Here is a 48,993-nt window from a genome sequence, read left to right as displayed (position 1 = left end):
ACCGAGGAGGGTGCCCGACGTCGCCTGGGCGCCGGGCGTGCGCGTAGCACTCTGCCACAGGTTCACTACGCTTCGCTAATCCAACTGGTGAGCCTGCCGATGTGCTCTCAGTACACCCGCGTCAACAGCTCCAGCACCTCCGCCTCCTCCGGCAACCGGGGCGTGTTCTTCGTCACCGCGTCCGCGACCGCGCCCGCCGCTATCGGCGGGAGCTGGGCGCGGTCGGCGCCCAGCTCGCGCAGGGGCCGCTTGATGTCCAGTGCCCCGGACAGCTCCCGTACCGCCGCGACGGCCGCCCGCGCCCAGTCGCCGTCGGCGGGGGCCGGCACGCGCATCGCCCGCGCCGCCTGCTCGTACGCCTCACGCGCCGTCGGCGCGCTGAACTCCATGACCTCCTCCAGGACGGCGGCGAGGGCGACGCCGTGCGGGGTGCCGGTGTGGGCGGTGAGCGCATGGCCGATGCCGTGGACCAGACCGAGCCCGGACAGGGTCAGGGCCTGGCCGGCGAGATGGGCGCCCATCATCAGCTCGGCGCGCGCGCCGAGATCCGAACCGTCCCGGTGGGCGGCCGGCAGGGCACGGCTGACCATGCCCACCGCTTGGGTGGCGTAGGCCAAAGAGAAGGTGTTCGCGCCGCGCGAGGCCAGCGATTCGATGCCGTGCACGAGCGCGTCGATGCCGGTCGCGGCCGTCGCCGCCGGCGGCAGGCCGAGCGTCAGCTCGGGGTCGAGCAGGGCGATGCGGGGCTTGACGGAGGGGTGGCCGATATACACCTTGCGGCAGGCCGCCGTGTCCTCGATCACGCCGAATCCGTTGGTCTCCGCGCCGGTGCCGGAGGTCGTCGGTACGGCGATCAGCGGCAGTCCGTCGGCCGCCTCCCAGAGGTGGTCGGCGTCGGCGGCGAGCGCGTCCGGATTGCCCACCAGCAGGGATATGCCTTTCGCGGCGTCCAGCACCGATCCGCCGCCGAGCGCGACGACCGCCGCCGGACCGAAGGCACGGGCCCGGACGGCGCCCGCGTCGACGTTCCCGGTGGACGGATTGGGCGCCACCTCGTCGTACACGGTGTGCTCCACGCCCGCCGCGTTCAGGATCTTCAGGACGCGCTCGGCGACACCGGCCGCGCGCAGCCCCCGGTCGGTGACGACGAAGGCGCGGTGGTGACCGGTGTCCGCGATCAGTTCGGGCAGCAGATCGATCCGGCCGGGTCCGAACTCGACACGGCAGACGGTGTCGAGGCTCATGGGGGCGAGGCTGTCGGTCATGGGTTGCGGCTCCCTGGGAGATTTCGGTGGCGTCAGACCGTGACGGTGGCGGCGTCGAGCGCGGCGGCCGGAGACGGCAACCTGAACTCCCGCCCGGCCAGCGTCTCGTAGAGCCGTACCGGGCTCATCTCGCCCGCGAGGTCGCCGTGCTGGGCCTTGGAGCGGCGGTAGATCTGCTCGACCAGCGCCGACAGTTCCGTGGCGACGCCCAGGTCGCGGCCGAGGTCGACGGCGAGGCCGAGGTCCTTGCAGGCCAGGGCCATCGCGAAGGAGTCGTCGTAGTCGCCGTCGGCGAGCACGCACATGATGTCGTTCTCCAGGAAGTTCGACGCGGCGGGCGAGGCGAGCAGGGAGCTGCGCAGCACGCCCAGATCGACGCCCGCCTTGACGCCCATCGCCAGCACCTCGCTGGTGGCGACCAGGTGGCTGAACCACAGCAGGTTGATCATGAGCTTCACGGTGTAGCCGGCACCCAGGGGGCCGACGTGCAGGACGCGGTCCGGGTCACCGAGCGCCTCGAAGACCGGCAGCGCGATCCGGAAGTCGTCGTCGGCGCCGCCCGCGAAGATCTGCAGCGTGCCCGCCTCGGCGCCCCGCGCCATCCCGCTGACCGGCGCGTCCAGCCGGCGTACACCCCGCGCGTCCAGCACCTCGGCTGCCACCCGTTCGGCGGCGGCCGGCGTGGACGTCGACATGTCGATCCACAGCGCGCCCTCGGGCAGGGCCGCGCCGGCCCCGCCGCGCAGCAGCACCTCCTCCACGATGCGCGGGTTGGGCAGCATGGTGATCAGGAACTCGGCGCCCTGGGCGCAGTCGGCGGGCGTGTCCGCCCAGCGTGCGCCGAGTGCGAGATGCTCGGCGGCGGCCTCGGGCCGGGCGTCGTGCACGGTGACCAGATGTCCCGCATGGATGAGATGCCGGGCCATGTGCCGTCCCATGTTGCCCAGGCCGATGAAACCGATCCTCATCAGGTGTCCTCTTGCATATCAGTAGCCGAAGGAAGGGCTCGCCGTTCAGGCGAGGCTGACCCATGTCGTCTTGAGTGCCGTGTACGCGTCCAGCGCGTGCAGGGACTTGTCCCGGCCCGCGCCGGTCGCCTTGAAGCCGCCGAACGGGGTGATGACGTCGCTGGCGTCGAAGGTGTTGATCCACACGGTGCCGGCCCGCAGCCGTCGCGCGGTGCGGTGGGCCACGGTCACGTCCCGGGTCCACACGGAGGCGACGAGCCCGAAGTCGCTCTGGTTCGCGAGCCGTACGCCCTCGTCCACCTCGCCGTCGTACGACACCACGGCCAGCACCGGCCCGAAGATCTCCTCCTGCCCGACGACCGAGGTGTTCGCCACCCCGTCCAGCACCGTCGGCTCGACGTAGCTGCCACCGGTTTCCGTCAGGACCCGCTTGCCGCCGAACAGCACGGTCGCGCCGTCCTGTGTGCCGCGCTCGATGTAGCCGAGGATCTGGGCGAGTTGGGCCTCGTCCACGATCGGTCCCATCACCGTGGCCGGGTCGAGCGGGTCGCCGACGCGGAAGGTGTCGGCGGTGATCCGGCGTACGGCGTCCAGGAGTTGGTCCTTGACGGCGGCGTGCACGACGACCCGTGAGCCCGCGTTGCAGGTCTGGCCGGCGTTGTAGAAGATGCCCCAGGCCACGGCGGAGGCGGCGGCCTCGATGTCGGCGTCGGCCAGGACGAGCTGGGGCGACTTGCCGCCCGCCTCGACGGCGACCTGCTTGCCGTTGGACTCGCCCGCGTACACCTGGAAGAGCCGGGCGACCTCTGCCGAGCCGGTGAAGGCGATCTTGTCGACGTCCGGATGCCGCCCGAGCGCCTGCCCGGCGACCTCGCCCCGCCCGGGGACCACGTTGAACACGCCGTCCGGCAGCCCCGCCTCGGTGGCCAGCGAGGCCAGCCGCAGTGCAGCGAGCGAGGTCTGCTCGGCGGGCTTCAGCACCACGCTGTTGCCGGTGGCGAGCGCCGGGCCCAGCTTCCAACTGGCGATCAGCAGCGCGTAGTTCCATGGCACGACCGCGCCGATGACACCCAGCGGCTCACGGGTGATCAGCGCCAGCGCGTCACCGGGCGTGGGGGCGACCTCGTCGTAGGTCTTGTCGATCGTCTCCGCGTACCAGGCGATCGTCTCCGCCGCCTTGGCCACGTCCACGCGCAGCGACTCGGTGATCGGCTTGCCCATCTCCAGCGTGTCGAGCAGCGCCAGTTCCTCGGCGTTCGCTTCGATCAGCTCCGCCCAGCGCCGCAGGATCCGCTTGCGCTCCTTGGGCGCGAGGTCACGCCAGCGGCCGTCCTCGAAGGCGGCCCGGGCGGACCGTACGGCCCGGTCGACGTCCTCGGCGGAGCCGGCCTGCACTTCGGCCAGCACCCTGCCGTCGCGTGGCGAGACGCTCGGGAAGGAGGCGCCGGAGGTGGCGTCAGTGAAGGCGCCGTCGATGTAGGGGCGGGTGTCGAAGACGAGCTTGTCGGCCGCCGCCCGCCACTCGTCGTAGGAGCGGTTCAGCAGCTCCTCGATGGTGTATGTCACTTCACCCTCCAGCGGTCGATCGCGTCCTCGTCCAGCTCGACGCCCAGTCCGGGCTCGCCCGGCACTTCGAGACAGCCGTCGGCGTCCACCCGGACCGGCTCGGCGAGCATGAAGTCACGACGTTCGGGGGTCCAGCCGGGCGGGTCGTAGGGGAATTCGAAGTAAGGGCCGCCGCCGACGCCCGCCGCCACGTGCAGGTTGGCGAGCACTCCGATGCCGTTGGTCCAGCTGTGCGGGGTGAACTGACGGTGCTTGAGCTGGGCCAGCTCGGCGAGCGTGCGGGCACGGTGCATGCCGATCGCGAGGACGACGTCCATCTGGTAGACGTCCAGCGCGTCCTCCTCCAGGTAGCGCAGCAGCTCGGGGACGGAGTGGTGCATCTCGCCGGCCGCGATGCGCACGCCCGGGTTCTCGGCGCGCAGCCGCTTGAAACCGTCCAGGTCCGCGTACGGCAGCGGCTCCTCGACCCAGAACACGTCCAGTTCGGCGAGCCGGGCGACGATCTTGCGGGTCTTGGCCAGGTCGGAGGCGTTCGCGGTGTCGCCCGCCATCCGCCAGGACTGGTTGAGGTCGACCATGATCTCGAAGTCGTCGCCCAGTTCCTCGCGCACGGCCCGGACCGCCGCGACGCCCTCTTCGACGCGGTTGCGGTCGATGCGGATCTTCATCGCCCGGAACCCGGCCTCGCGCACCTTCAGCGCGGTCGCGACCCGTTCCTCGGGGGACTTCAGCTCACCGGAGGAGGCGTAGGCGGGCAGCTTCTTCGCCGCGTTGCCGAAGAGCTCGGACACCGGGCGGCCGTGCACCTTGCCGATGACGTCCCACAGGGCGGCCTCCAGCGGCCAGTAGGGGGCGCCGTGGAAGCTGGCCGTCTCGATGGCCTTCACATGCCGGGTGATGTCGAGCGGGTCCTCGCCGACGAACAGGTGCCTGTAGGCGTCGAAGCCGTCCATGAGGTCGCCTGAGCCGATGCCGGTGATCCCCTCGTCGGTGTGCACCCGCACGATCGTGGCGTCGAAGTGGCCGCGCGGCACCGGGTCCCAGGCCGCGCGGAACGGCGGGTCCAGCTCCAGGCGCAGCCGGTCGAGCGTGATGTCGGTGATCTTCACCGGGCGAGCACCTCCGCGGTGGGCGTGTAGAACGGGTTCGCCGGACCCTCCTTGGCGGCGTCCAGCACGTCGGCCACCCCGGGCGTGCCGGTCACCGCGGCCCGGACGGCGCCGTGCGCCGCCGCGCGCTGGTTGCGGAAGGAGGCGTCGAGGTCGTCGACGCCGGGGTTGACCCAGACGGCCGCGATGATCAGCAGCTCGTCGGCCTCCCCGGCCGGGATCAGCCCCTGCGTGACCGCGTCCAGCACGCCCTGCGCCAGGCCCGCCTGGGCGCTGCCCCAGGTGGCCCGCTCGTGCAGCTCGCCCGTGGCGGCGGCCTTGGTGACGAACAGGGTCGCCGGCTTGACCGGCACCGAGGGCCGTACGACGGTCATGAACGGCACATGGCCGGCGCTCGGCGTGGCCAGCGCGGTCGCCCAGGCCGTCTCGACCGGGCCGCCCTTGCGGCCGATCACGACGTTGGTGTGCGCGGCGTTCACGCCGTCGCCGACGAACGACTCGCCGATGAGCGCGGTCGCGGCGAAAGAATCCGGGGAAGGCATCGGAACTCCAGGACCTTCGGTGGCAGGGTTCGACGGGCGAACCAGGACGCGAACGGGCCGGAGCGAACGAACCTCGCATTCGGTGCGGTTCCTCCGGCCCGATGCGGCGAATCTAGGTCCGCCACCCAGCGTCGGCAAGGCGCGCCAGGGAATCGAAATGCCGGTTGCTCTCCGGACAACTCGACCCCTGACCTGGAGGTTCTCAGCTGCTTCGGGGTGCCTAGGATGGCGCCGTGACGGACACCCCCACCGCGCGCGGGCACGGTCTGCGCCGGGACATCGACCTGCTGGAAGCCCTCGCCTCCGACGAGGCGCAGCACGCCGGAGGCCTCGGCGTGGTCCGGCTGGCCCAGCTCGTCGGCCGGGAGAAGACCCAGATCTCCCGCGCCCTGAAGGCCCTGGCCGCCGAGGGCATCGTCGAACGCGACCCGGACACCCTGGAGTACCGCCTGGGCTGGCGGCTGTACTCCCTGGTCGCCCGCACCTCCGAGAGCCGCCTGGTACGCGTCGCCGAGCCGGTCATGCACACCCTGTCAGCCGACCTGGAGGAGACCAGTCACCTCTGTGTCCTCCACGACCGCGAGGTGCTCACCCTGCTGTCGGTCTCCGGGCACTCCTTCCGCGTCCACGGCTGGGAGGGCCGCGGGGTGCCCGCCTGGCAGCTGTCCGCCGGCCGGGTCCTGTTGGCCGACGCCACCCCGGACGAGCTGTACGTCCGCTTCGGCACGGCGAGCGAGATGCCGGTGCCCGAGCTGTGGTCGCTGATCCAGGAGGCCAGACGGCGCGGGTACGCCCGCGTCAGCGAGGAGTTCGAGGCGGACCTGGTCGGTGTGTCCGCGCCGGTCCGGGACTTCCGCGGCCGGGTCGTCGCCGCGCTGAACATCTCCGCGCCCAAGTCCCGCCTCGGCGACCGGCTCGACGAGGCCGGTCGGACCACGGCCCGGGCGGCGGCCCGGGTGTCCACGCTGCTCGGCTGGGAACCGCGCCTCGCGGGCCCGCCCGGGAAGAAGTCCCTGTGATCCGCGGGTTGCCCTCACAGCAACACCCGTTGCGATCCGGATGAGTGGCCTTGTCGGCCGTATGACGCGCTCGTAAATTCACCGCGCATCGGACGGAACCCCGTCCGGGACGGAGGAAAAGAGCAGCTCATGAACCTCGCCGGCATCGACGCCCTCGCCAAGGCCCCGCTCGCCGACGGTGATGTGTTCCTCGGCGGCCGCTGGCTCCCGGCCGCCGACGGCCGGACCTACCCGGTCTACGACCCGGCCACCGGCGAACCGGTGCGCCGGGTCTCCGACGCCGGCCCCGAGGACGCCCGCGCGGCACTCGCCACGGCCGAGGAGGCGGCGGCCGGCTGGCGGGCCACCCCGCCCCGGGTCCGCTCGGAGATCCTGCACGACACCTTCCGGCTGATGCGCGAGTACCGCGACACGCTCGCCGACCTGATCGTCCTGGAGAACGGCAAGGCCCGCCGGGACGCGCTCGCCGAGGTCGGTTACGCGGCCGAGTTCTTCCGCTGGTTCGCCGAGGAGGCCGTCCGTATCGGCTCCTCCTTCGGCGACGCGCCGGGCGGCGGCTTCCGGCACGTCGTCCGCCGGCACCCGGTCGGCGTCACCGCCTTCGTCACCCCGTGGAACTTCCCGGCCGCCATGGCCACCCGCAAGATCGCCCCGGCCCTCGCGGCCGGCTGCCCGGTGCTGCTCAAGCCCGCCCCCGAGACCCCGCTCACCGCGCTCGCGGTGGCCGCCCTGCTCGCCGCGGCCGGACTGCCCGACGGCGTGCTGAACGTCCTGCCCACCGACCGCGCCCCCCAGGTCGTCTCCGCCTGGCTCGGCGACGAACGGGTCCGCAAGTTCTCCTTCACCGGCTCCACCTCCACCGGCAGGAAGCTGCTGGAGCAGGCCGCCGCGAACGTCGTCAACGTGACCATGGAACTCGGCGGCAACGCACCCTTCGTCGTCTGCGCGGACGCCGACGTCGACGCCGCCGTGCGCGGCGCGATGGACGCCAAGATGCGCGGCGGCGGCGAGGTCTGCGTCGCCGCCAACCGGTTCTACGTCCATGAAGCCGTCGCCGCCGAGTTCACCGAGAAGTTCGGCGCCGCCATGGCCGCGGTCCACACCGGTCCCGGCCACCAGGAGGGCGTCACCCTCGGCCCGATGATCAACCGCGCCGCGGTCGACCGGATCAGCTGCCTCGTCGACGACGCGCTCGCCCGCGGCGGCCGGATCGCGGCGCGGGGCACGGCGCCGTCAGGTCCCGGCTTCTACCACCCCGCGATGGTCCTCGCCGACGTGCCCGACGACGCCCGCGTCTTCCACGAGGAGATCTTCGGTCCCCTCGCCCCGCTCACCACCTTCACCGACGAGGACGAGGTGGTGGCCCGGGCCAACGCCACCGTCCACGGCCTCGCCGCCTACGTCTACTCCCGCGATGTCGGCCGCGCCCTGCGCCTCGCCGAGCGCCTGGAGGCCGGCATGGTCGGCCTCAACCGGGGCCTGTTGTCCGACCCGGCCGCGCCCTTCGGCGGCGTCAAGCAGTCCGGCCTGGGCCGGGAGGGCGGCCGCGAGGGCATCGAGGCGTTCCTGGAGACCCAGTACATCGCGCTGGACTGGCCCCCCACCGACTGATCCCTCCCGCCGTCCCCTTACCCTTCCCCGACAAAGGACCGCTCATGGCAACGACGCCTGCGACTGAACACCAGTTCGGCACACCTGAAGTCTCCCCGTCCCCGGAGCTGCTGCGCGAACGCCGCCGTCTGCACACCAAGCTGAAGCTGGCCACCCAGATCGGCGAGGGCATCGACGGGTACATCATCGGCGGCGTCGGCATGGCGATGGGCGCCCTGACCACCGATCTGCATCTGTCCACGGTGATGGAGGGCCTGGTCGGCGCCTCCCCGCTGATCGGCATTTTCTTCGGCGGCCCGCTCTTCGGCCGCCTCGCCGACCGCTACGGCAGACGCCCGGTCTTCCTCGTGGACATGCTGATCTTCCTGATCGGCTCGGTCCTCCAGTTCTTCGTCAGCGACGGACTCCAGCTCTTCCTCATCCGCCTGGTGATGGGCATCGCCATCGGCGGCGAGTACGCCATCGGCGCCCCGCTGCTCTCCGAGTACGCCCCCCGCAAGGGCCGCGGCCGGCTCCTGGCCAGCCTGGAGATCAGCTGGTACGTCGGCTACGCGCTCGCCACCGTCGTCGGCGCCCTCTTCGCCGACGTCCACGGCGGCTGGCGCTGGACCCTCGCCAGCAGCGCGGTCATCGCCCTGGTGTGCGTGGCGCTGCGCGGCGGCGTCCCGGAGTCGGCGCGCTGGCTGCTCAGCAAGGGCCGCCGCGAGGAGGCCGAGACCCTGATCAGCAAGTACGGCATCGAGATCGACGTCACCGCCGAACTCGACGAGACGGCACGGGCCGGGCACCAGGGATTCCGGGCCCTGTTCAGCCGCGAGCACCTGCGCAGCACGGTCTTCGCGAGCGTCTTCTGGGCCGCGCTGGTGCTGCCGTACTTCTCCATCGGCACCTTCTGGACCCAGGTCTTCGACGCCCTGAACATGGGCGACAACGCGGTCGCCGCGCTGCTCGTCTACTCCTTCACCGCGGTCGCCGGTGTCACCGCGGGCTGCCTAGTCGTCGACCGCATCGGCCGCCGCAAGCTGCTGATCCCGCCGTTCTGGATCACCGCCGGCGCGCTCGCCGTGGTCGCGGTGTGGCCCACGTCCACGCCGGTCATCGTCGGCGGCTTCCTGTTCTTCATCTTCCTCAACGCCGCGTCCAGCGCCCTGACCGCCGTCTACCCGCTGGAGGTCTTCCCGACCTCCCTGCGCGCCACCGGCGTCGGCTTCGCCACCGCGATGAGCCGGGTCGGCGCCGCCATCGGCACCTTCCTGCTCCCGATGGGCCTGGAACACTTCGGCGCCCGGTTCGTGCTGTTCGTGGGCGCCGCCGTCCTCGCCGTAGGGGCCCTGGTCTCCCAGTTCCTGGCCCCGGAGACGACGGATCTGGACCTGGCGAGGGCGGCACGGACGACGGCGCCCTGAAAGGGGCGCGCGGGGTAAAGCCCCAAAGGGGTGCGGGGAACTGCGCGACCAGCCACACCGGACCCGCAGAGGCCGGACGGCAGACGGCGGTTCCCGGCACCCCTTGTGTGCGGCCCTAGCGATTGACGGCCCGCATCCCCGCCTCGTCGTACCGCTCACCCGCCGCCTCGGGCAGCTCCGCGTCGATGCGGGCCAGGTCCTCCTTGGCCAGCTCGATGCCGACCGCGGCGGCGTTCTGCTCCAGGTAGGTGCGCCGCTTGGTGCCCGGGATCGGCACCAGGTCCTCGCCCTGGGCCAGCACCCAGGCGATGGCCAGCTGGGCCGGCGTGACGTCCTTCTCGGCGGCGATCTCCTTCACCTTGGCCGCCAGCCGCAGGTTCGCCTGCAGGTTGGCGTCCGTGAAGCGTGGGTTGTTGCGCCGGAAGTCGTTCTCGTCCAGCTCGTCCGGGGAGGTGAAGCGGCCGGCGAGGAAGCCGCGGCCGAGCGGGGAGTACGGCACGAAGCCGATGCCGAGCTCCCTGCAGGCCGGCAGCACCTCGGCCTCCACGTCCCGCGTCCACAGCGAGTACTCGCTCTGCACGGCGGTGATCGGATGCACGGCGTGCGCCCGCCGGATGGTCTCCGCGCTCGCCTCGCTCAGCCCGATGTGCCGCACCTTGCCCTCGGCGACCAGCTCGCCCAGCGCGCCGACCGTCTCCTCGATGGGCACGTTCGGGTCTACCCGGTGCTGGTAGTACAGGTCGATGTGGTCGGTGCCCAGCCGCTGCAGCGATCCGTGGATCGAGCTGCGCACGTGCTCCGCGGAGCCGTCCTGCCGGCCGATCGTGCTCATGTCGCCGGGTACGGCGTCGTCCATCCGGTAGTTGAACTTGGTCGCGATCACGTACTCGTCGCGGTGCCCCCGGATCGCCTCGCCGACCAGCGACTCGTTGGTCAGCGGGCCGTACACCTGCGCGGTGTCGAGGAAGTCGATCCCCAGTTCGAGGGCCCGCCGGATGGTGGCGACGCCCTCTTCTTGGTCGGCGGAGCCGTAGAAGGCGGACATCCCCATGCATCCGAGGCCGATGGCCGATACCTGGAGGTCCCGCAGACTGCGCTTCTGCATGTGATGTACCAGCCTTTCCTGCACACTCGATCGTCGTCCCGTACGGCACACGGGTGCGAGCCCTCGCTTGCCGTACGTCTGCGACGCTACGAGTTGGAGCGCTCTCCAAGTCAAGCAACGCTCCGGTGCGGACCAGGAATCCGACCTGACCGGCAGCTCGTGCCGGCTGTCCCGTAAGAGAGTTCGTGATCGAAGAAGAAAGGTTCCGCGCTCGTTCCACGAACCCGGCGGCCGTACCCGCGCGCCACGCCGAGCCGTTCGAGGGGCCTGTAGGGGAGGACGGATCCGAGGGGGTGCAGGTTGCCTCCCGGTGCCCGGATTCCCCCGCTCGGGACCTGTGGGTCTTCCCACACCCCTGTCCCTCCGTAAAGGATCTTGACGCCCGCCTCCCGGCTCGCTGAACTGGCACCGATCGGGTCTCACCACCACAGAGGCCCACACCGGGGGAGGGACCGGGCGCATGTCGGAACGACAACTGCGCAACCAGCAGGTGATCGACGAGCTCCGGACCGCGGACGGCGCCGTCGGCGGCGACTTCACGGGCGTACCGCTGCGACCGACGGCGCGGAGCGTGAGCGGCTGTGGACGCGACAGCCGGAACGCACGCCCCGCTTCGCCGGATTCCAGGACCGCGCCGGACGCCGTGTCCCCGTGATCGCACTCGGCAGAACCGAAAGAGGCACCGGCGGCTGAAGGCTCGGGCGCGGCGACCTGGAAATGCCGGGATCGGGATGAAGGGGGCTATGGACATGACGGGGGAGTCGAAGGCGATGGGCTGCCGTGCCTCATGACGACTGAAGCGCGCGTCGAGTGGTGCCGCGCACTGCTCGCACGGCTGGTCCGGTTCACGGTGCGCACGCTGCGGGGCGAGTGGCACGCCATCGTCGTCGAACCGGTGCGGCGGCTCACGCGGCGCGGAGTGCCGGGGCTGCTGCTGGCGTTCGTCGCCGCGTTAGGCGTCATCTTCTTCCACGCGATCGCCCAGCATCCGCTCGGCGCGTTGTGGGTGACGCGGCTCGGCGGCGTCCGGGCGGACCTGCCGCTGTGGCTGTCGCTGCTGCGCACGCCCGTGTCGCTGTACGTCCCGGCGCTCGATCTGCCGGTGTGGGCGGGCATCACCCAGCTGTTCCTCGCCTTCGCCTGGGCCGAACTGGCCCTGGGCCGGGCCCGTACGCTGGCGATCTCCTACGCCACCACCCTGGCCGGCACGCTCACCGCCCGCGTGATGATCGCGATGGGCCCCGGCTGGTGGGGCTTCGGACTGCCGCACGCGTACGGGCAGGTGCTCGACACCGGCCCCTCCGCGGCCGTCGTCGGCCTGTTCACCTATCTCTCGGTGGTCGAACGCGCGCCCGTGGTGTTCACCCTGACCGGCGGCTCGATGGTGTGGGAGTCCATCGCCGTCCCCAACCTGGCCGGCCGCGAGCACCTGATCGCGGTGGCCTCGGCGATCGTCCTCGGCCTGCTGCACGGCCGCCGCGCACGGCTGCGGTCCCGTCTGCGCTCCCTGCTGCCCGTCCAAGGCGGCGGTTCCGCGCCCACGGTGCCACCCGTGATTCCGGTGTCCGTGCTGCCCCGGTCCGTGCCCGCGCAGGCGAACGCCGAGCGGTCGAAGGACACGGCCATGACGTCCCTGGACTGCTGATCCCAGCGCCCGTGCCTGTGGCGCCGCCCACCCCGTCAATGTGATGGTTTTCGCACGTCGACACGCGCGGCCACCCCCTAAGGTGGCCCGCGAGGTACGGCAGGGCGTGGCTGACACCATGGTGTTCGTCGCCGGCAGGCAGCTGAAGGGAATCCAGGATGTTCCGCAAGGTGCTGGTCGCCAACCGTGGAGAGATCGCGATCCGCGCGTTCCGGGCGGGCTACGAACTCGGCGCGCGCACCGTCGCCGTGTTCCCGCACGAGGACCGCAACTCACTGCACCGGCTGAAGGCCGACGAGGCGTACGAGATCGGCGAGCCGGGACACCCGGTGCGGGCCTATCTCTCCGTCGAGGAGATCGTGGGCGCCGCCCGCCGGGCCGGCGCCGACGCCGTCTACCCGGGCTACGGCTTCCTGTCCGAGAACCCGGAACTGGCCCGCGCCTGCGAGCAGGCGGGCATCACCTTCGTCGGCCCGAGCGCGGCAACCCTGGAGCTGACCGGCAACAAGGCCCGCGCGGTCGCCGCCGCCCGGGCGGCCGGCGTTCCCGTGCTCGGCTCGTCCCAGCCCTCCACCGACGTGGACGAACTGGTGCGCGCCGCCGAGGAGATCGGCTTCCCCGTCTTCGTCAAGGCGGTCGCGGGCGGCGGCGGGCGCGGCATGCGCCGCGTGAAAGACCCCGCGCAGCTGCGCGAGTCCATCGAGGCCGCGTCCCGCGAGGCCGACGCGGCGTTCGGCGACCCGACCGTCTTCCTGGAGAAGGCCGTCGTCGACCCGCGCCACATCGAGGTGCAGATCCTCGCCGACGGCGAGGGCAACGTCATCCACCTCTACGAGCGCGACTGCTCGCTCCAGCGCCGCCACCAGAAGGTCATCGAGCTGGCCCCCGCCCCCAACCTCGACCCCGAGGTGCGGCAGCGGATCTGCGACGACGCGGTGCGCTTCGCCCGCGAGATCGGCTACCGCAACGCGGGCACCGTCGAGTTCCTCCTCGACCCGGCCGGCAACCACGTCTTCATCGAGATGAACCCGCGCATCCAGGTCGAGCACACCGTGACCGAGGAGGTCACGGACGTCGACCTGGTCCAGGCCCAGCTGAGGATCGCCTCCGGCGAGACCCTCGCCGACCTCGGCCTCGCCCAGGACACCATCACCCTGCGCGGCGCCGCCCTGCAGTGCCGTATCACCACCGAGGACCCCGCCAACGGCTTCCGCCCGGACACCGGCCGGATCAGCGCCTACCGCTCCCCTGGTGGCTCCGGCATCCGCCTGGACGGCGGAACCACCCACGCGGGTACGGAGATCAGCGCGCACTTCGACTCGATGCTGGTCAAACTCACCTGCCGGGGCCGGGACTTCAGGGCCGCCGTGGGCCGAGCCCGGCGTGCCGTGGCCGAGTTCCGCATCCGTGGCGTGGCCACCAACATCCCGTTCCTGCAGGCCGTCCTGGACGACCCCGACTTCCAGGCGGGCCGGGTCACCACCTCCTTCATCGAGCAGCGCCCGCATCTGCTGACGGCCCGCTCCTCCGCGGACCGCGGCACCAAGCTGCTCACCTACCTCGCCGACGTGACGGTCAACAAGCCGCACGGCGAACGCCCCGACCTGCTCGACCCGGTCACCAAGCTGCCGCCGCTGCCGGCTGGCGAGCCGCCCGCCGGCTCCCGCCAGCTGCTGGTCGACCTCGGCCCCGAGGGCTTCGCCCGCCACCTGCGCGAGTCGCCGAACATCGGCGTCACCGACACCACCTTCCGCGACGCCCACCAGTCCCTGCTCGCCACGCGCGTGCGCACCAAGGACCTTCTCGCCGTCGCCCCGGTCGTCGCCCGCACCCTGCCGCAGCTGCTCTCCCTGGAGTGCTGGGGCGGCGCCACCTACGACGTCGCCCTGCGCTTCCTCGCCGAGGACCCCTGGGAGCGGCTGGCCGCCCTGCGCGAGGCGGTACCCAACATCTGCCTCCAGATGCTGCTGCGCGGCCGCAACACCGTCGGCTACACGCCGTACCCGACCGAGGTGACCGACGCCTTCGTGCAGGAGGCCGCCGCCACCGGCATCGACATCTTCCGCATCTTCGACGCCCTCAACGACGTCGGCCAGATGCGCCCCGCCATCGACGCCGTACGCGAGACCGGCACGGCGATCGCCGAGGTCGCCCTCTGCTACACCGCCGACCTCAACGACCCGGGCGAGCGGCTCTACACCCTCGACTACTACCTGCGGCTGGCCGAGCAGATCGTCGACGCCGGCGCGCACGTCCTCGCGGTCAAGGACATGGCCGGACTGCTGCGCGCCCCGGCCGCCGCCAAGCTGGTCTCCGCGCTGCGCCGCGAGTTCGATCTGCCCGTGCATCTGCACACGCACGACACGGCCGGCGGCCAGCTCGCCACCTACCTCGCCGCGATCCAGGCGGGCGCCGACGCCGTGGACGGCGCGGTGGCCTCCATGGCCGGTACGACCTCGCAGCCCTCGCTGTCGGCGCTGGTCGCCGCCACCGACCACTCCGACCGCCCCACCGGGCTCGACCTGCAGGCCGTCGGCGACCTGGAGCCGTACTGGGAGGGTGTCCGCAAGATCTACGCGCCGTTCGAGGCGGGCCTCGCCTCCCCGACCGGCCGGGTCTACCACCACGAGATCCCCGGCGGCCAGCTGTCCAACCTGCGCACCCAGGCCGTCGCCCTCGGCCTCGGTGACCGCTTCGAGGACATCGAGGCCGTGTACGCCGCCGCCGACCGCATCCTCGGCCGTCTGGTCAAGGTCACCCCGTCCTCCAAGGTGGTCGGCGACCTCGCCCTGCACCTGGTCGGCGCCGGTGTCTCGCCGAAGGACTTCGAGGAGACGCCCGACAGGTTCGACATCCCGGACTCGGTGATCGGCTTCCTGCGCGGCGAGCTGGGCACCCCGCCCGGCGGCTGGCCCGAGCCGTTCCGCACCAAGGCACTGCGGGGCCGGGCCGCGCCCAGGCCGGCGCCCGAGCTGTCCGACGAGGACCGCGAGGGCCTGGCCAAGGACCGCCGCGCCACCCTCAACCGGCTGCTGTTCGCCGGCCCCACGCGGGAGTTCGACGCCCACCGGCAGTCCTTCGGCGACACCAGCGTGCTGGACAGCAAGGCGTTCTTCTACGGCCTGCGCCCGGCCAAGGAGTACGCCGTCGACCTGGAGCCCGGCGTCCGGCTGCTGATCGAGCTGCAGGCCATCGGTGAGGCGGACGAGCGGGGCATGCGCACGGTGATGTCCACCCTCAACGGCCAGCTGCGGCCCATCCAGGTCCGCGACCGCGCCGCGGCCTCGGACGTGCCGGTGACGGAGAAGGCCGACCGCGCCAACCCCGGCCATGTGGCGGCGCCGTTCGCCGGTGTGGTGACCCTGGCGGTGACCGAGGGCGACGAGGTCGCCGCCGGTGCCACCGTCGCCACCATCGAGGCGATGAAGATGGAGGCCACCATCACCGCGCCCAAGGCGGGCCGGGTGTCCCGCCTGGCCATCAACCGCATCCAGCAGGTGGAGGGCGGCGACCTCCTGGTGGAGCTCGCCTGACCAGGCGCCCGGCACCTACCCGCTCGCGGGCCCTCAGTCCCAGAGCGGGTAGGTCATGACCTGCTTGAACCCCTCGGGCCGGTCGTCGACGTAGGTGAGGGTCATCCGCGTGTAGTGCTGCACGCTCGGATGCTTCTTCCAGGCCTTGGGTTCGTCGAGCCGGACGGTCACCGGGTAGCCGTGGAAGCGGCCGGCCGCGCAGTACGGCTTGCAGTCGTTGACGTAGTTCACACCCTTGGCCGTCGCCCCGTTGGGGCTCCACTGCGACCAGTGGAGCCCCATGAGGCGGCTGTTGCCGTCGCCGCAGGCCAGGATGAAGTCGGCCGGCCGGACGTTCTGGTGCCACGTGCAGTCGACCAGGACGGGGCGCGGGGCGTCGGCCTTGGCCGCCGCGGTCGGCGGACTTGCCGAAGCCGTGGTCATGGCCGCCGTCAGAAGGGCGCCTGCCGCGAGGGTGACCGCCGTTCCCATCACTGATCCGCGCATGGTCGCTCCCGCCGTCGTGCTGTGTCCTAGCGCGTTCACCCGACGCTACGACCGTACGACGGTTTCCACCAGTCGCGCAGGTCGGGCCGCGTGTCAGCCGTGCTTGACCGTCAGGCCGTAGAACGCGACACGGGCGCCGTTGGTCGTACTGTCGGAAGAGGACTGGTTGTAGGAGCCGGCCTTGAAGTACTGCTTGTACTGCTGGAACGACGGCGGGATGCCGTAGTGGGTGGTGGTGCCGTTGACGGTCAGGTCGATGGTGTTCCCGCCGGATATGGCGATGGTGTAGCTCCAGGTCTTGCCGATCGACACGTGCCCCACCGTGTGCGGGGTCTGGCCGCCGGACGGCGAGTTCTCCGTGCCGAGGACGATGTCGCCGTTCGCGTGGTAGTACAGCTCCAGCAGCGGCTTGGTGGAGGAGCCGCCACTGCCGAGGTGGATCTGCCCGACGCACACGTTCTTCGTCACGGACACCACGCGCAGGGTCGCGCTCATCCGGTGTGAGCCGGAGAGCGTCCAGTCGGCGGCGCTGCCGTCCCGGTTCATCTCGCGCAGCTCGGAGCGGGCGTAGTTGGAATTCGGGGTCGTGACGCCCTTCTCGGGCGCCCAGAAGGTCATGGCGCCGTCTCGGGTGTCGGTGTAGAAGTACGCGTCCTGGTAGCCGTTCGGGCCCTGGAGCCGGGACGACGGGATGGTGGTGGGACTGCCGGGGGAGCCGACGGGTTCCTGCAGCTCCCAGACCGACAGGTCGAAGTTGCCGCCGGGGGCGACATGTGGGTCGGCGGCGACCGCGCTGGGGCTGCTGAGGAAGGCGAGGGCGAGGGCGAGGGCGAGGCCCGCGGTGGTCGGCGCCGCGAGGAGCCGGGGTCGGGTCATGTGGGGGGTCCCTTCTTCGAAGCGAAGGCCGGACCGGCGGATGCGTTCAACATGGTGAACGCTGAACGCATCCTTGGTCGCTGATGACCCGAGAAGCTAGAGGTCTGAACCAGACACGTCAAGTGGCTCAGCAGGTGCCCTCGTCCTGCCACGGCCCCCACTCGGAGGCGCCCGGCACCTCGTTCTGGGTCCACCACTTGGCCTTCCAGTTGTGCTTGTTGTACGAGACCTCGTTGCCCTGCGTGTACACCGCCGTGGAGCTCCAGGCGGGCTTGCAGGAGGTCGGCGTCGGTGTGGGGGTCGGCGTCGGTGTGGGGGTGGGCGGGGTGACGCCGGCGAACTGCACCGAGTACTTCGCGAAGTCCCAGGAGTTCTGGGTGACGCTGGAGCACGTCCCCGACGTACGGCCCCCGTTGTCGGGCGGGTTGCACTGCCGGTCGCGGTTCAGGGACCAGAACGTGAAGCGGTCCATGTTGTGGCTCGTCGCGTAGTCCAGCACCGTCTGGAAGTCGGCCTGGGTGAAGTACTCGCCCGTGTCGCTGCGGCCGTTCATGCCGGAGAAGCCCTCGTGGGCGTACGCGGTCGCCTGGTCCCAGCCGAAGGTCGACTGCAGGATCGAGTTGAAGTTGGTCAGCGCGCTGGTCTGGCTTGCCGCGCCGTTGAAGCCGCCGTCGAACGGCATGATGGAGAAGTTGTTCGGCGTGAAGCCCTGGGACTTGGCCTCCAGCAGCATCTGCTTGCCGAACCAGCCGGTGCCGTCCGCGGTGCCGGCCGTCGTCACCGAGACGTACAGCCCCGGGTTGTTCTGCTGCAGGATCTTGGCCGCGCCGATCTCGTTCTTGATGGCCGCGGTGTTCTCGTACTCCGGCTCCTCCAGGTCGAAGTCGATGGCGTGCAGCCCGTACTTGGTGATGACCTGCTGGTAGGCCGCCGCCGTGGACGCCGCGTCCGCGCAGGCTTGGCCGAGCTTCGTGCCGCCGTAGCCGCCGATGGAGACGGAGACGTCACCGCCCTTGGCGCGGATCGTGCTGATCACCGACTGCACGGCCGTGTCCGAGGAGACGGGCGCGGTGCCACCCCAAGTGGGGGAGCAGCCGCCGCCGTTGGGGGCGAGGACGAAGGCCAGCTGGAAGGCCTTCAGCCCGGTGGCGTCCATGATGGCGGCCGGGTCCGGCGGGTCGTTGTCCAGCGGCATCAGATAGGGGGCGGCGGCGTACCAGCGGTTGCTCAACGCGGTCGTCGCGCCCGAGGCGTTGCTCGAAACGAGCGCGGTCGTGCCGGCGGCGGCGAGAGTGACGGCCGCCGCCGCGCCCAGACATGCCCGAAGACGTCTCACTGCGTGCCTCCAGAGGGTGGGGGAGTCCCCGGAGCGGGGAGCCCCACCCTCTGGGAGCTGTTGCGGTCACGTCAATAAGTTGGACTAGACCAACACGCCCTTTGGACTAGACCATACGATTTCTTTACCTCTCGTCGACCAGTCGCACAGTGAAACCCCGGTCCAGCGGCAGACTCGGTGCGGTGACGGTCGTGACCTGCGTGCCGGCGTCGTACGACCAGGCGGAGGCGGGTAGTTGGCGGCCGTCGAGGAGGACCCGTGCGGGCGCCCCGTCGCCGTGCACAGTGAACCGGTAGGAGCGGGCGTCCACCTTGCCGACGTAGTCGCCCCTGCTCGCGCCCACCGAGACGGTCGTGCCGCCCCCGTCGGAGTGCACGGAGACCCTCTGGGTGGCGGCGGCGCCCTGGGCGAAGTCGCGGGTCACCCCGTCGTCCTCGTACAGCGTGTAGTGACTCGTGCCGTGGGCCGCCGGATACAGGTCCCAGTCCAGCTCGTGCCGGTCCCGGGTCTGCCAACTAGTCGTCCCCTTCGGCCACATCGGAACGATCGACCCCTCGCGCACGAACAGCGGCAGCGTGTCGAGCGGGGCGTGGTAGCCGTTGACCGTGGTCGGGCCCCGGTAGGTGCGGCCGGTCCAGTAGTCGGTCCAGGTGCCCTGAGGCAGGTAGATGCCGTCGCGGGTGTCGGAGTCCTGGTAGACCGGGGCGACCAGGAGGTCGGGGCCGGACAGGAACTCGTACTTCGCCCGGTCGGACAGGGTGTTCGGGTCGTCCGGGTACTCCAGCCACAGCGGACGCACCGCGCCCACACCGGTCTTCGCCGCCTCGGCGGACAGCGTGTACATGTACGGCAGCAGCCGCTCCTTCAGCTGCAGGTACTTCCTGTTGATCGAGGTGTACGGCTCGCCGTCCAGCCAGGGCTGCTGGTCGGCGGGCTTCTTGGTGGTGAGGTCGGTCGCCCAGCCGTCCATGGTCATGATGGCCGGCAGGAACGCCTTCCACTGCAGGTCGCGTGCGTACATCTTGGCGTCGTGGCGGTAGATGCTGCCCACGTCACCGGTGTTGTAGGCGATACCGGACAGGGTCGCCCCGGCGTAGGTCGGGATCTGCCAGCGGATGTAGTCCCAGGACAGCTTCTGGTCGCCGCTCCACAGCACCCCGCAGCGCTGGGCGCCCGCCCAGGACACCGGCAGCCACGCGAAACCGCGCGCGTCGCTGTTGTCCTCGATCCCCTTCTTGGCGGCGTCGCACGCGTCGAGCGCGAACTTGTAGCCGTTGCCGACCCAGGCCACGTCCAGCTTGGCCACCCGCTGTCCCGCCTTGACCTGGTCGGCCAGCTTGTCGATGCCGTCCTGGGTCCACAGGCCGAGCTGGGCGTGGTGGTCCCGCAGGCCCTTGGCGGTCTGCTCCAGATTCTCGTATCCGCAGCCGTAGCCGTCGTTGACCAGCATCCAGCCGAGCGGCATCTGGTTCTCTGTGTACCCGTCGGCGATCTTCAGCGCGTCCAGGGTGTGCCGCTCGCCCCGGTTGGCGTTGTGCAGATAGCAGTCGGAGTCGCCCGGTTCGAGTCCGTACACCGGTGGCATGAAGGGTCTGCCCACCAACGCCGTGTAGGTGCCGATGACTTGTTTGGCGTTGCCGAGGAAGTAGTAGGCGTCCAGGCGCCGTTCCTGCTGACCGGTGGTGACCGGTGAGCCGAAGGTGTACACGCCCGGTGCGAAGGTGTTGCGGAAGACGCCGTAGCCCGCGGTGGAGAGATAGAACGGCTGGGAGTTGTTGTAACCGCCCTCGTTCCAGTCGAAGCTGTTGGCCACGTACATCGTCTGCCCGCGGTGCGAGAAGCCGCCGTTCTGCTCGCCGCCGCCGAAGAACTGCTCGTCCGCGCCCCGCACCAGGCTCTGCCGCATGCCGCCGGTCGACCAGCGCAGCGGCTTGTCCTCCTGCCAGATCCGGGTGCGGTTGTCGGGCTTGTACAGCCCGAAGCGCAGCGGCTGCTTGTACACGCGCAGCACGGCCTGCGGGGAGCGGATGCCGTAGTAGTCGCCGGCGTCGAAGGACGAGGTGCGTCGCTCCGGGGCGGGCCGTTCGCGCACGATGGCGGTGCCCGCCGGATCGCTCAGCGAGCCGGACGGGTCGGCCTGCAGGCGCAGTTGACCTCCGGTCAGGAAGTCGGCCCGCGCGGTGAGCTGCCCGGCCCCGATGGTGTAGGTGCCGTCGCCGCCCGAGAAGGACGTGAGATCGCCGGCGTCCGTGGTGGCGGGCAGGTACGCGGTGCCCGTGAAGGAGTTGTCGTGCACGTCGTACGGCACGACCACCACGTGGTACGTCCCCGATGCCCGCGGGATCACCGTGGCCTCCGGGTCGGCGGTGCCCGCGCTGGACGCCACCTGCTTGCCGTGGTCGTCGTAGACGTACAGGTCGAAGTCGTCGGACGGTTTCTCCCATTTGATCGACAGCGGGACGCCGCCCTCGGGGTTGTCGTCCCAGTAGCCGTCCGGCACCGAGACGGTCAGGTCGAACCGGTCGCAGACCTTGTCGTCGGGGTCGGCGGACGGGTCGGGACAGCTCTCGGTGCCGCCGCCGGTGCCCTTGGCGTAGACCGGGCTCTGCCAGCCGATGCTGCTGTGAGCGGGGTCGAGCACGGCACCGGAGGCGGTGGCGGCGGCCCGGGCGGGCACCGGGGCGGCGAGCAGGGTTCCCGCCAGGGCGGTCGCCAGCCCCAGCGGTACCCAGGCCGGCCATGGCACACGATGGCGCAGTCTTCGCGGTCTTTGCACGGCGGAACAGCTCCCCTCGCAGCACTGCGGACTGACTGTTCTTGCTGCTGGTGCTCACAAGCGCTCGAAACAAGCTTCAATCGAGCAACTTCAAGCAGGAGCCTCGGGGTTGACGCAGGTTCATGTCAAGAGTGCGGGGCTGGAAGCCGGCCGGACGCGGATCCGGAACCCGGCCGGACACGACGAAGGCCGGCCCCCTCGGCAGCGGGGGCCGGCCTTCGCGCGCGGGTGGCTCAGCCCGCGTTCTTCCGGAGGACGGTCTGGGTCTGCGTGGTCTGGCCGACCAGCCGGTCCCGGTCGTCGCGCAGGTCCGTCCGCACCACGATGAGCGTGCTGCCGAGATGGAGCGGCCGGGCGGTGGCATGGACGTCCCCGGCGGTGACCGCCCGCAGGAAGTTGGTCTTGGACGCCACCGTCGACGTACCGGTCGCCCCCTCGGGCAGGTTGAGGTGGGCGCACACCGCCCCGACGCTGTCCGCCGGCGCCATCAGGGCGCCCCCGTGCAGGGCGCCGCCCGCCGTGCACGCCTCCGGGGACCAGGCCAGGCCGCCGACGGCCCGCTCGGCCGTGGTCTCGCGCAGTTCGATGCCCAACGCGGCCGCGAACGGCATGGCGGCGGCAACTCGGCGGGCGCGGGGACGTCGCACGGGGACGTGGTCGGCATGGTGTACCGCCTTTCGTGAGTGCCACGGTGATCGGGCAGTGTTCCGGTCAGCCCCCGGACGGCTCCTGGAGCATGGCGAGTCTCAGGACACCGCCGCCGATGCCCCAGCCGCCGTCCGTCACCTCCTCCACCAGGACCATGGTGGTGGCGCGCGCCCGCTCGCCGTAGATCTCGACGTACAACTCGGTGGTACGGGTGACGATCAGCTCCTTCTGCTCGTCGTCCAGACTTCCGGCGGGCACCTTGAAATTCGCGAACGGCATGGGTTTTCATCCTTGATCGAGGGGTGTCAGAGGGAACTACCCTGGGTGAGCAGGTCGTCGAGGCCGGCGCGGCGGAAGAACTCGGCGCGGATGCGGTCGGCGACCGCGGAGACGACCTCGCTGCCGTCACGGGCGGGGTCCACGTGGGTGCGCAGCGGGCGGCGGCCGGCGGGCAGCTCCACCAGGCGTACGACGGTCTCCGCGAACTCCGCGGGGTTCGCGTCCCGCGGGATCAGTCCCGCGAGCCGCTTGCCCAGTTCCGACAGCAGGGCGCCGTAGCGCTCGTCGTAGGCCGCCGCGCGCCCGGTGTCGGCGGGGCTGCCGGCGTGCAGGAAGTGGTTCGTGCCGGAGGTGAAGGCGCCCGGCACGACGATCGCGGTGTCGATGCCGAACCGGACCAGTTCACCGGCGTAACTGACCGCCAGTGCGTCCATCGCCGCCTTGGCCGCGAAGTACGGCCCCAGGAAGGGCGGACAGCCGCCGCGCGTGCTGGAGCTGCCGATCCATACCAGCAGGCCCTCGCCCCGTTCCCGCAGCCGGGGAAGCGCGGCCCGGTTCACGCGCTGGGCGCCGAGCACGTTGACGTCGTACAGGTCCGCGAGCTGCTCGGGCGTGAAGGCCTCGGCGGGCCCGGTGACCATGTGGCCCGCGTTGTGCAGCACCACGTCCAGCCGGCCCTCGGAGGCCAGCACGCGGGCCACCGCCGCGTCGGCGGAGTCCTGGGAGGTGACGTCCAGCTCGACGGCGTACAGGGACACGCCGTGCTCGGCCGCGTAGCGGTCCAGGCCGGCCACGGCGGGTGCGTTGCGGCCGGCCGTGTGCCGGATGCCCGCGTAGACGGTGTGACCGGCGTCGGCCAGGGCGCGCACGGTCAGCGCGCCGAAGCCGCTGGAGGCGCCGGTGACCAGGATCGTTCTGGGAGTGTCCGTAGTCATGATTCCTCGATGGCGTGGGGATCGGGACGGGAAGGGTCAGACGATGCCGCCGTTGGCGCGTACGACCTGGCCGTTGACCCAGTGGCCGGCCGGGGAGGCGAGGAACGCCACCACCTCGGCGATGTCGGCGGGCGTGCCGAGGCGTTCCAGTGGCGGCTGGGCGGCCAGGCGCGCGAGTGCATCGCGTCCAGTTCCGTGAGGTCCAGCTCGGCGATCGGCGCGAGATACATCCGGCCGGCCGCGTGGACCACGACATCCACCCCGCCGAACTCCGCCTCGGCCGTCCCGAACAACTCGGCGACCTGCTGTTCGTCGGCGACGTCGGCGCGCACGGCGACCGCGCTGCCGCCGGCCGCCGTGACCTCCTTGACGGCGGCCTCGGCCGACTCGCGGTTGCCGGCGTACCCGATCACCACGGGGTAGCCCTCGGCGGCGAGCCGGCTCACCGTCGCCCGGCCGATGCCGCGCGAGCCTCCGGTGACCACGGCCACGCGGGGCCGGGCGGTCGATTCCCGGGGTGCCGATTCCTGGACGGTCGTTTCCCGGGTGGTTGCTTCCTGAGCGAACATGAGCGGTCTCCTGCCGGACGTGGCGGTACGGGAAGTGCTCCTTCAGCCTGGGCCGCCCTGTCCGGGCCAACCACGGCTGCGCTCACCCTGGGGTCGGTAACCCCTGGATACGCATCCCCCGGGGCGCGACCATGGAGGGCGTGAACCATGCCGAGCTGGCCGCCTTCCTGAAGTCCCGGCGCGACCGGGTCCGCCCCGCCGACGTCGGCCTGCCCGCGGGTCTGCGGCGCCGGGTCCCGGGCCTGCGCCGCGAGGAGGTGGCCCAGCTGGCCGGGCTGTCGGCCGACTACTACACCGAGCTGGAGCGGGGCCGCGGCGCCCAGCCCTCCGCGCAGGTCCTGGCCGCCCTCGCCCGTGCCCTGCGGCTCGGCGGCGACGAACGCGACCATCTGTTCCACCTCGCCGACCGCCCGCTGCCGGCCGACGCGTCCGGACCCACCGCGCTCGTCCAACCCGCTCTGCTCGGTCTGCTGGACCGGCTCACCACGACCCCCGCCCAGGTCATCACCGACCTGCACGAGCCGCTCGTGCAGAACCCCCTCGCCGTGGCGCTGCTCGGCGCGATGCCGAGCGGGCGCGGGCCCCACCGCAGCTTCGTGTACCGCTGGTTCACCGATCCCGACGCCCGCGGCCTCTATCCGGCCGAGGACCATCCGCACCACTCCCGGGTGTTCACCGCCGACCTGCAGGCGGTCGCGGCCCGGCGCGCCAAGGACGCCGACATCACCCGGCTGGTGGCCACGCTGCTGCGGCGCAGTACGGAGTTCGCCGAGCTGTGGGAGCAGCGCGAGGTGGCCCTGCGCCGCACCGACCACAAGCGGATCGTCCACCCCTCGCTCGGCGTCATCGAGCTGGACTGTCACAACCTCTTCAGCGAGGACGGCCGGCAGCGCCTGCTGTGGTTCAGCGCCCCGCCCGGGACCGAGGGAGCCGCCCAGCTGGAGCTGCTCTCGGTGATCGGCACTCAGGACCTGGGTGCCACGGCGGAAGAGCCGGGGCGCCGGGCCCGCTGAGGGAGCCCCGGGACAGCACCAGACTTGTCACGAAGTCGGCGGACCCGTGGCGGATCGTCCGTCGCCTGAGGCACCCTTGACAGCGTGCGCCCTGTTTCGCGACGTTTGAGCAGTCGCGTGCGGAGGGGATGCGGCGCACATCGGAACGAGCGGCAGGACGCGCCCGGCGCGTCATGGGGGGAGCGGTCGCCCATGCGATCCATGAGCCATGATCCACACGCCTCACCGGTCTGTGCCGCCTCGGGCACGCCGCTTGCGGAGCCTGCGGAAGGGCGGTCGAACTGAGGTGGAGATCACCATCCACAGACCCGGCGAGCTGACGCCCGAGCTGCGCGGGGCCTGGCACCGCGCGATGGACGAGTCGCCCGAGTACTCCAACCCCTTCCTCGCACCGGAGTTCGCGATCGGCGTCGGCCGGTACCGGCGCGGGGCACGGGTGGCGGTCCTGCGCGAGGGCGGGCAGCCCGCCGGGTTCTTCCCGTACGAGCGGGGGCCGTTCGGCACCGGACGGGCCATCGGGCTCGGACTGTCGGACTGCCAGGCCCTCGTGCACCGGCCCGGCGTCACCTGGAACGCCGGGGAACTGCTGCGGGCCTGCGGGCTCAGCATCTTCGAGTTCGACCATCTCGTCCAGGAGCAGCGGCCGTTCGCGGCCCACGTCACCGGCACCTTCGCCTCCCCGGTGATCGATGTGAAGCCCGGCGACGGCGGCTACCCGGAGTGGCTGCGGAGCACCTACCCGGGCCTGGCCAAGACCACGCTGAAGAAGGAACGGCGGCTCGGCCGGGACATCGGCGAGGTCCGGTTCGAGTTCGACGAACGCGACCCGGAGGTGCTGCGCACCCTCATGCGGTGGAAGTCCGCGCAGTACCGCAGGACCGGCCGCATGGACCGGTTCTCCCGGCCGTGGATCGTCGGCCTGGTCGACCATCTCTTCCGCGTCCGCGAGGAGCACTTCACCGGAGTGCTGTCCGTGCTGTACGCGGGCGACCGACCGGTCGCGGCCCACTTCGGCCCCCGGTCGAGCACCGTGCTGGCGGCCTGGTTCACCGCCTACGACCCCGAACTGCACTACTACTCACCGGGGTTGATGATGCATCTGCGGACCGCCGAGGCGGCGGCCCGGCATGGGGTGACCCTCGTGGACCTCGGGCGCGGCGACAAGGAGTACAAGGACTGGCTCAAGACCCGTGAACTGCGGGTCGCCGAGGGCTTCGCGGCCCGCCCGCACCCGGTGGCGCTCGCGCAGCGGCTGTGGCGCAGACCGGTGCGGGGGCTGCGGAACACGGTCAACGCCCATCCGCAGCTGCGCGCGCCGGCCGACCGGCTGCTGAAGACGGTGGGCAGGGTGCGCACCGAGGGCGTGGCGGCTTCCCCGGCCGCCCGGAAGAATCGCCTTCCGGAGCGGTAGTTACTGGCAGGTTCTCGTCAAAAGTTCGCCAAGCGGCGGATGTTTCCGCGCCCACGTGATCGGGTCTCCTGCGTCGGCAGAGTCGATGCCTTTCGGGAGGTCCCTGGTGTCCGTACCAACCCGCAGAAGACGGTGGTTCACCGTCTGTGCGCTCACGGCGTCCGCCGCACTGGTCGCTATACCCCCGTCCGCCGCCTCGTGGCGATCGGTGAGCCCCTTCGGCGTGCGGGTCCTCGGCCAACTCGCCAAGGAGCGCGAGCAGTCCGTGGGTGCCATGTCGCCGCACGTGGCGGCGGACGACGATGACGGCAACGAGGCGGACGAGATCGCCGAGGGGGCGGACCAGTACGCCGAGGCCCGCACCTCGCCGGGTGTCGTCGCACCGGGTGCGTACGGTGCGGCCTGGAACGATCTCACCGACCTCAGGAGCACGGGCGGCAGGTGGCGCAACATCACCGACCTGCCGTACAACTCCGACGACCCGCGCTACCGCGACATCGACTCCAACTCCAGCGGCGGAAGCGGGAACGTCACCGGCCGGATCGCGGCGATCGCCGCCGACGACGACGGTTACGTCTACGCGGGCAGCGCCGGTGGCGGCGTGTGGCGCTCGCGCAGCGGCGGCGGCCACTGGCAGCCCATCAGCGACCGGCTGCCCGCCCAGTCCACCGGCGCCCTCGCCCTCGACGGCACCGGCCGGCTGTGGCTGGGCACGGGCGAGGCCACCACCAACGCCGACGCCTACCTCGGCAGCGGCGTCTACGTCCTCACGCACCCGCACCACGGCACCTTCTCCACGCGCAGCCGGGTCGGCGGCGACGAGCTGGAGAGCACCACCATCCACGAGCTGCGCTTCGGCGGCGGCATGGTGTGGGCGGCCACCAGCGAGGGCGTGTGGAGCCACTCCACGAAGAAGCTGAGCGGCCCCTGGAAGCTGGAGTACGCGCCCAATCCCGACTTCCTGCCGGGTGGTTCCAAGGCCGGCGACCCGAACGCGCCGTACAAGAACATCGCCAACGACATCGCCATCGATCCCAAGGACCCGTCCAAGGTGGTCCTCGCCGTCGGGTGGCGCAGCGGCGACGACTACAACGGCTTCTACACCAAGGTGGGTGGCACCTGGACCCGGATCACCGGCGGCCTCGGTGATCTCCCGGCCGACCCCGACAACGTCGGCAACGTCACCTTCGCCCGCTCCGCCGACGGCTCCCGCTACTACGCCATCGACCAGTCCCCGGAGCAGCTGAACACCAACCCGGACAGCGGCCTGGAGGGCATCTACGTCTCCACGTCCGGCTCGCCGACCGGCCGCTGGACGAAGATCGCCGACTACAAGGGCCTGGCCGCCGACAACTCGGCGCTCACCACGGCCGGTTACATGCCCGGCGTCCAGGCCTGGTACAACCAGTTCCTCACCGTAGACCCGAGCGACCCGCAGCACGTGTACGCGGGCCTGGAGGAGGTCTACGAGACCAAGGACGGCGGCGCCAACTGGTCGACGGTCGGCCCGTACTGGAACTTCACCTTCTCCTGCTGGAGCATCGACCCCGCCAAGCAGACCGGTGACTGCAACCCGACCACCCACTCCGACCAGCACGGCGTCGCGATCGGCCGCTACCACGGCAAGAGCTTCGTTTACGTCGGCAACGACGGCGGCGTCTACAGGCGCCCGGCGACCGGCTCCCAGGACGCCTCCGGCCACGCCACCGACTGGACCTCGCTCAACGACGGCACCATCGACACCCTGCAGTACTACTCCGTCGGTATCGGCAAGGACCTCGACCACGGCGGCCTGTCGGTCACCGGCGGGCTCCAGGACAACGGCCAGTCGATTCTGCGCGGCAACGACAAGGTGATGGGCTCCAACTTCGGCGGCGACGGCGCCGACACCCTCGCCGACCCGGCCAACGGCTGCAACATTGCCCAGGAGTACGTCTACCTCGCCGTCCAGGTCACGCAGAACTGCGCGGTGAACGACGGCAGTTGGGTCACCGACGCGAGCAAGGCCACCTCGTACTCCGTCGCCCCGCCCGACAACGCCACCAGTGCGGCCCGCTTCATCGCCCCGCTCGCGGCGGACATGAAGGACGGCAGCACCTGGGTGGCCGGCGGCCGGCACGTCTGGGTCCAGACCCACGGCTACGCCATCCGCAGCGGCAAGGAGTGGACCAGTGTCCACGACTTCGGCGCCGGCCGGGTCGCGACCGCCGTCGCCGCGTCCGGCGGGAAGATCTACGCCGCCTGGTGCGGGCCCTGCAACAACCAGGGCTTCGCCCGTGGCATCGCCGTCGGCAACGCGGACGGCACCGGCTGGCACGACATCAACCTGCCGGTCGACGGCACGGTGCCCAACCGCTACCTGAGCGGCTTCGCCGTCGACCCGAAGAACGCCGACCACGTCTTCCTCGCCGTCAACGGCTTCTCCCGGCACTGGACCGAGGGGCCCGGCGCCGGCGTCGGCCACGTCTTCGAGTCCACCGACGGCGGGACGACCTGGGATGACATCTCGGCCAACCTGCCCGACGTGCCCACCAACTCGGCGCTGGTGACGGCGGACGGCGGTCTCGCCGTCGCCACCGACCTCGGTGTCGTCTACCGCGCGCCGGGCCTCACCACCTGGCAGCGGGTCGGCAGCCTGCCGGCCGTCGCCGTGCTCCAGCTCAAGACGAGCCCGGACGGCGGCACGCTGTACGCCGCCACGCACGGCCGCGGGATCTACACCGTCAAGGTGTGCGACCTCCGCTGACCGCCCGCTGAACAGGAGGGGTGACTCCCGGGCCTTCGAGGGTCACCCCTCCTGCGCGTACGGCACCACGTTCACGTCCAGCGTGAAGACCGGGCGGGCGGCGCCGGCGATGTCCGGTGCCTTGGCGGCCGCGGTGACCTCCGCCGTACCGCCCCGGGTGCCCGCGCAGCGCAGAGTGGCGTGCGCGGTGCCGTCCGCGTCCAGCCGCCAGCCCGATGCCACGACGAGCGCGGGTGCCGAACTCAGCACGCCCGTCCACCGTTTGTCGTCCAGGCGCGGTCGCAGGGTGAGGGTCACCGTCGTCCCGGGGCGTACGCACAGCCGGCGCCGGACCGGGTCACCGGGGGCCACGGAGACATCCGCCTGCGCGGCGACGCAGCCGCCCGAGGGCCCGGAGGCCGTACCCGAGGGCGTGACCGCCCCACCTGAGGGCGTGTCCGTCCTGCCGGGGGACGCCGAGCCGCCCGGGGCATCCGAGGCGCCGGCCGACCCGGACGGCCGCGCCGGCCGGCTCCCGGACGCTCCGGTACCGGCTCCCGCTCCCCGGCCCGTCGACGCCCCGCACCCCGCCAGTACGACGACCGCGGCGATCGCACATCCACCGGCCCACCACCGCATGACAGCACCTCCCGGACTCCCGAGTACGCCTCCCAGGATGCCTCAGCCGCCGCCGCGCACCGCCTTTCCGACCTCGGTGCGCAGAGCCACGAAGCCGGGCAGGCTCCGGGTGGTGAGCTGGTCCCGCTCGCCGGGCAGACCGACCGGCAGGTCGCGGACGACGCGGGAGCCGGGGCCGGGGGAGAGGACGACGACGCGGTCGCCGACGTACACACTCTCGTCGATGTCGTGGGTGACGAACACGATGGTCGTGTCGTTCGTCCGGTGGACTTCCAGCAACAGGTCCTCCAGGTCCTCGCGGGTGCCCGCGTCCAGCGAGCCGAACGGCTCGTCCATGAGCAGCAGAGAGGGCCGGCAGATCAGGGCGCGGGCGATGGCGACACGCTGCTGCATACCGCCGGACAGCTCGCCGGGACGGCGCCGGGCGACCCCGTGCAGGCCGACCCGTTCGAGGATCGTCTCGGCCTCGGCCCGGCGGGCGGCCCGCCCGAGGCCCCGGCGGCGCAGCGGGAGGGCCACGTTGTCGCGGACGGTGAGCCAGGGCAGCAGCGAGCGGCCGTACTCCTGGAAGACGACCGCGAGCCGCTCCGGTACGCCGGTCACCGCAGTCCCGTCGATCGTGATCGTGCCCTCCTGCGCGGGCAGCAGTCCCGCGATGGTGCGCAGCAGCGTGGACTTGCCGCACCCGGAGGGCCCGACCACGCTGAGGAGCTGGCCGTCCGGCACGGTGAGGCTGATGCCGTCCAGGACGCGGGTGTCGCCGAAGTGCCGGCTGACGGAGTCGAGGCGCAGCATCCCTCACCCGGCCCAGGGCTCGTACAGGGTGCCCGCGCTGCCGGTGACCCGCAGGTGCAGCAGGAAGGGGCCCGAGCCGTCGCCCCGGCCCAGGGCGTGGTCCAGGGCGGCCAGCAGCTCGTCGGGGTGTTCGGCGCGGTCCGCGGGGCAGCCCAAGGACTCGGCGAGGGCCGCGAAGTCGATGCCCGTGATGTCCGTGCCGGGGACGGGCGCGATGCCGATCCGGCGGCCCAGCGCGCGCACGGCCGCGTAACCGCCGTTGTCCAGAAGGACGTAGGTGACCGGTGCCGTGTGCCGGGCCGCGCTCCACAGGGCCTGCACCGAGTACAGCGCCGAGCCGTCGCCGACCACGCACACCACCCGGCGCCGGTCGGCGAGCGCCCGGCCCACCGCGAGGGGCAGGCCCCAGCCGAGCGCCCCGCTGCCCGTGGTGAGGAAGCCGCCGCCCGACTCGACGGGCACGCGCGCGTGCAGCGTGTCGCGGTGGCTCGGGGCCTCCTCGACGAGGACCCGGTCGCGCGGCAGCCGGGCGCGCAGCAGATCGAAGAACAGCTCCGGGGTGATGTGCCCCTCGGCACGGGCCGGGGCGGGCGCCTGACGGGGCGGCGGCGGATCGCGGTCGGGTTCCTTCAGTAGACCGGTGAGCCGGGCCAGGGCGGGCCGCAGGGTGGTGACGATGCTGGTGCCGGTGGGCAGCCAGGCGGCCTGGCCGGGGTCGCAGTCCAGATGGAACAGCTCGGTGCCGGGCGCGAGCGGCGGGCCGCCGTCCGCCACGTGATAGGTGAACAGCGGCGCGCCGAGGGCGACCACCAGGTCGTACGGCGCGAGGCGCGCCGCCAGGTGCCGGGCGATCGGCGGCAGGAACCCCTGGAACAGCGGATGCGACTCCGGGAAGCCGGAGCGGCCGGAGAGCGGGCTGATCCACACCCCGGCCCGGATCCGCTCGGCCAGCGCCCGGACCTCGTCCAGCGCGTCCTCGTCGTCCACGCCCGGCCCCACCACGAGCGCCGGGCGCGCGCAGGTCTCCAGCCGGACGGCGAGCGCGTCGAGGGCGTCCGGGGCGGCGGCGAACGCCGAGTGCACCGTGCGGGGCGTGACGTGCTCGGCGGGCCGGTCCCAGTCGTCCTCGGGTACGGACACGAACACCGGACCGCGTGGATGGGTCATCGCGATCCGGTACGCCTCGGCGAGCACGGCCGGCACGTCCTCCGCGCGTTCCGGCTGGCGGGCGGACTTGACGTACGGGCGTGGGAACAGGGCCGGTTCGTCGGCGCCGAGGAACGGCCGCAGCTGGATCAGCGAGCGCGCCTGCTGTCCCGCCACGATCACCAGCGGCACCCGGTCGCGGAAGGCGTTGAACACCGCGCCCAGCGCGTGCCCCACTCCGCCGGCCGAGTGCAGGCTGACGAACGCGGCCCGCCGGGTGCCGAGCGCGTGCCCGGCCGCCATGCCGACGGCGACGGACTCCTGCAGGCCCAGCACATAGGTGAAGTCGTCCGGCCAGTCGCGGAACATCCGCAGTTCCGTGGACCCCGGATTCCCGAAGACGGTGGTCGTGCCGGTGTCGCGCAGAAACCGTACGACCGCCTCGCGGACCGTGGCCGTGGTCATGCCGTCCTCCCTGCGGACGTCCTGGTGCCGGCGAAGCGCTTCTCGGCCGCCAGCAGACCGGTGTTGAGGAGATACCCGAGCGCGCCGAGCAGCAGCAACGCGGCCCACACGGTGAGCAGGTCGGAGCGCGTCTGGGCGTCGGTGAGCGTGAAGCCGATGCCGTCGTCGCTGCCCGGCAGCAACTCCGAGAACACCATCAGGATCAGGCACAGCGACAGGCTGAGTCGGAGCCCCGCGAAGATCCGGGGCAGCGCCGAGGGCAGGATCAGGAACCACAGCCGCTCGGCCGCCGTCAGTCGCAGCACCGCCGCCACCTCGAGCCGCAGCGGGTCGGTGGCCCGGGCGCCTTCGGCCGAGTTGATCAGCACCGGCCATACGGCGCTGAACACGATCGACGCCACCTGCATGGGCGTACCGAAGTCGAAGACGACGACGAACACCGGCACCAGCGCGGGCGGCGGCACGGCCCGTGCGAACTGCAGCGCCGGGTTGCACAGGGCGTACGCCCGGCGCGAGCGGCCCACCGCGATCCCCAGAGTGACGCCGGCGACGGCGGCGAGCGCGAACCCGGCCGCCATCCGTCCCAGGCTCGGCAGGATGGTGTCGACGGCGGCCGGGGTGAGGAACAGATGACCGACGGGCCCGGAGAACCACAGGTCACGGGCGTGCCCGGCGATCCGCAGCGGCGGCGGGAAGTACACGCTGCCCTGGGCACGGGCGGCCAGCTCCCAGCAGGCGACGGCGCCGAGGAGCACCGACCAGCGCAGCAGGAAGGGTACGGCGGCGGCCCGGGGCGTGCCGGGTACGGATCCGGGCCGTGCGCTGCCCTGTGCCCGAGTCATGGGCGGCTCCGCTGCAACGTCTTCGCCTCCGGGCGTGGTTCCTGTGCCCAGGCGAACAACCGCCGCTCCGCGCCGACGAGTACGCCGTTGATCACCAGCCCGAGAGCACCCGCCCACACCACCCCGGCCAGCACGTCCCGCGTGCCGTCCGTCTCCGTCTGGGCCTGGGCGATGAAGATGCCGAGGCCCTGGCCGAAGCCGGAGAGGATCTCCGTCGCGACGGCCAGGATCAGGGCGACCGCGGCCGAGATCCGCACACCGGCGGCGATGAACGGGGCGGTGGCCGGCAACTCCACCCGCAGCAGCACCGCGAGCCGCCCGAACCCGAAGGCGCGCAGGGTGTCCTTGGCCAGCGGATCGGTCTCGCCGAGGCCGTAGACGGTGTTGAACAGCACCGGCCAGATGCAGGCGTAGGCGATCAGCGTCACCTCCGTCCGCGTGCCCGACCCGAGGAGCAGCGACACCAGCGGGATCAGCGCGACCGACGGCAGAGGCCGCAGAAACTCGATCACCGCGCGTACGGCGGCCTCCACCACCGGCACCGCGCCCAGCAGCAGCCCCAGCGGTACGGCGATCGCGCAGGCGAGCCCGAGGCCCAGCGCCCACGCCCGCAGGGTCACCCCGACCCCGTCCAGAAAGGCCCGGTCACCCGCCAACCGGGCGGCTCGGCCGAGGACTTCGGAGGCGGGCGGAAGATAGCTGCGCCGTACGATCCCGGCGCGGGCGACCGCCTCGCAGATCCCGAAGGCCACCGCCGCGCCGAGCAGACCGAGCAGCAGCTCCTGACGCCGTGTCATTTCACCAGCAGAGGTGCCGGATCGACGTCCTTCTTCAACATCCCCTGGGCGCGCATGAGCTCGATGAGCCGGCGCAGTGCGGCCGGGTCGGCGGACGCCGGATAGGTGGGCAGGTGGATGGACTTGGCCTGGTCCGCGGTCACCTTGGCGTACTTGGGCAGCTCGGTGCGCACCGCTCCGGGATCCTCGGCGGCGAGTTTCGAGGCCGCCTCGACGGCACGCCGGAAGCCCGCTGCGGCCTTCGGGTTCTTCTTCACGAAGTCGGCCGTGGTGACGTATCCGCTGGCGGGCAGGCCCCGCGCCGGCCCCGACCCGGCGTCCAGCAGCACCCGCGCGCCCAACTCGCCCTGGATGGCGGTGTCGAAGGGCTCGACCGCATGGGCGGCGTCCACCTGGCCCCGCTGCAGGGCCGGGCCCATCTGCGGGAACAGGATCTGCCGGTAGACAGGCCGGCCGGTGCCCTGGGCGTCCAGGATCGCGTTCAGGGTCAGGGACTGGATGTTGTTGAGGACGGCGACGGCGACCTTCCTGCCCGCGAGGTCGGCGGGTTTCCTCAGTGCCGAGTCCTTGGGCACGAGGACGTCCATCATGTGCGGGGCGATCCGGACGCCCTCGGCGAGGATGCGCAGGTCCAGGGTGCCCTTCTCGTTCGCCTGGAAATAGGTGACGTAGTTCGCGCTCGCGATCACGTTCACCTGGCCCTTGAGCAGCGCGGGCAGCGCCTGGATGCTCTGCTGCACGGGCTGGATGCGCACGTCCAGCCCCTCCTTGGCGAACAGCCCGCGGTCCCGGGCCAGATAGAGGGCGGCGGAGTCGGTGAGCGGCAGCGCCGCCACGGTCAGCTGCTGCCGACCGTCACCTGAGTGCGACTTGCCGCCGCTGTCGCAGCCCGCCAGAACCAGCGCCGCCGCGGCGGCGAGCGCGGCGAGGCGTTTCGTTCCCGTCATTCCCGGTCGTGATCGACGTAAAGGCATACGGGCATGACTACCCAGCGATTGTCATGATCGCTACATATCGGGGGTGGGTTTCGGGGTCCTTGGAGAAATACGAACCGAGTGCTCGCAAGCTGTACGAACCAAGGGGGCGCGTCAGGGGCTGGGCGTGGTTCGGCGGGCGGTGGGGAGTGTGCGCCCCGGCGCGATGGGCGCGTCTTGCGGCGGCGAAGCCGGTGGCCGAGGGGGCGAGGGTGTGGCGGTGCCGTAGGGGCACTCGGCCGGCATCGGGGAGCGGGCCGCCGAGGAAGGACTGCGCGCCGCAGACCCGGCGGCGCCGGCGGAGCGATGCGGCGCGTTGTTCGCCGACGGGCGGGTGAAGCTCCTGGACAGCCCGATCACCGGCTTGCCGCTCCGGGCGGTCGGGACGATCCCCGCCGGTATCTGCCGGGCGACTCGGAGGCGGTCGCGGCCGTGTCCTCGCTGTTCGACGGCACCGTGCCCACTCCGGTATTCGTCCTTCACCGCCTGCAAGTCTGCTGGACCGGGCCTGGCTGGGGCCGGGTGAGGCCGGTGGGCCGGTCGTGCCCGTGGCCGCCGGCGCGGGCCTGGGCGAAGTCGGGGCAGGTCGGTGATGCCCGGTTCCGCCGGGGGCCGGCCCCCGGTTGAGGTCCGAGTCAGGCCAGTGGGCCGGCGATGCGCAAGGGGGGCGCGGACGTGGGGGCCGGGGTGTCGGTGGTGCCGGTGGCGTCCTTCCACCAGTCGGCGCCGTCCTCGATGTAGCGCAGCAGCACGCCCTCGCGGATCGCCCAGGGGCAGACGGCGGCCCCGTGCAGCCCCATGAGCTTGAGCGCCGTATGCCCGACGACCGCTCCGGCCAGGCTCTGCTCGGCGCGCGGCGCGGAGATCCCGGGCAGCTGGGCCCGCTCGGCGGCGGGCAGCGCGGCGAGGGTGCGGACCGCCTCGCGCAGATCCCGGCAGCGCATCTCCCGCTGCACGAACGGGCCGTAGCGCCCGGGCGCCGCCCCGCACAGCCGGCCCAGCTGCTGGAACGTACGCGAGCTGACCACGGCGGTGCGCGGCCGTTCCCAGCGGATACGCGAGGCCACGTCCCGCAGCTCATGGCGGATCCGCCGGCGCAGCTCCTTCAGTTGCTCCGGCTCCGGCGGATCCTGGACCGCGAGGTACTCCTGGGTGAGGCGCCGCGCGCCGAGCGGCAGGGACGCGGCGAAGTCGGGCAGCCGGCCCCGGCCGAAGGCCACCTCCAGGGAGCCGCCGCCGATGTCGAGCACCGCGAGCGGGCCGGCGTGCCAGCCCAGCCAGCGCCGGGCCGCCAGGAAGGTCAGCTCTGCCTCGGTCTCACCCGGCAGGGTGCACATGCGGATCCCGGTCCCGGCCGCCACCCGGCGCAGCACCTCTTGCCGGTTCGGGGCGCCGCGCACCACCGCGGTCGCGAAGGCCAGCGGCCCCGACGCGTGCCATCTCCGGGCCGTGGCCCCCGCCGCGGCCACCGCCTTCACCAGCTGCTCCACCGCCTCCTCGGCGATGGTGCCGTCCGGACCGACGTGTTCGGACAGGCGCAGCTTCCACTTGACGGTGTGCACCGGCAGCGGAACACCACCCTCCACATCCGCGATCACCAATCGAACCGTGTTCGACCCCGCATCCAGCACGCTCACCCGCATGGCCGGGAGGTACCCACTTTCCGGCCGGGAACCCGTCATTCAGAGGCCGCGTGTGTGCACAGCACCGGCCGGCAGGTCCCTCAGGAACGGCTCGCGGGGCAGTCGGAGGCGGACCAGGCACGAGCCGCGCACGGACCGGGGTCCACCGGGCGCCCGTCCAACGGGATGCCGCGCGTACACGATCCGCACACCACGTCCGCCTCGGCCCCGGCCGCCCGCAGCAGTGCCGCGGCCCCGTCGGCGGCCTCGAACCAGGTGTTCTCGACCACCGGCACCGGGACGGACGCGCACAACCGCGCGCTGTGCCAGGCACTCAGACCGGTGACGGTCCACAGGACCCGCACGACGTCCCTCCCGCGGTCCCCGACACCCGTGAGCACCGCCGCGAACGGCGGCTCCTGCATCCGGCACCCGCTCGGCACCTGTCCTGATCTCGGCCCCCGGCCCGTCACCGACCCCGTTGCTGCCCTTAGATGGTCATCACCACTGTCGGCGCGAGGAGCGGCACTTGAGCGGGACGGACGCGACGAGGGTACTGGTGATCGGCGGCGGCATCGCGGGGACCGCGGCCGCGCTCGGGCTGCACAAGGCCGGATACGACGTCACCGTGTACGAGGCACACCCCGACACGGCCGAGGACATCGGGGCGTTCCTGACCCTGGCGAGCAACGGAATGCGCGCCCTGGCCCAACTCGACGCCACGGACGCCGCCACGGCCGTCGGTTTTCCGCTGACTTCGCTGCGGCTGCTCGACAGGGACGGCACCGAGCTGACGCACGCACCGCTCGGCGAGGTCGCCGAACCCGGACTGCAGTACCGGTGTCTGCGCCGCGGCGAGCTGAACGCGGCCCTGCAGGGAGAGGCGGCCCGGCGCGGCATCCGCGTGCGCCACGGTGCCCGGCTGGTCGCCGTCACCGACGGCCCGCACGGCGTCACCGCCCGGTTCGCCGACGGCGGCACCGCCCACGCGCACCTCCTCGTCGGCGCCGACGGGCTGAACTCCACCGTGCGCCGCCTCCTCACCCCCGGTGTACGGCCCGGGTACGCGGGCCAGCGGATCTTCTACGGCTACTCCGGCACCGCGGCCGGCTCGGACGGCACCGGCGTCATCACCTTCGTCCGGGGCGGCGAGACCACGTTCGGATACGCGGTGTCGCCGGCCGGGCAGCCGTACTGGTTCGCCCGCGTGAGCACGGACCCCCTGCCCGCCGGCGGCTGCGCGCACAGCGCCCCGTGGCGCGAGGAACTGCTGCCGCTGCTGCGCAAGGACTCCACACCCGCCGCGGACATCGTCGCCGCCTCCCAGGGGCCCGTCATGGTCACCAACGCCACCGAGATGCCGATCGGCGCGGTCTGGCACCGGGGACGGATCCTGCTCATCGGCGACGCGGCGCACGCGGCCTCCCCGGCGACCGGCCAGGGAGCCTCGATGGCCCTGGAGGACGCCGTCGTCCTCGCCAAGGCGCTGCGCGACCTGCCCGACGCGCAGGCCGCGTTCGCTGCCTACGAACGTCACCGGCGCCCACGGGTGGAGCACAACATCACCGTCAGCGGCGGTATCTCCCGCGGCGGCCGGAACCCGTCCGGTCCGGGTCCCGTCGTGGCCCGTCCCGCCGAGCCGGACGAGACGCTCGTCACCCAACTGGCCTGGGACAGCCCGCTGTCCGCGGTCCCGCCCGAGGGGGACTGACCAGGAGCTCCGACCGGGGACTCCTACGCGGCGTACGCGCGCGAAAGTGCAAGAGGCGGCGCACTGGAGTCCATTGCCGGGGAAACCGCCGGGGCCGGATCGTTCCGTGCAACCGGCCCTTCGGCAACAAGGAGCACAGTTGCGACTCTTGAGCAGAGCAGGCGGCGCGGCGGCCGCGACCGCCGCCCTGGTCCTGGGCGGTGGCATCGCGTCCCCGGCACCGGCCGCCACACCCGCCGACGCCAGCTACACCGTGACCGTGGGGACCCCGGTGCCCTTCACCCACCCCACGGACACCCCCGCCGGCCCCTACCTCGACCGGGACGGCACCTTCCACTACCAGCAGTCCGCCGCCCTGTACGGCGCCAAGGACCCGCGCACCTGGGACTTCTACACCGGCAAGGACTTCGACTCCGCGACCTTCGACAAGACCCTGAGCAAGGCGGTGAACCCCGCCGACCCCGCCGACCGCAACGACGACACCACCTGGCGCTGCAACAACAGCCCCACCGGCCGGGAGGCGACGTACGCGCCGAGCGGGTCCGGCTACGCCCAGAAGAACTACTGCGACCTGTCCGGGGTGTGGGTCGATCCCGACACCGGCGACTGGTACGGCCTGGTGCACAACGAGTTCACCCCGCAGCCCTTCGGCGACGGACTGCACTACGACGCCATCGACTACGCCGTCTCCACCGACCGGGGCCGTACCTGGACCGTCGAGGACCACGTGATCACGTCCCCGTACAGCACCAAGCGCGGGGATACGGCGGCCTTCCCAAACCAGACGTACTCCTACGGCGACGGAGACCAGCGCCTCTTCGTCGACACCGCCTCCGGCTACCTCTACGTCTATTACGGCTCCCGGATCATCGACAAGAGCGGCGGCTGGAAGGCCTTCTACGAGCACGTGGCCCGCGCCCCGATCTCCGCCAAGATGGCGCCCGGTTCCTGGCGCAAGTGGTACGACGGCGCCTGGTCGCAGCCAGGCACCGGCGGCAAGGAGAGCAACATCGTCCCCGTCGACGCCGACCACCCCACCGGCTACACCCCCGCCTCCGCCGAGTACGATCCGGCCAACACCGGCACCGCCGCCCAGCAGATCGCGGCCGGCAAGATGCCGCCGACCTCGCCGCTGTTCGTCATGAACATCGCCTACGACGCCCATCTCGGGCTGTACATCGGCGAACCGCAGGCCGTCGACCAGAGCGGCAACTCACCGCAGTACCTCTACGCCACCGACGACCTGAGCACCCAGAAGTGGCGTCTGATCGGCGACACCGGCAGCTACACCAACGCCTCCTGGTACCGCTGGTTCCTGGACAGCGCCAACCGCACCGGCTCCACGATCGTCGGCAGGTCCTTCCGCTCCTACTGTGCCTTCGGCTGCTCGCACGACACCTCCGGCGAGTACGTCGACATCACCGTCGACTCCGGCACACCGGCGGCCCCGCCGATGGACACGGGCCGCGGCTACCGCATCGCGAGCGGCGCGGGCCGGATCCTCGCCCAGGCGGCCGGCGGCACCGGCACCACCTCGCTGGCGCGGCCCACCGCGACCGGCCGCGACACCTGGGTCTTCACCCCGACCGGCGACGGCGCCTTCACCCTCACCAACGCCGCGAGCGGCCGGCTGCTCGGCGTCGACTCGTCCTCCGCCGCCGGCCGGGCCTGGGGTGCCCGGCCGACCGTCACCGCCGCACGGACCGGCGGGCCCTCCGTCGGCCAGCAGTGGTTCGTGATCCCGAACGCCTCCGGCGACGCCTACCGTCTGGTCAACCGCTACAGCGGACTCGTGCTCGGCCTCTCCGGCACCTCCGGCCGGCTCGCCGAGACCACGCCGGTGCGCACCTGGACGGACCGCGGCGGAAGTTCCGTCGGCGGCGGACGCACCGCCGCCGAGCAGACCCTGTCCCTCACCGCGGCCGGCTTCGCACGCCGCTAGCCGAACTGGCCCCGACCCGCACGGGCCGGGGCTCCATCCCCTCAGCGCTGAGGAGACTTCTGGTTATCCTGCGCCCATGTCGATCAACAACGGGGATTCCGACGCCCAACTGGCCGTGCGCGCGGCCCAGGCGGGCGCAGCCGTGGTCCGTGACCTCTACGGCAGCCGGCTCGCACGCTACGACAAGTCCGCCGGAGACTTCGCGACCGAGGCGGACCTCGCCGCCGAGCGCGCCATCCTGGACGCACTGCGCTCCGCCCGCCCCGACGACGCCGTGACCGGCGAGGAGAGCGGACGCTCCGGAGCCGCCGGCGCCCACCGCCGCTGGCTCGTCGACCCGCTGTGCGGCACCCTCAACTACGCGGTGCGGAACATGCTCGTCGGCGTGAACGTCGCCCTGCGCCAGGGGCCCGAGGTCACGGCGGCCGCGACCGCAGACCCGTTCAGCGGCGAGGTGTTCTGGACCGACGGCGAGGCGGCCTGGGTCCGCAGGAAAGACGGTACGGACGAACGGCTGACGCCCTGGGCCGGGTCCGCACTGGTCGACGTGAACCTCGATCCGCCGTTCCCCAACGCCCCCGGTTTCCGGGCGGTCGGCCTTCTCGCCGACCCGGTCTTCGCCGAACGGTTCCGGCCCCGGGTCATCTCCAGCACCCTGGCGGTGGCCTGGGTGGCCGCCGGGCGCCGGGCCGCCTATGTCACCGACGGCGACCTGCGCGACAGCGTGCACTTCGCGGCGGGGATCGTCCTGTGCTGGGCGGCCGGCTGCACGGTGACCGGCCTGTATGGCGAGCCCGTGCTCAGCGGCGCGGGCGGGCTCCTCGCGGCGGCCGACGCGGAGACCCACGCCGCACTGCTGGAGCTCGTCAAGAGTCAGCGGAGCGAGGGGAGCTGGTCGAAAGAGCCCAGTGTCAAGGGCCGGGCGTACGGGCCGAGTTGAAACGCTCCGCCGGGGCACGGACGGACGCGGCCGCGCCTTCTCGACGGGGCCGCCGTTCGTCTGGTGTGATGCCCGCATGACCCTGGCCGCCGACCTCGCCACGCGCTTCGAACACGCCCTGGACACCCGCCCGGAGACCCTGCGGGAGGCCGCACAGGACTTCGGGCGCATCGTGTCGGCCCCGCCGCTGGCGGTCCTGCGCCCACGGTCCGCGGCCGAGATCCAGGACCTGCTGGAGTTCGCCGGACCCCGGGGCATCCCGGTGAGCGTGCGCGGCGGCGGCCACTCGATGTACGGCCAGGGGCAGGCGGGCGGCGGGATCGTGCTGGACCTGCGGGTGATGAACCGGGTCGGTCCCGTGGCGTACGGCCAAGTGACCGTGCAGGCAGGTGCGTTGTGGCGGGAGGTGCTGGCCGCCACCCTGCCGCACGGCCGCACCCCGCCGGTCCTCACCGACTACCTCGGCGCGGGTGTCGGCGGTGTCCTGTCGGCGGGCGGACTCGGCGGGGCCGCCCACCGGCACGGCCTGGTCGCGGACCAGGTCCTGGAGCTGGAGGTGGTGACCGGGGCCGGGGAGCACCGGGTCTGCTCACCGGACCGGGATTCCGGGCTGTTCCACGCCGTGCTCGCCGGACTCGGCCAGTGCGCCGTCATCGTGACCGCCACCCTGCGCCTGGTCCCGGTCCCTGACCGGGTCCGCCGCTACTGCCTGTACTACGCCGGCCTCACCGACTACCTGGCCGACCAGCGGCGGCTCGCGGAGGAGCAGCGCTTCACCTATCTGGAGGGCCAGGCGCGGCCGGCCGGCGAGCACGGCTGGCAGTACATGATCGAGGCCGTGGCCCCGTACGACGGCCCGTGCCCGCCCGACGACGCCGGCCTTCTCGACGGACTCGGGCACGATCGCGCCGCACTGGAGACGGAGGACCTGGGATACGGCGAGTTCGCCCATCGCGTGGACACCGACGAAGAAGTCCTGCGGGAGACGGGGGCGTGGCTGTATCCGCACCCGTGGCTCAATCTGCTGCTTCCGCACGGCAGCGCCGAGTCCGTCGTCCGCGCGGTGCTCGCCGACCCCGCCTTCCGGGATCTGCGTGACACCGGTCTCGTCCTGCTGTACCCGCTGCTCTCCGACCGGCTGAGGGCTCCCCTCTTCCGTCGCCCCTCCGGCGAAGTCCTGTATCTGTTCGCCCTGTTGCGCACGGCCCCGCCCGGCAGCCCCGAGACGGTCGCGGCGATGGTGGCGGCCAACCGCGCCGCGTACGAGCTGGCCCGCTCCCTGGGTGCCGTCGCCTATCCCGTCAACGCCCTGCCCATGTCGGACGCCGACTGGCGGGACCACTACGGCAGCCGCCGGCCGGCCTTCGCCGCCGCCAAACGGCGCTTCGACCCGCATCTCGTCCTGGCGCGCGGACACGGTCTGAGGTTCTGAAGGTTTTGGCTTCCGAAGGCTTGCCGCCCGCTTGCCTCACCACTTAAATCAAAACATGAACTAAGCAGCTACGTCGGTTACTTGAGCCGTTCTCCCTTTGGAGCCGCCAGATGAGAAGCCGGAACACAAGCCGCACGGGACCGAGATACCTGGGTGTCGCCCTGGCCGTCATGGCCGCGCTGATCACCCTGCCCCTCGCGCACACCCCGGCCGCCGCGGCCGGGACGCAGACCTGCGACACGGCCGACGCCGCCCAGGGACGGCCCGCCACGGCGTCCTCCACCGAGAACGCCGGCACCCCCGCCTCCGCCGCCTTCGACGGCAACACCTCCACCCGCTGGTCCAGCCAGTTCAGCGACCCGCAGTGGCTCCAGGTCGACCTCGGCGCGGTCACGGACCTGTGCCGGATCGACCTGAACTGGGAGACCGCCTACGGCAAGGACTTCCAGCTCCAGGCCTCCACCGACGGCCAGAACTGGACCACCCTCAAGATCGTCACCGGCGCGAGCGGAGGCACGGCGTCGTACGACGTCAGCGGCACCGGCCGGTACGTCCGGGTCTACGGCACCGCGCGCGGCACCGGCTATGGGTACTCCCTCTGGGAGATGGCCGTGCACACCACGACCACCACGACCGGTCCGATCCAGGGCGGCGGCGACCTCGGCCCGAACGTCATCGTCGTGGACCCCTCGACCCCCGACCTCCAGCAGAAGTTCGACGACGTCTTCCACCAGCAGGAGTCCGCCCAGTTCGGCACCGGCCGCTACCAGTTCCTGCTCAAGCCGGGCACGTACAACGGCATCAACGCCCAGCTCGGCTTCTACACCTCCATCTCCGGGCTCGGCCTGAACCCCGACGACACGCAGATCAACGGGGACGTCACGGTCGACGCCGGCTGGTTCAACGGCAACGCCACGCAGAACTTCTGGCGTTCGGCGGAGAACCTCGCGATCACGCCGTCCAACGGCACCGACCGCTGGGCCGTCGCCCAGGCCGCGCCCTTCCGGCGTATCCACGTCAAGGGCGGCATGAACCTCGCCCCGACCGGCTACGGCTGGGCCTCCGGTGGGTACATCGCCGACTCGAGGATCGACGGCACGGTCGGCCCGTACTCGCAGCAGCAGTGGTACACCCGCGACAGTTCGGTCGGCGGATGGACCAACGGCGTCTGGAACATGACGTTCTCCGGCGTCCAGGGAGCCCCCGCGACGAACTTCGACAGCGGCCCGTACACCACCCTGGACACCACCCCGGTCTCCCGCGAGAAGCCGTTCCTCTACCTGGACGGCGACGACTACAAGGTGTTCGTCCCCGGCAAGCGCACCAACGCACGCGGCGTCTCCTGGCCGAACACCCCGGGCACCTCCCTCCCGCTCGACCGGTTCTACGTCGTCAAGCCGGGAGCGACGGCCGCCACCATCAACGCGGCCCTCGCCCAGGGCCTCAACCTGCTCTTCACGCCCGGCATCTACCACCTCGACCAGACCATCGACGTCACCCGCCCCGACACCGTGGTCCTCGGTCTGGGCCTGGCGACGCTCGTCCCGGACAACGGCATCGACGCGATGCACGTGGCGGACGTCGACGGCGTACGGCTGGCCGGTTTCCTGATCGACGCCGGACCGGTCAACTCCGATACCCTGCTGCGCATCGGCACGCCCGGCTCCACCGCCGGCCACTCGGCCGACCCCACCACGATGCAGGACGTGTTCATCCGCATCGGCGGCGCCGGTCCCGGCCTCGCCACCAACTCGGTCGTGGTGAACAGCAACGACGTCGTCATCGACCACACCTGGATCTGGCGCGCCGACCACGGCAGCGGCGTCGGCTGGGACACCAACCGCGCCGACTTCGGCCTGCGGGTCAACGGCGACGACGTGCTCGCCACCGGCCTGTTCGTCGAACACTTCAACAAGTACGACGTCTATTGGAATGGAGAACGCGGCCGGACGATCTTCTTCCAGAACGAGAAGGCGTACGACGCCCCCGACGCCGCCGCCATCACCCATGACGGCATCGTCGGCTACGCGGCCTACAAGGTCGCCGACTCCGTCACGGCCCACGAGGCCTGGGGACTCGGCAGCTACTGCAACTACACGGCCGACCCGTCCATCGTCCAGGCCCACGGCTTCCAGGTTCCGACCGGCTCGGGGATCAGGATGCACGACCTGCTGGTGATCTCCCTCGGCGGCAAGGGCCAGTACGCCCACGTCGTCAACAGCACCGGCGCACCCACCTCGGGAACCAGCACCGTCCCCTCCAAGGTGACGTCGTTCCCGTGACCCATGCCGGGGCGGGCAGCTCATGATCGCGCAGGTCATGAGCTGCCCGTACGGTCGGCCGAAGAGGTGCCCGGGGTTCGAGTGCGCTGTGAGCGCAACACGGACGGTGCGGCCCGTGCGGACGGAGCCGCACCTCCGCATGCCCGCCGAGGAAGAGGACACTCATGGACGCGCCTCCATCACCCACGCCGACGACGAGACCGAGAAGGTCCTGCTGGACGCCATGCGCCCGCTGGTGGACAACGCCGGTTCGATCGGACGGCGGCCCGCCGTCCGGCTGCCCGAGCCCCGCGCGCTCGAACTGGAACAGGCGGTCCTGCCGCGCGAGGCGTTCTTCGGGCCCGCCGAACAGGTGCCCGCCGAGCGGGCCGTCGGCCGGATCTCCGCCGAGATGATCAGTCCCTATCCGCCCGGCGTGCCCGTTGTGGCGCCCGGCGAGGTGATCACGAAGGGGGTGCTGGACTACCTGCGCAGCGGAGTGGCACACGGCTTCTTCATCGCCGACGCGGCGGACCCGTCGCTGGAAAGCTTGCGCGTAACGCCCCGACCGTGACCGGTCCCCCCGTGTGCCGGGGCGCGCGGTCCCCGGGCCGGATGCCTCACGCCGGCGGCCGGCCGCAGGCGTGCCCTGCCCATCCGTGCCCCGTGACCGGGCCCTTTCGGACTGCGGGGGCCGGGGGCAGCGCCTAAGGTGGCGTGTGCGGGCGGCCGGGTGCCTGCCTGCCGGGTCAAGAAGGCGGCCCTCCTGACGAAGACACCCTCGGCAGGGGGCACTTGGCCCTGCTCGACGGTCCCCGGGCCCGGACGACACGTCCGGCGGGCCTGCCACCCCGGCAACCCTATGGGAGACGGCCCGACTTCACCCCGACCGGAAATCCCCCGCGATTCCCGGTTTCGGACGCTCCGGCCCGGGGACCTCGGTACGCGGGCCGTGTCGACGTCATTCACCACATTTGTTCATGTTGTCGGCCGTATGTCCGGGCGTGGCCACCGCGCGTCGCACGCCCCGCTTCGCCGGTGCCGGGCCCACCCCCGTGACCAGCGAGGTCGGGCACACCTGGCCCACCGACGGCCGGGTCATCGGCATCATCACCGGCCCGGAGGCGACCTGGACGGCGTACAGGCCGCACGCCAGGAGGCGCTGGACGGGGGCATGGTCCCGCTCGTCGTCGCATCCACGGGCGGCACTCTCGGCTCCGGCCCGGACGGTCCGGCCGTCCAGCGGACCTATGCGACGGCATGGTCCGTGGAGTTCGACGCGCTGCTCGTGGCCGGTGCCCCGGGCATCGGCGTCGATGCCTACGGCGCCCGTGACGCCAAGGCGGGCCTGCCCACCGGCGGCAACGGCACTCCTGACCCGCGAGTGGGCCTGCCGCTGGCGGAGGCCTACCGGCACGGCAAGGCCATCGGTGCCGCCAAGGGCGGAGAGATCGCACTGGAGGCGGCGGGCATCCCCTCCGACGCGCCCGGCGTGATCGCCGGCGACGGCGCCACGACGGTCCTGCAGCAACTCACCCGGTTGCTCGGCTCCCACCGGGTCTGGGGCCGCTTCCCGTCCACCGCCTGACGGTCCCCAAACAGGTCTCGGCGAACGGCACTTAGCGCCGGCCTGTTCGGTCCGGCCCCGAACGGCGTACCTGAACAGGCGGACGGCGTGGGTCGCGGGTCTGATGGAAGCGTCTCTCCGCCAACCGCTGAGGCAGATCATGCGTCGTCGCAGTTTGGCCACAACGGCCGTGATCTCAGGTGTCCTTGCCATGGGAGGCTCGGCGACCGCCTTCGCCGCCGGCCCGGACCCGACGACCGGCAACGCCTCAAGAGCCCCGGTCTCCTCCTCGGGCGATGTCATCCAGGTGCGGGTCCAGATCCCGGTCAACGTGTGCGGCGGCAGCATCAGTCTCATCAGGCTGCTGAACCCGGCCACCGGCAGCGCCTGCGTCAACCGGTGACGCCGCCCGCGCGCCGGGGGAGTATGCCCACCGCACGTTTGGCGCGGTGGAGACGGGCCGCTCGTCGAGCGCCGGCCGGCACCATCCCCGGGGGTGGAAGGATGCTGCACCGGTCAGGCGGGACGACGGAACAGGGCCGTCCAGAGGAACTCCTGCCCGAACAGCGCGGAGTCCGCCGGTTCCTGCCGCATGGGGCGCAGTTCGACCTCCTCCAGATCGGAGAAGATCCGGCGCAGTGACTCGGGGGTGTAGGCGAGACCGCCGTGCAGGCCGGGCTCGCGGTAGAACGCCGCGTCGGGGAGCTCGGACCCCATCCGCCCCGCGGCGAAGCAGGTGAGCGCGAAGTGCCCGCCGGGCGCCAGCACACGCTCCAGCAGCGCGAGATGGCTGACGCGGCGGTGCGGTGGCAGGTGGTGGAAGCAGCCGGAGTCGTAGACCAGGTCGTACGGGCCGCACAGTTCGCTCGTGCTGTCCGCCGTCAGGGTGAAGGCGTCCCCGCAGTGGAACCGGACGCCTCCCACCCGGACGCCGGCTCCCGCGGTACCCGCCCCCGCCTCCCGCCCGCGCTCCTCGGCCCAGGCGATCGCGGCGGGCGAGAGATCCACGGCGTCCACCTCGAACCCGTGCGCGGCGAGGTACAACGCGTTCCGGCCGGGGCCGCAGCCCAGGTCGAGGGCCCGCCCCGGCGCGATCAGACCGCGCTCCAGGCAGGACACCAGGTTCTCGTCCGGCTTCGCGGCGAAGAACGGCACCGGTTTGTCCCGTTCCGTATAGAAACCGTTCCACCATGCGGCCGCGCCCTCCGTCCAGCGGTCGGCCTCCGGCGCGAACAGCCCGTCCAGGAGTCGTAGTACGTCTTCCACCGTGCGGATGTCCCGGTCCATCCGGCCCCCTTTCCCGATGCCCCGAACCTAGGGACGGCGACGGCGGAACACCAGGTCGCCGGGCTCGGCCCGAGGGCACCGGCGGGCCTCCGAGCGGCCGGCGGAGGAGAGGCGAGGGCCACCCCCCGAAGGACGGCCGACGGGCCTTGCGAGCCCCACGGCGCAGCGGCACGCGGCCTTCCTCGATGAAGCCGAGGGCACTTTCTCGCCCGCTCGCCCTGGAGCGTCTCCGAAAGGGGGAGGGACCGGCTCAGTCCCGCGCCTCGGCCGGGGCCTCGCGGCCGGCCTGGGTCGCATCCTGCTGGACGGCCGGCCGGCGGCGCCCGCGCAGCAGCAGGCGTCTCGCCGGGCGCTCCACCGCCTCGTACAGCAGCCAGGACAGCCCCAGCGACACCGTGAACGCGGCCGTGGTCACGGCGATCCCCGCCAGCAGACCGAAGTGCGGCTTCGTCCCCAGCAACTGTGTGGCGGACCGCAGCACCAGAAGATGGATCATGTAGAAGGCGAACGACAGCTCGCCGAGCCGCACCAGCCGCCGGCGCCGCCACAGCGAGGGCAGCCCCTGTACGTCCGCGACGGCCGCGGCCGGGATGAGCAGCGTGAACCCGGCGATGGTGCACACGGTGGCGGAGTAGCCGGGTGTGATCTGCGGGACGAGGAAATAGCCGATGATCGCCAGGGCGAGCGAGGCCTCGAGACCGGGCCCGCGCCACCGGCCGAGCAGCACCAGCCGCGCGGTGACCGCGCCGAGGACGAACTCCGGCAGCCGGGCCGCGGGGAACGAGTACAGCGGGTACCTCCACCAGTGGTGGGCGTCCGCCCAGGCCAGCACCATGACCGCCGCGACCGACAGACCGCCCAGCACGGTCGAACCGCGCGCGCCGAGCCGGCGCAGCAGCAGGAACAACAGCGGGAAGGAGGCGTAGAAGAACGCCTCGCACGCGAGGGACCAGCTGACCGGGTCCAGCGTCTGCCACCAGGGATGCCACCAGGAATGGAGCAGCAGCAGATTGGACAGCGTCTGCTTCGGCGTCAGCCTCGGCTGGTTCGCCAGCGTGTACGTCATGACCAGGGCGACGGCCAGAGTGACCAGGTGCACCGGATAGATGCGCGCGATGCGCCGCCGCCAGAAGGCGAGCACTCTGTCACGAGGCCGCGCCGACCAGGTCAGGACGAAGCCGGACAGCACGAAGAAGAACGACACACCGGTGGCACCGGCACCGAATCCCCAGGACACGAGGCGGCCACCGGTGCCTCCGAAGTAGCCGAAGTTGTTCACATGGAGTCCGAACACCAGCAGTGCCGCCATCCACCGCAGTCCCGTGAGGGACGGCAGCGAGGGCATGGCGGCGGCTGGGGAATCCCTGGCGGTCGTGTCGCCGGTACTGGCGTTCGGCGTCGTCCGGAACGTCCGGGTCGTCGCCGTTGTCATCAAATCACCTGCCGCAGAGGGTTGGCGTGGGGCGTGAAGGGGTATGTTGCCCGCTCACCCCTGTTCCATCACGTCACATGGCAAACATCACACTCGCTGCCGAACGACAGAGCCCTCCGCATGCCACGGACGCCCGGACCGGGTGCACCCGTACGAGTGACGCCCCACGTCCCGCCTTGATCAGCTCGCGGCCAGTTCCTTCGTGATCCGCTGCAGCATGAACGACCCCGTTGCTGATCTCTCAAATCTGCCCTCGTGCTTGGTGCCGAAGCGGGATGGTGGGCGGAGGATCGAGTTCGTTGGCGGTGATGTTCAGTG

The 48,993-nt window shown here is 71.9% G+C and carries 39 protein-coding genes and 2 pseudogenes; 17 read left to right on the top strand and 24 right to left on the bottom strand.

Translation table 11 applies throughout. From position 1 onward, the window contains the following. Positions 1–107 precede the first annotated feature (107 nt). From AB0M27_RS34980 to fae, 5 genes are read right to left on the bottom strand one after another with little or no spacing between them, the layout of a single operon-like run. Positions 108–1,265, bottom strand: coding sequence for an iron-containing alcohol dehydrogenase (locus AB0M27_RS34980; protein WP_365727901.1), 1,158 nt, complete (start codon positions 1,263–1,265; stop codon positions 108–110). A 32-nt stretch (positions 1,266–1,297) separates the two neighbouring features. Then, positions 1,298–2,233, bottom strand: a complete 936-nt coding sequence (locus AB0M27_RS34975) for an NAD(P)-dependent oxidoreductase (RefSeq protein WP_365727900.1) — start codon at positions 2,231–2,233, stop codon at positions 1,298–1,300. Between the two features lie 45 nt (positions 2,234–2,278). Beyond that, the gene (locus AB0M27_RS34970; protein WP_365727897.1) at positions 2,279–3,799 is read right to left on the bottom strand and encodes an aldehyde dehydrogenase; all 1,521 of its coding nucleotides are present in this window, start codon (positions 3,797–3,799) and stop codon (positions 2,279–2,281) included. Beyond that, on the bottom strand, positions 3,796–4,908 hold the full coding sequence (locus tag AB0M27_RS34965; RefSeq protein ID WP_365727895.1) for a mandelate racemase/muconate lactonizing enzyme family protein: 1,113 nt from the start codon (positions 4,906–4,908) through the stop codon (positions 3,796–3,798). The genes AB0M27_RS34970 and AB0M27_RS34965 overlap by 4 nt, the downstream gene beginning before the upstream one ends. Then, positions 4,905–5,450: a formaldehyde-activating enzyme gene (gene fae / locus AB0M27_RS34960; RefSeq protein WP_365727893.1), complete on the bottom strand. Its 546-nt coding sequence runs from the start codon at positions 5,448–5,450 to the stop codon at positions 4,905–4,907. Before fae ends, AB0M27_RS34965 begins: the two co-directional genes overlap by 4 nt. 233 nt (positions 5,451–5,683) lie before the next feature. On the opposite strand from fae, the gene AB0M27_RS34955 reads away from it, so the two are divergent. From AB0M27_RS34955 to AB0M27_RS34945, 3 genes are all read left to right on the top strand, one after another. After that, complete coding sequence (locus tag AB0M27_RS34955; RefSeq protein ID WP_365727891.1) at positions 5,684–6,469, top strand: IclR family transcriptional regulator; 786 nt, start codon at positions 5,684–5,686, stop codon at positions 6,467–6,469. 129 nt (positions 6,470–6,598) lie between these two features. Next, positions 6,599–8,080 carry an NAD-dependent succinate-semialdehyde dehydrogenase gene (locus AB0M27_RS34950; protein WP_365727885.1) on the top strand — a complete coding sequence of 494 codons (1,482 nt, stop codon included), beginning with the start codon at positions 6,599–6,601 and terminating at the stop codon, positions 8,078–8,080. A gap of 44 nt (positions 8,081–8,124) precedes the next feature. Beyond that, positions 8,125–9,486: an MFS transporter gene (locus AB0M27_RS34945; protein WP_365727883.1), complete on the top strand. Its 1,362-nt coding sequence runs from the start codon at positions 8,125–8,127 to the stop codon at positions 9,484–9,486. A 115-nt stretch (positions 9,487–9,601) separates the two neighbouring features. Here AB0M27_RS34945 and AB0M27_RS34940 read toward each other — a convergent pair whose 3' ends face one another. Beyond that, on the bottom strand, positions 9,602–10,591 hold the full coding sequence (locus AB0M27_RS34940; protein ID WP_365727881.1) for an aldo/keto reductase: 990 nt from the start codon (positions 10,589–10,591) through the stop codon (positions 9,602–9,604). A gap of 460 nt (positions 10,592–11,051) precedes the next feature. Here AB0M27_RS34940 and AB0M27_RS34935 point away from each other — a divergent pair, with 460 nt between their 5' ends. The 3 genes from AB0M27_RS34935 to AB0M27_RS34925 all read left to right on the top strand — a co-directional run bounded on the left by AB0M27_RS34935 (position 11,052) and on the right by AB0M27_RS34925 (position 15,769). Beyond that, positions 11,052–11,246: a hypothetical protein gene (locus tag AB0M27_RS34935; RefSeq protein WP_365727880.1), complete on the top strand. Its 195-nt coding sequence runs from the start codon at positions 11,052–11,054 to the stop codon at positions 11,244–11,246. 132 nt (positions 11,247–11,378) lie between these two features. Beyond that, positions 11,379–12,236: a hypothetical protein gene (locus tag AB0M27_RS34930; protein ID WP_365727878.1), complete on the top strand. Its 858-nt coding sequence runs from the start codon at positions 11,379–11,381 to the stop codon at positions 12,234–12,236. A gap of 158 nt (positions 12,237–12,394) precedes the next feature. Beyond that, on the top strand, positions 12,395–15,769 hold the full coding sequence (locus AB0M27_RS34925) for a pyruvate carboxylase (RefSeq protein WP_365727876.1): 3,375 nt from the start codon (positions 12,395–12,397) through the stop codon (positions 15,767–15,769). Between the two features lie 33 nt (positions 15,770–15,802). On the opposite strand, the gene AB0M27_RS34920 is transcribed toward AB0M27_RS34925, so the two are convergent. From AB0M27_RS34920 to AB0M27_RS34885, 8 genes and pseudogenes are all read right to left on the bottom strand, one after another. Next, entirely contained in the window at positions 15,803–16,255 is a 453-nt protein-coding gene (locus AB0M27_RS34920) for a hypothetical protein (RefSeq protein WP_365727874.1), read from the bottom strand. A 93-nt stretch (positions 16,256–16,348) separates the two neighbouring features. Beyond that, entirely contained in the window at positions 16,349–17,131 is a 783-nt protein-coding gene (locus AB0M27_RS34915; protein WP_365727873.1) for a polysaccharide lyase family 7 protein, read from the bottom strand. 127 nt (positions 17,132–17,258) lie between these two features. After that, positions 17,259–18,467 carry a carbohydrate-binding protein gene (locus AB0M27_RS34910; RefSeq protein WP_365727870.1) on the bottom strand — a complete coding sequence of 403 codons (1,209 nt, stop codon included), beginning with the start codon at positions 18,465–18,467 and terminating at the stop codon, positions 17,259–17,261. Between the two features lie 229 nt (positions 18,468–18,696). Further along, positions 18,697–20,763, bottom strand: a pseudogene (locus AB0M27_RS34905) (TIM-barrel domain-containing protein); the annotation flags it as partial. A 713-nt stretch (positions 20,764–21,476) separates the two neighbouring features. Continuing rightward, on the bottom strand, positions 21,477–21,854 hold the full coding sequence (locus AB0M27_RS34900) for a PaaI family thioesterase (RefSeq protein WP_365727903.1): 378 nt from the start codon (positions 21,852–21,854) through the stop codon (positions 21,477–21,479). Positions 21,855–21,954: 100 nt separating this feature from the next. Next, positions 21,955–22,170, bottom strand: a complete 216-nt coding sequence (locus AB0M27_RS34895) for a tautomerase family protein (RefSeq protein WP_365727868.1) — start codon at positions 22,168–22,170, stop codon at positions 21,955–21,957. A 26-nt stretch (positions 22,171–22,196) separates the two neighbouring features. Then, complete coding sequence (locus AB0M27_RS34890) at positions 22,197–23,105, bottom strand: SDR family oxidoreductase (RefSeq protein WP_365727866.1); 909 nt, start codon at positions 23,103–23,105, stop codon at positions 22,197–22,199. A gap of 36 nt (positions 23,106–23,141) precedes the next feature. Next, positions 23,142–23,674: pseudogene (locus AB0M27_RS34885) on the bottom strand (SDR family oxidoreductase). Between the two features lie 140 nt (positions 23,675–23,814). Between AB0M27_RS34885 and AB0M27_RS34880 the strand changes: the two are divergent. The 3 genes from AB0M27_RS34880 (at position 23,815) to AB0M27_RS34870 (ending at position 28,844) form a co-directional block, all read left to right on the top strand. Beyond that, a complete protein-coding gene (locus AB0M27_RS34880; RefSeq protein ID WP_365727865.1) occupies positions 23,815–24,687 on the top strand; it encodes a helix-turn-helix transcriptional regulator in 873 nt (290 codons plus the stop codon). Between the two features lie 286 nt (positions 24,688–24,973). Continuing rightward, positions 24,974–26,098 (top strand): GNAT family N-acetyltransferase, encoded by a 1,125-nt coding sequence (locus AB0M27_RS34875; protein ID WP_365727864.1) that lies wholly within the window; start codon positions 24,974–24,976, stop codon positions 26,096–26,098. A gap of 106 nt (positions 26,099–26,204) precedes the next feature. Further along, positions 26,205–28,844: a glycosyl hydrolase gene (locus AB0M27_RS34870; RefSeq protein ID WP_365727862.1), complete on the top strand. Its 2,640-nt coding sequence runs from the start codon at positions 26,205–26,207 to the stop codon at positions 28,842–28,844. Between the two features lie 42 nt (positions 28,845–28,886). On the opposite strand, the gene AB0M27_RS34865 is transcribed toward AB0M27_RS34870, so the two are convergent. The 8 genes from AB0M27_RS34865 to AB0M27_RS34830 all read right to left on the bottom strand — a co-directional run bounded on the left by AB0M27_RS34865 (position 28,887) and on the right by AB0M27_RS34830 (position 36,528). Then, positions 28,887–29,195 carry an acetyl-CoA synthetase gene (locus AB0M27_RS34865; RefSeq protein WP_365727860.1) on the bottom strand — a complete coding sequence of 103 codons (309 nt, stop codon included), beginning with the start codon at positions 29,193–29,195 and terminating at the stop codon, positions 28,887–28,889. A gap of 309 nt (positions 29,196–29,504) precedes the next feature. Further along, entirely contained in the window at positions 29,505–30,257 is a 753-nt protein-coding gene (locus tag AB0M27_RS34860; protein ID WP_365727858.1) for an ABC transporter ATP-binding protein, read from the bottom strand. Positions 30,258–30,260: 3 nt separating this feature from the next. Next, entirely contained in the window at positions 30,261–31,868 is a 1,608-nt protein-coding gene (mdlC, locus tag AB0M27_RS34855) for a benzoylformate decarboxylase (protein WP_365727857.1), read from the bottom strand. Continuing rightward, positions 31,865–32,710 (bottom strand): ABC transporter permease subunit, encoded by an 846-nt coding sequence (locus tag AB0M27_RS34850; RefSeq protein WP_365727853.1) that lies wholly within the window; start codon positions 32,708–32,710, stop codon positions 31,865–31,867. Before AB0M27_RS34850 ends, mdlC begins: the two co-directional genes overlap by 4 nt. Next, a complete protein-coding gene (locus tag AB0M27_RS34845; protein WP_365727851.1) occupies positions 32,707–33,507 on the bottom strand; it encodes an ABC transporter permease subunit in 801 nt (266 codons plus the stop codon). Before AB0M27_RS34845 ends, AB0M27_RS34850 begins: the two co-directional genes overlap by 4 nt. Then, positions 33,504–34,454: an ABC transporter substrate-binding protein gene (locus AB0M27_RS34840; RefSeq protein ID WP_365727850.1), complete on the bottom strand. Its 951-nt coding sequence runs from the start codon at positions 34,452–34,454 to the stop codon at positions 33,504–33,506. The genes AB0M27_RS34845 and AB0M27_RS34840 overlap by 4 nt, the downstream gene beginning before the upstream one ends. Before the next feature lie 662 nt (positions 34,455–35,116). Next, positions 35,117–36,124, bottom strand: coding sequence for a Ppx/GppA family phosphatase (locus AB0M27_RS34835; RefSeq protein WP_365727843.1), 1,008 nt, complete (start codon positions 36,122–36,124; stop codon positions 35,117–35,119). Between the two features lie 80 nt (positions 36,125–36,204). Further along, the gene (locus AB0M27_RS34830; RefSeq protein ID WP_365727841.1) at positions 36,205–36,528 is read right to left on the bottom strand and encodes a hypothetical protein; all 324 of its coding nucleotides are present in this window, start codon (positions 36,526–36,528) and stop codon (positions 36,205–36,207) included. 104 nt (positions 36,529–36,632) lie between these two features. Here AB0M27_RS34830 and AB0M27_RS34825 point away from each other — a divergent pair, with 104 nt between their 5' ends. The 8 genes from AB0M27_RS34825 (at position 36,633) to AB0M27_RS34790 (ending at position 46,359) form a co-directional block, all read left to right on the top strand. Then, complete coding sequence (locus AB0M27_RS34825) at positions 36,633–37,814, top strand: NAD(P)/FAD-dependent oxidoreductase (RefSeq protein WP_365727840.1); 1,182 nt, start codon at positions 36,633–36,635, stop codon at positions 37,812–37,814. A gap of 148 nt (positions 37,815–37,962) precedes the next feature. Then, entirely contained in the window at positions 37,963–39,756 is a 1,794-nt protein-coding gene (locus tag AB0M27_RS34820) for an RICIN domain-containing protein (RefSeq protein WP_365727837.1), read from the top strand. A 76-nt stretch (positions 39,757–39,832) separates the two neighbouring features. Beyond that, positions 39,833–40,696, top strand: a complete 864-nt coding sequence (locus AB0M27_RS34815) for an inositol monophosphatase family protein (protein WP_365727835.1) — start codon at positions 39,833–39,835, stop codon at positions 40,694–40,696. Positions 40,697–40,772: 76 nt separating this feature from the next. Beyond that, complete coding sequence (locus AB0M27_RS34810) at positions 40,773–42,128, top strand: FAD-binding protein (RefSeq protein ID WP_365727834.1); 1,356 nt, start codon at positions 40,773–40,775, stop codon at positions 42,126–42,128. A 110-nt stretch (positions 42,129–42,238) separates the two neighbouring features. Further along, the gene (locus tag AB0M27_RS34805; RefSeq protein ID WP_365727827.1) at positions 42,239–44,410 is read left to right on the top strand and encodes a discoidin domain-containing protein; all 2,172 of its coding nucleotides are present in this window, start codon (positions 42,239–42,241) and stop codon (positions 44,408–44,410) included. A 139-nt stretch (positions 44,411–44,549) separates the two neighbouring features. After that, on the top strand, positions 44,550–44,963 hold the full coding sequence (locus tag AB0M27_RS34800) for a hypothetical protein (protein ID WP_365727825.1): 414 nt from the start codon (positions 44,550–44,552) through the stop codon (positions 44,961–44,963). Between the two features lie 600 nt (positions 44,964–45,563). Further along, positions 45,564–45,977 carry a hypothetical protein gene (locus AB0M27_RS34795; RefSeq protein ID WP_365727823.1) on the top strand — a complete coding sequence of 138 codons (414 nt, stop codon included), beginning with the start codon at positions 45,564–45,566 and terminating at the stop codon, positions 45,975–45,977. A 190-nt stretch (positions 45,978–46,167) separates the two neighbouring features. After that, positions 46,168–46,359, top strand: coding sequence for a chaplin (locus AB0M27_RS34790; RefSeq protein WP_365727821.1), 192 nt, complete (start codon positions 46,168–46,170; stop codon positions 46,357–46,359). Between the two features lie 113 nt (positions 46,360–46,472). On the opposite strand, the gene AB0M27_RS34785 is transcribed toward AB0M27_RS34790, so the two are convergent. Beyond that, complete coding sequence (locus AB0M27_RS34785; protein WP_365727819.1) at positions 46,473–47,243, bottom strand: methyltransferase domain-containing protein; 771 nt, start codon at positions 47,241–47,243, stop codon at positions 46,473–46,475. A 250-nt stretch (positions 47,244–47,493) separates the two neighbouring features. Beyond that, positions 47,494–48,675, bottom strand: coding sequence for an acyltransferase (locus AB0M27_RS34780; RefSeq protein ID WP_365727816.1), 1,182 nt, complete (start codon positions 48,673–48,675; stop codon positions 47,494–47,496). Between the last annotated feature and the right edge of the window lie 318 nt (positions 48,676–48,993).

The sequence above is a fragment of the Streptomyces sp. NPDC052107 genome (genome assembly GCF_040680215.1).
Taxonomy (GTDB): Bacteria; Actinomycetota; Actinomycetes; order Streptomycetales; family Streptomycetaceae; genus Streptomyces.
Note: the sequence above shows the minus strand (reverse complement) of the source record. Positions and strands in the feature narration are given on the sequence as shown.

Coding starts and splice junctions, on each gene's coding strand:
- AB0M27_RS34980 (WP_365727901.1), bottom strand. CDS start 1,265: ATGACCGACAGCCTCGCCCCCATGAGCCTCGACACCGTCTGCCGTGTC.
- AB0M27_RS34975 (WP_365727900.1), bottom strand. CDS start 2,233: ATGAGGATCGGTTTCATCGGCCTGGGCAACATGGGACGGCACATGGCC.
- fae (WP_365727893.1), bottom strand. CDS start 5,450: ATGCCTTCCCCGGATTCTTTCGCCGCGACCGCGCTCATCGGCGAGTCG.
- AB0M27_RS34950 (WP_365727885.1), top strand. CDS start 6,599: ATGAACCTCGCCGGCATCGACGCCCTCGCCAAGGCCCCGCTCGCCGAC.
- AB0M27_RS34945 (WP_365727883.1), top strand. CDS start 8,125: ATGGCAACGACGCCTGCGACTGAACACCAGTTCGGCACACCTGAAGTC.
- AB0M27_RS34940 (WP_365727881.1), bottom strand. CDS start 10,591: ATGCAGAAGCGCAGTCTGCGGGACCTCCAGGTATCGGCCATCGGCCTC.
- AB0M27_RS34935 (WP_365727880.1), top strand. CDS start 11,052: ATGTCGGAACGACAACTGCGCAACCAGCAGGTGATCGACGAGCTCCGG.
- AB0M27_RS34930 (WP_365727878.1), top strand. CDS start 11,379: ATGACGACTGAAGCGCGCGTCGAGTGGTGCCGCGCACTGCTCGCACGG.
- AB0M27_RS34925 (WP_365727876.1), top strand. CDS start 12,395: ATGTTCCGCAAGGTGCTGGTCGCCAACCGTGGAGAGATCGCGATCCGC.
- AB0M27_RS34920 (WP_365727874.1), bottom strand. CDS start 16,255: ATGCGCGGATCAGTGATGGGAACGGCGGTCACCCTCGCGGCAGGCGCC.
- AB0M27_RS34915 (WP_365727873.1), bottom strand. CDS start 17,131: ATGACCCGACCCCGGCTCCTCGCGGCGCCGACCACCGCGGGCCTCGCC.
- AB0M27_RS34900 (WP_365727903.1), bottom strand. CDS start 21,854: ATGCCGTTCGCGGCCGCGTTGGGCATCGAACTGCGCGAGACCACGGCC.
- AB0M27_RS34895 (WP_365727868.1), bottom strand. CDS start 22,170: ATGCCGTTCGCGAATTTCAAGGTGCCCGCCGGAAGTCTGGACGACGAG.
- AB0M27_RS34890 (WP_365727866.1), bottom strand. CDS start 23,105: ATGACTACGGACACTCCCAGAACGATCCTGGTCACCGGCGCCTCCAGC.
- AB0M27_RS34860 (WP_365727858.1), bottom strand. CDS start 30,257: ATGCTGCGCCTCGACTCCGTCAGCCGGCACTTCGGCGACACCCGCGTC.
- mdlC (WP_365727857.1), bottom strand. CDS start 31,868: ATGACCACGGCCACGGTCCGCGAGGCGGTCGTACGGTTTCTGCGCGAC.
- AB0M27_RS34850 (WP_365727853.1), bottom strand. CDS start 32,710: ATGACTCGGGCACAGGGCAGCGCACGGCCCGGATCCGTACCCGGCACG.
- AB0M27_RS34845 (WP_365727851.1), bottom strand. CDS start 33,507: ATGACACGGCGTCAGGAGCTGCTGCTCGGTCTGCTCGGCGCGGCGGTG.
- AB0M27_RS34840 (WP_365727850.1), bottom strand. CDS start 34,454: ATGACGGGAACGAAACGCCTCGCCGCGCTCGCCGCCGCGGCGGCGCTG.
- AB0M27_RS34835 (WP_365727843.1), bottom strand. CDS start 36,124: ATGCGGGTGAGCGTGCTGGATGCGGGGTCGAACACGGTTCGATTGGTG.
- AB0M27_RS34830 (WP_365727841.1), bottom strand. CDS start 36,528: ATGCAGGAGCCGCCGTTCGCGGCGGTGCTCACGGGTGTCGGGGACCGC.
- AB0M27_RS34815 (WP_365727835.1), top strand. CDS start 39,833: ATGTCGATCAACAACGGGGATTCCGACGCCCAACTGGCCGTGCGCGCG.
- AB0M27_RS34810 (WP_365727834.1), top strand. CDS start 40,773: ATGACCCTGGCCGCCGACCTCGCCACGCGCTTCGAACACGCCCTGGAC.
- AB0M27_RS34805 (WP_365727827.1), top strand. CDS start 42,239: ATGAGAAGCCGGAACACAAGCCGCACGGGACCGAGATACCTGGGTGTC.
- AB0M27_RS34800 (WP_365727825.1), top strand. CDS start 44,550: ATGCCCGCCGAGGAAGAGGACACTCATGGACGCGCCTCCATCACCCAC.
- AB0M27_RS34795 (WP_365727823.1), top strand. CDS start 45,564: ATGGTCCCGCTCGTCGTCGCATCCACGGGCGGCACTCTCGGCTCCGGC.
- AB0M27_RS34790 (WP_365727821.1), top strand. CDS start 46,168: ATGGGAGGCTCGGCGACCGCCTTCGCCGCCGGCCCGGACCCGACGACC.
- AB0M27_RS34785 (WP_365727819.1), bottom strand. CDS start 47,243: ATGGACCGGGACATCCGCACGGTGGAAGACGTACTACGACTCCTGGAC.
- AB0M27_RS34780 (WP_365727816.1), bottom strand. CDS start 48,675: ATGACAACGGCGACGACCCGGACGTTCCGGACGACGCCGAACGCCAGT.